Source organism: Rhizobium sp. UGM030330-04, assembly GCF_003208455.1.
GTDB lineage: Bacteria > Pseudomonadota > Alphaproteobacteria > Rhizobiales > Rhizobiaceae > Agrobacterium > Agrobacterium rhizogenes_A.
This window is the reverse complement of the sequence record NZ_QKML01000016.1, coordinates 57,672-115,342: the sequence shown is the minus strand read 5'-3', so window position 1 is coordinate 115,342 and position 57,671 is coordinate 57,672. Positions and strand designations below refer to the sequence as shown.

Below are 57,671 nucleotides of genomic sequence, written 5' to 3'. Positions count from 1 at the left end.
AGCCCTGCGAACCCGTCTCGGCATGTTCGCCATCACCGGAGCGGAAAATCCAGAAGCGCTCGCCACCTTCGTTTTCCACCATGAAATAATCGCGCACGGCGGCCTTTTCCCGGTCGCGTTTCCACCATTCGCCGAACACCCGTTCCGGCCCATCGGCGCGCCGCACGTTATGGCGCACGCCTTTCCAGAGGAAATAACGCGGCGGATGGTCGGGCAACAGCGCCAGCGTCTCGATGGGTTCAGGCCTTGCAAAAAGCCTGACCGGACGCGGCCAGTGGCCGGGCCAGCCGAGCGTATCATCAGGCGCAAGCGCCGCAACTGAAGTAAGGGAGCGTTCCGGCACATCGCTTGCCACCGCCGCATAACGATAGACCCGGTGGCCGCGATTGAGGATGACATCGACCGTATCGGCGATTTCCGCACGGCCTTCCTCCAGAAGCGAGGAACGGGCCTGCGCGGCGACAAGCGGCTCGGCATGGGTGGCGGTCAAAACCATCATCTCGATGCCGAAGCCGGGATCGATGGTGTCGATACGGTCGGTCAAAAGCCGGACAAGCTGTTTGACATCGCGCACCGGTCTGGACGTGCCGGCCCGTATGGCCTGCAGACCGCTATCAACCCGGTGCAGCACCAGATCGACCCGGCGCGCGCCGAGGCCGCGCTTTTCCAGCGCGACGCAAAGTTCGGCAACCAGCTTTTGGCTATAACGGGCAATCGTTTCCGCCGCCGCGATGGGTTCGGGAAAGGCGCGCCGCACCTCCACCAGATCAGCCACCCGCACCGGTTCGATGGGTTCGCCGATCTCCCCGAGCGCCTGCGAAAGACGGCGGACGAGTTCTGGGCCGAAACGCAGGGTCAGCGGCGCGCGCGGAGCTTCGGCAAGCTCGCCGATGCTGCGGAAACCGAGCACCTTCAGCCCGGAAACGATACGCTCCTCCAGCCTGAGCGTAGCAAGCGGCAAGCCGCTGATCGCCGCGCGCTGCCCGCCCGGCGGCACGATGCTGATTACCTCAGGGCTAAACCGCGCCAGCGCATGGGCCGCACCCCAGCTATCGGCAACGGCGGCGCGGGCGGCAAAGCCGGCGGCATGCAGGCGGTTGACCATGCCGCTCAGCATCAGCGTCTCATTACCATGCAGATGGTCCGCACCCGTCGTGTCCAGCACCAGCCCGTCGGGTGGGTCGGCGGCGACAATCGGGGCATAGATGCGCAGGAAATGAAAGGCCAGCTGCTGCAGGGCGCGGGCATCACCAGCCGCATCCAGATCTTCAACGAGAAGACCCGGCACCAGCGCCTGCGCCTTGCTGACCGGCGTGCCGGGGCGGATGCCCGCCGCCTTTGCCGCCTTGTCGAGCGCCAGCACCAGCCGGCGGCTGCCCTGACGGCCGATCATGACTAGCGGCTTTTCAACCGGCGGCGCGTTCTGCCCCAAAAGACGCCGGAAACGATCCGTCGGCCATGTCGGCAGGTAGAGCGAGACGACCCTTTGCATCACAGGCTTCCACTTCAAATTCGGCACTTTCGCCGCCGCGACATCGCAAAAGTTCGAGAAACCAGCGCGGCCTGCCCACCCCCGGCACCGGCAGGGGGGATGAAGGCCGCACGGAGATGCGCCAGCGGGTCACCGCCGCCGTCGGCTCACCGAACAGCGCCGCATCGGCTTGACGCCGGAAGCGGCGGATGACGATGCCGGTAACCCCAGAGGTTTCCGCCGCCAGCTGCAGCCGCCGCGAGGCGGTCATCGGCAGTTTCGCCACTTCACCCATCACCGCGCCGAAACCATTGCAACGCAAGCCCTCCTCGAAACAGTCGAGCACGCCTTTCTCATCGCGGCATTCAACGATGATGAGCCGGTTCTGCGACAGGCCGGCCTGTGTCAGACCCGGCATGAACAGATCCCGCCGGGTGACACACCATAAAACCTTGCCGGAAAGCCGTGCCGCCACACCGGCAGCAAACAGCGCTGCCGCTGCCCCATCGGCAGCGCCATTGCCGCCGCCGCTCACCTCATGCAGGCAACCGAGCTTCAGCCCGCCTCCCGGCAGGTGATGGTCGATGGCATCCACGCCGAAAGGCAAGCTCTCGTGCAGCCGCTCAGGACCGTTACCGATCCTTTCCAGCCTTTCACGCAGCTCTTCGACAACGAGCAACTGATCCGCGCGCTTTTGCATGGCATGACAGGTTTCAATTCCGGTTATTCATCTTTATTGTTCTTGTTTTGTTCCTATTTCAGCGAAGAGTCAAGCAACAGGCTGCCGCTCATCAACAGTTTGCACGGGAAGAGAGGATTAAGCCCTTGCAGCGCTTCGTCCCGCCGTTAAAACGGAATTGTCCGCTCGCTGCCGTTCTTCTCACGAGAACCGATGCGCCACGGACATCAGGGTTTTGGAGGAAACCGCCGATGATCGCCAGCATTCTGATTGCCGTGGTTGCGGCCATCCATATTTACATCGTCATTCTGGAAATGCTGCTGTGGGAAAAGCCCGCCGGCCGCAGGGCCTTCGGTCTTTCGGCGGATTTCGCGCGGCAGACGAAAGTGCTGGCCGCCAATCAGGGACTTTATAACGGGTTTCTGGCAGCCGGGCTGATCTATGGGCTCATGCAGGGCGATACCGGGCTGAGCTTCAAGGTCTTCTTCCTCACCTGCGTTCTGGTGGCCGGTATTTTCGGTGCCGTTACCGCCAATACCATGAAGATCCTGTTCATTCAGGCGCTGCCCGCCCTTTTGGCACTTGGCGCGCTCTGGATTGGAGTATGAACCGATGACAGCATGGAATGACAGCCGCGCCACAGACGCCCTCAACCGGATTTTCATGGCGGCAGTCGCAAGCGCCGATCCGGCAAAGGTGCTGCAACACCACCTTCCCTCCCCGCCCAAAGGCCGCTGCGTGGTGGTGGGGGCGGGCAAGGCCTCGGCTGCCATGGCCGCAGCGCTCGACAAGGCCTGGGCGGATGTCGATCTCTCCGGTGTGGTGGTGACCCGTTATGGCCATGCCGTTCCGGCCGGCCGTATCGAGATCATCGAGGCTTCGCATCCCGTGCCCGATGACAAAAGTGCTGAGGCGGCAAAACGTATTCTCGCCGCCGTTGAAGGCCTGACCGCCGAGGACATGGTGATCGCGCTGATTTCCGGCGGCGGTTCGGCGCTGATGGTCGCCCCCGCCGAAGGCATGACGCTTGCCGACAAGATGGCCGTCAACCGTGCCCTCTTGGCCAGCGGTGCAACGATTTCGGAAATGAACGCCGTGCGCAAGCACCTCTCCCGCATCAAGGGCGGACGGCTGGCGCTGGCCGCCAAGCCGGCCAAGGTTGTTTCACTGCTGATTTCCGACGTGCCCGGAGACGACCCCTCCGAGATCGCCTCCGGCCCGACGGTTGCCGATCCAAGCGACATTGAAACCGTGCGGGAAATCGTCTCGCGTTATGAACTCGATCTTCCCGAAACCGTGCGCAGGGTGCTGGAAAAAGGCGAGGAGACACCGAAGGCCGGCGATATCGATGAGGATGTCAGGATGATCGCGGCCCCCTCGCTTGCCCTGCAGGCGGCGGCGGAAGAGGCGGTGAAACTCGGCCTTACACCGCTCATCCTCGGCGATTCCCTTGAAGGCGAATCCAGGGATGTCGGCGCCGTCATGGCCGGCATCGCCCTTTCCGCCAGCCGCAAGGGCCTGCCAGTCAAAGGCCCGGCCGTTTTGCTTTCCGGCGGCGAAACCACGGTCACGATCGGCAAGGGACCGGCCGGCAAGGGCGGCCGCAACACGGAGTTCCTGCTGAGCCTCGCGCTGACGCTGAAGGGTGCGGACGGCATCTGGGCCATTGCCGGCGACAGCGACGGAATAGACGGCGTGGAGGATGCGGCGGGCGCGGTGGTGACACCGGACACACTTGCCCGTATGCGGGCTGCCGGTGTCGATCCGCGCCAGTCGCTCGTAGGCCACGACAGCTACACGGCTTTCAAAGGCGTCGGTGATCTTGTCGTGACGGGGCCGACGCTGACGAATGTGAATGATATCAGGGCGATTTTGATCGGGTGAAATCCGGGAGCGTTCGAGCCGGCTGGTGCCCCTCCGGTGCGCGCATCACGGAGGAGAGCCGTTTTGACTATACCCTCGGACAGGAGTAATCTGACGGGATATCCTTTGGAGCCTCAGCCATGCGTTCTGGAGTGCTCATATCTGGCCTGATCATGGCCCTTGTTCCAACTTTGGCGGATGCCCATAATTGCAAATGCCGAAATCGCGGCGTCATGTTCCAGCTTGGCCAGACATCCTGCCTGAAGGTTGACGGCGGCTCTTATCTCGCGCGCTGCGAAATGAAGCTCAATGTCTCCTCCTGGACCAAGGTTCAGGACGGTTGCCCCGTGACGGAACGGGCGCAGTCGACATCGTCTAGCGCTTATCAATAAGTCTTGCACCCCAGTCCACGAAAGAGCGAGCGCATCCCGCTTGTTTCTTCTGCCCGCCGGGGAGAGGTCCGCGGCAGCGGGATGAGGGGGCGCGGCCAGCGATAAACCGAGAGCTTGCCCCTTCATCCGACCCTTCGGGCCACCTTCTCCCCCGACAGGGAGAAGAATACGCGGCAACCTCGTTTTACAGCTTCACCCAGCCGCCGTTCTTCTTGCCGGACTCGATGCAGGCGGTGACGAAGGCGACACCTTTAACGCCGTCATCGACGGTCGGGTAAATGACCGCCTTGTCCAGCGCCGAGCCGGTGCGGCGGGCCTCGATGGCATGCGCCGCCTCGGTATAGATGGTGGCGAAGGCTTCGAGATAACCTTCCGGATGGCCGGACGGAATGCGGGTGACACGGGCGGCAGCGGCCCCAGCGCCAGCACCGCCGCGGGTGATCAGCTGCTTCGGCTCGCCGAGCCTTGTGAACCAGAGGTAATTGGGATCGGCCTGCGTCCATTCGAGGCCGGCCTTGTCGCCATAAACACGAACCTTCAGCCCGTTTTCGTGACCCACCGCAACCTGGCTGCACCAGAGCAGCCCCTTGGCGGCCTGCTTGCCGCCCTTTGGTTTAAAGCGCAGCATCACATGGGCATTGTCATCCAGACGACGGCCTTCGACGAAGGTGTGCACATCCGCCGCCAGCTCATCCGCTTCCAGACCGGAAATGAAGCAACCGAGATTATAGGCATGGGTGCCGATATCGCCGGTGGAACCGCCGACGCCCGATTGCGCCGGATCGGTGCGCCAGACGGCCTGTTTCGCACCGGTCTGCTCCACCGCTTCCGTCAGCCAGTCCTGCGGATATTCCATCTGCACCAGACGGATTGTGCCGAGTGCACCGGACTGTACCAGTTCCCGCGCCTGCCGCACCATCGGATAGCCGGTATAATTATGCGTCAGGATGAACAGCGCATCGGCCTTGTCGGCCACCTGCTTCAGCTTTTTGGCGTCCTCCAGGTTGGAGGTCAGCGGCTTGTCGCAGATGACATGGATGCCGCGCTCCAGAAACGCCTTGGCGGCCGGATAATGCACATGGTTGGGCGTGACGATCGCCACCGCCTCGATGCCGTCTTCGCGAAGAGCCTCTTTTTCGGCCATTTCCTCGAAAGAGCCGTAGCAGCGCTCGGGATCGAGCCCCAGCTCACGGCCGGAGGCGAGGGATTTTTCCGGCGTTGAGGACAGGGCCCCCGCCACGAGATCGAAGCGATTGTCGAGCCTTGCTGCCATACGATGGACGCCGCCGATAAATGCGCCCGAGCCGCCACCGACCATGCCAAGACGAATCCGCTTGTTCGCCTTGTCGGTTGTCTTTCCTTCAATAGCCATAATAACTCCCCTGAAATGCTCTCAAAGCCCAAGCATACGGCGGTTGGCCGCATCGTCGGTGCCGCCAGATGCGAAATCGTCAAAGGCTTTGTCCGTGACGCGGATGATATGCGCCTTGACGAATTCCGCCCCGTCGCGGGCGCCGTCTTCAGGGTGCTTCAGCGCGCATTCCCATTCAACCACGGCCCAGCCGTCGAAATCATTGGCCGCCATTTTCGAGAAGACCGCACCGAAATCCACCTGCCCGTCGCCCAGCGAACGGAAGCGACCGGCGCGCTCCACCCAGCCCTGATAACCGCCATAAACGCCCTGCCGGCCGGTAGGGTTAAACTCCGCATCCTTGACGTGGAACATCTTGATGCGGTCTTTGTAGATGTCGATATTGTCGAGATAATCGAGGCATTGCAGCACGTAATGCGACGGGTCATAGAGCATGTTGGCGCGGCTGTGGTTCTTTACGCGTTCCAGGAACATCTCGAACGTCACGCCATCATGCAGGTCTTCGCCCGGATGGATTTCGTAGCAGACATCCACGCCCTGCTCATCGGCATAATCTAGGATAGGCGTCCAGCGTTTTGCCAGCTCGTCAAAGGCGGCTTCGACCAATCCCGCCGGACGCTGCGGCCACGGATAAACGAACGGCCAGGCAAGAGCGCCGGAGAATGTGGCATGTGCCTTGATGCCGAGGTTTTTCGAGGCTTTCAGCGCAAGCTTCACCTGCTCGACGGCCCATTGTTGCCGGGCCTTGGGGTTGCCGCGCACTTCAGGCGCTGCAAAGCCATCGAAGGCCTCGTCATAGGCGGGGTGAACGGCAACCAGCTGGCCCTGAAGATGGGTGGAAAGCTCGGTTACCTCAACACCGTTCTGGCGTGCCACGCCGGCGAACTCATCGCAATAATCCTTCGATTCCGCCGCTTTTTTGAGATCGATCAATTGCCCGGCCCATGTCGGCACCTGCACGCCGGCATAACCCTTTTCCGCCGCCCATTTGGTAATGCCATCCCAGCTGTTGAAGGGTGCGGCATCACCGGCAAACTGGCCGAGAAAAAGACCCGGCCCCTTGATCGTTCTCATAAAATAACCTCCCTGTATCGATACAGTTGAGCGGTAAAACCGCTTTGACTCCCAGCGCCAAGCTAACCGCTCGTAATTTTCAGACAAGCCCCAAAAGCGGAGGGGCGAGAGAATTTCGCTATTTCACTAAAAAAGCGAAGTAGGCTTAAAGCGCCAGCCCGCTGGCCCTGTCGAACACATGCACGCGCTCATGATGCACGGTGGCGGCAAAGGGTGCGTTGACCTTCACCAGCTGCTCGCCATCCACCACGGCCGTCACCTGATCACCCGCCAGTTCAAAGACCACATGGGTCTGCGCACCGGTCGGTTCCACCAGCACGGTGCGGCCGGAAAGCGAGATATCGCCGCCAATGGTCGAGCCGATATGTTCGGGGCGAAGCCCGATCGTCACCGGCTGGCCGCGCTTGACCTTGCGTGTCGCGGCAATGCGGATCGCGGTGCCGTCCTTCAGCCGGGCGGCGGGCTGATCGCCCTCGCCATCGACCACGCATTCGATGAGGTTCATGGCCGGGGAGCCGATGAAGGCGGCAACGAAGAGATTGGCGGGTGTCTTGTAAAGTTCCAGCGGCGTGCCCTGCTGTTCGATGCGGCCGTGATTAAGCACCACCACCCGGTCCGCCAGCGTCATGGCCTCGATCTGGTCATGGGTGACATAGATCGACGTCGTGCCAACTTTCTGATGCAGCGCCTTGATTTCACTGCGCATCTGCACGCGCAGCTTGGCATCGAGGTTAGAGAGTGGCTCATCGAACAGGAAGACCGCCGGGTTGCGCACCACGGCGCGGCCCATGGCGACGCGCTGGCGCTGGCCACCGGAAAGCTGCGAGGGTTTACGATCCAGAAGCTTGCCGAGATCGAGCATGCGGGCGGCTTCCGCCACGCGTTCCTCTATGACGTTTTTCGGCTGGCCGGCGAGCTTCAGATTGAAGCCCATATTTTCGGCCACCGTCATATGCGGATAAAGCGCATAGGACTGGAACACCATGGCGATGTTGCGCTCGCGCGGCGTCATGCCGTTGACCACCTTGTCGCCGATGAGGATATCCCCGCCGGTGATTTCCTCCAGCCCGGCGATCATGCGCAAAAGCGTGGACTTGCCGCAACCGGAAGGGCCGACCAGCGCGATGAATTCACCATCCGCTATATCAAGCGAGATGCCGTGGATGACATCGAGCGAGGCATAGGACTTGGCGATATCCTTAAGTTCGACGGAAGCCATGTTTTGCTCCTTTCAGGTCACGATTTGACGGCACCGGCCGTCAGGCCCGCGATGATGTGTTTCTGTGCGAGGAAGAAGACGATGACGGTCGGCAGGATCGTCAGCGTGATGAAGGCGAGCACCAGCTGCCACTCGGTGCCGAATTCGCCGCGATAAACCATGATGCCGAGCGGCCAGGGATATTTCGATTCCGAATTCAGCATGATCAGCGGCAGGATATAGCTGTTCCAGCTGCCAACGAAGGAAACGATGCCGACCGTGGCGACGATGGGTCGCGAAAGCGGCAGGGAAATGTGCCAGAAGAAGCGCAGATAACCGCAGCCATCCACGAAAGCAGCCTGAAACAGTTCCTCCGGCAGATTGCGGAAATAATTGCGGAACAGGAGAATGCTCATGCCAAGCCCGAAGGCCACCTGCGGCAGCACCACACCCCAATAGGTATCGAGCAGGCCGAGATCGCGGATGCGGATGAACAGCGGCAGGATGGCAGTGGCCGCCGGGAACATCAGCCCCAGCAGGAAATAATTGAGCAGGAATGACGAGCCGAAGAACTTCACATGCGCGAAGGTAAAGGCCGCCATGGCCGAAACGGTGAGCGTCAGGAACACCGTCAACAGCGCGATGACCAGCGAATTGAAAATCTGCAGCCAGTAACGTTTGCCGAAGAGAATATCGCCGTAATTGGCCCATTGCCATTCCGCCGGAATGCCGAACGGGTTGACGCGCAGGTCTCCCAGCGTCTTGAAGCCGCCAAGTGCGGTGGTGAGCAACGGGATGAGTACGATAGCCGCGATCAGGCTCAGCGATATATAGAGATAAAGCTTGGTTTGCAGCGGCATGCGGACGGAGGTGGATGTGTCAGTCATGGCGCATGAAAATCCTTTTGTAACCGAAGGCGAGCGTCACGCAGATGACGAAAAGAACGACGCCGACCGCACTGCCAAGCCCCACCTGCATGCGCATGACGCCGTAGGTGTAGAGGAACGTGACCATGGTCTGCGTGGAGTTGGACGGACCGCCGCCGGTGAGCGGCATGATCATGTCGAACAGCTGCAATGAGCCGATAACCGCGAAGAAAACGGAAAGACGAACGGTGGACCCAAGCATCGGCAGGGTGACATAACGGAACTTCTGCCAGCCGGAAGCGCCATCGATTTCGGCGGCTTCCAGCACGTTCTTGTCGACGGACTGAAGGCCGGCGATGAACAGCATCATGTGGAAACCGAAATATTTCCAGACGATGACGCCGAGCACGGCATAGATCGCCACATCCTTGTCGGCCAGCACGTAAGGGTTGGCAAAGCCGAAGAAATTGGAAATGGCGGCAAACAGGCCATAATCGCCATCATAAACGAAACGCCAGATCAGACCCGCGGCCACATCCGCCAGGACATAGGGCAGAAAGAACACCAGCCGGAAGGCGACGACGCCCGGAATGCGGTGCGCCAGCATCGTGGCGAGCCAGATGGCCAGTGGGATCTGGATCAGGATGGAAATCAGGATGATGAGGCCGTTATTGAGCAGAGCCTGCGAGAAGGCGGCATTGCCGAACAGGACCTGAAAATTCCTTAAGCCCACGAAATCCGTCGGCGTGCCATAGCCGTTCCAGCGATAAAGACTGTACCACGCCGCCTCACCCATGGGCAGGATGACGAACAGGGTAAAGAGCAACAATGCCGGCGGCAAAAACACCAGAAGGGTCAGCGCCCGGTCATGCGCAACCGAACTTTGCTTGCGCTTCGGCTTTGCCGCACCGCGCGCCGGTATGGACGCAGAAGTCATGGAAATATCCGTCATCTCTATCCGCTTTCTTTTATGCAGATATCGCGGCGCCGCGTTTTAGCGCGGCGGCCGCAATGCAGGTGACAATCAGCGAAGCTCGAAAGCATCCTGAATTTGCTTGGCGCCCTCTTCCGCGCTCATCTGGCCGGAGACGATTTCGACGGAGACATCATTAACGACGCGGCCGACGGCAGCGCCCAGCGTCTGGTCGAAGAAGTTCTGGTGCCAGGTGGAGCCGGCAAGCTGCTTGGCCGAATCCGCCAGCAGCGGGTTTTTCACCGCACCGTCAGCACCCGTCGCAACGGGCAGGATCATCCCGGCGGCTGCCATCTTCTCTTCACTTTCCTTGCTGGTCAGGAATGTCGCGAAATCGATGGCTTCCTTGGACGCGTTTTTCGTGACTGCCCAGCCGTTCAGGCCGCCCAGCGTATCGGTTGCCTTACCGGCACCGCCTTCGACAGTGGGGAATGCGAAGCGGCCGATATTGTCGGCGGCAAGTCCTTTGCCATCACCGGCATTCTTGCGCTGGTTGGCTTCGGTATTGTCGAAACCGAGGATCATCGCCGCCTTGCCGTCACCGAAGACGCCGAGCGCCTGCGGCCAGGTGGAGCCGAGATAACCGGGCTGGAAAGGTTCCAGCTTGCCGAATTCGGCCAGCTGCTCGCCGGCCTTGATGATGGCCGGATCCATGAAACCTTCGCCCTCGCCCTTACGGGCGGCATCGAACACGGCCTGCCCGCCATTGCGCATGACGAGGTAACTCCAGTAGAAATGGATCGGCCATTTTTCACCGCCGCCACCGGCAATCGGCACGATGCCGGCTTCCTTGATCTTCTTGACCGTCGCGCCGAGATCGTCCCAGCTCTTGATGTCTTCCGCCTTCACGCCGGCCTTGGCAAACAGCTCCTTGTTATAAAAGAAGCTGACGAGGCTGACCTTGTAAGGCACGGCCCAGACCTTGCCGTCGAAAGACAGTCCGTCGATCGCGGAAGCATTATAGGCCTGCCGCAGCTTGCCGCCATCGGCGTCGAAAACCTCGGTAAGATCCTTCAGCGCGCCGGTCTTGGACTGTTCCTCAAGAACGCCGCCGCCCCAGCTATAGAAGAAATCCGGCACGTCATTGGATTGCAGGAGGGTTGGCAACTTCGCCTTGAAGGCTTCGTTTTCCAGGAATTGCAACTGCACATCCACATCAGGGTGCTTGGTCTCGAAATCCTTGGCAATCTCCTCCCAGACGGCCACGGCTTTCGGGTCCAGTTCCACATGCATCCATTTAACGACCGTCGCGGCCGAGGCGCTGGCGGCGCCGAGCATGAGAGCAATGCTTGTCGTTGCGGCAAAGCCTGTCAGCCTGCCGCTCAGGCTTGCGCCTGCGTGCCAAATCGTCATGATGGTGATCCTCCCTCGGGGATTTCCTCATTTATTCCCCAATGCGGATTAATTCACATTAGGCCTCGCCCAATGTCAAGGCGCCGCGCCGATTTTTTGCGCGAACCGCTTGACACACCCCTCCCCTACACCGTTATTTAATCCGCAACCCGACATAAATCGGTTCTCGAACCGGCATCGATCGCAGCAGGACCCCATGAAGACCGCAGACCCCGAATTAATGCGCGCGATCAACAGGCTGAGCGTGCTGGACAGCATCCGCCGCCACGGCCCGATCTCGCGGGTGGAAATCAGCGAAAGAACGCAACTTTCCACCACCACCGTTTCGGCGATTACCGCCTCGCTGCTTGATGACGGGCTGATTTTGACCCGTCATCTCGGTGACATCCGCACCGAAGGTGCACGCGGCAGGCCGCGGGTGATGCTGGAGCTGAACCCGGATGCCGCCCGCGTGGTGGGCGCCAAGATCGCCGCAAGCCGCATGGTTTTCGTTGTCACCGATTTCTGCGGTAATGTGCTTTCCACCCTCGCCCTGCCGATCCGTGTCGACCGCCAGCCGATTGGCGTCATCGCCGATCTGGTGGAGGATGGGGTTCGCCGCTGCGTGGTCGATGCCGGCCTGTCTCTGGAAGATGTGGACATGGTCTGTCTCGGCCTTCCCGGCGTCATCGAGCATCGCACCGGGAAAATCCGCAGCAGCCCGATTTTGCGTGAGGTGAACGTCAATTTCGCCGAGGAAATGACGGCGCGGCTGAGCTCGCCGACCATCATCGAAAGCGACGCTCATGCCATTACCCTTGCCCACCACTGGTTCGGCCATGCGCGCGATCTGGAAGACATGGTGCTGATTTCGCTAGAGCAGACGCTCGGGCTTGGCGTTTTGCACCAGAACCAGTTGTTTCGCGGTGCCGGCGGCCTCAGCCATAATCTCGGCGACCTCGTCATCGGTCTAGCCAATGAAGGCACAGTGCGTCTGGCGAGCCAGGCCGGCGAAAACGCTATTTTAGGCTCGCGCCCCGTGGACGGGCGATTTGCCGAGGCGATCCGGCTCGGTCGCGGCATGCAGCATGCCCATGCGCTGATTGCGGCTGAAGATCACGATCTCATTGCGGCGGCCCTGCGCGCCGGCGCGGCGCTGGGCCTGACACTTGCCAATATCGTCACGCTGTTTGCACCGCCGCTGGTCATCATCACCGGCTCCAGCCTCGAACTGGGCGAACCCTTCATCAGCAGCATCCGCGACAGCTACAACGCCGCTGTGCCGCCTTCGCTGGCCGGCGTCGCGGAGCTGGTTTTCGACGTTGCGAGCGATGAGTTGTGGGCGCAGGGCGCGGCAGCCGTAGCACTCTACGAGCTTTACGAATCACCATGGAACACGACGGGGCCGGCGCTTTAGCCGACAGGCAGAGCAGCGCGCTTAGACATTTCTGATTTACGGGAGGAAATCACATGAACAGGGTCGGCATCGGCATCATCGGCTGCGGCAACATCTCCAGCGCCTATCTCAAGGCCATGGCGTCGTTTCCCATTCTCGACATTCGCGGTCTTGCGGATATGAACGAGGCGGCGGCGAAAGCCCGCGCCGATGAGTTCGGCCTTCAGGCAACCAGCATCGACGCGCTTCTCGCCGATCCTTCCGTGGAGATCATCGTCAACCTGACGATCCCCAAGGCGCATGTGGAGGTGGGGCTGCGCGCGCTTGACGCCGGCAAGCACGCTTATTCCGAAAAGCCGCTCGGCATCAATTTCGCCGAGGGCAAACGCCTTGCCGATGCGGCAAGGGCCAAGGGCCTGCGCATCGGTTCGGCTCCGGATACCTTCCTTGGCGGCGGGCACCAGACCGCACGCCGGCTGATCGACGAGGGCGTGCTCGGCCAACCGGTTGGCGGCACGGCCACCTTCATGTGCCCCGGCCATGAGCGCTGGCACCCCAACCCCGCCTTTTATTACGAGGTTGGCGGCGGGCCGATGCTGGATATGGGTCCCTATTACATCACCGATCTCGTCAACCTGTTCGGCCCGGTCGCCAAGGTTGCGGGTTTCGCCATCGCGCCGCGCAATGAACGCCTCATCACCAGCGAACCGAAGAACGGCGAAAAAATTCCCGTTCATGTTGCCACCCATGTCTCCGGCGTGCTGGCGTTCCAGAATGGCGCCGTGGTGCAGGTGGGCATGAGCTTCGATGTGGCGGGCCACAAACACGTGCCGCTGGAACTCTATGGCACCGAAGGCACGTTGATCGTGCCCGATCCCAACCATTTCGGCGGCGAAGTGCAATTGCTGAAAAAGGGTGGCCAGTTCGAGCCGCAGGCGCTGTCGTCACCCTATGCCGACGGCAATTACCGTTCCATCGGCGTCGCCGACATGGCCCATGCGATCCGCGAGAACCGTCCGCACCGCGCCAATGGCGATCTGGCCTTGCACGTACTGGAGGTCATGGAAGCCTTCCAGACGGCATCCGACAGCGGCACGACCGTTTCCATCACCACCAAGGCAGAGCGCCCTGCTCCGCTTGAAACATCGCTGGTCGACGGCCAGCTCGGCAAATAATCCGGAGGAGAAAATAAATGCGCGAAGCACTCATCGTCTGGGGCGGCTGGAGCGGCCATGAGCCGCAGGAATGCGCCACCATCGTCAAGGACATGCTGGAGGAGGACGGTTTCAAGGTCTATGTGGAGCACTCAACCGAAGCCTTCGCCGATCCTTCGGTACATGATCTGAGCCTCGTCGTGCCCATCGTCACCATGTCGAAGATCGAGAAGGAAGAGATCAAGAACCTCACGGCCGCCGTCGAAAACGGCGTCGGCATTGCCGGTTTCCATGGCGGTGCGGGCGACAGTTTCCGCGAATGCGTCGAATACCAGTTCATGATCGGCGGCCAGTGGGTCGCCCATCCCGGCAACATCATCGACTATCACGTCAACATCACCCGCCCCGATGACCCGCTGATGGAGGGAATTTCCGATTTCCCCTACACGTCGGAGCAATATTACATGCATGTCGACCCCTCCAACGAGGTGCTGGCGACGACAAAATTCACCGGCGACCATGCCTGGTGGATCGACGGCGTGGTGATGCCGGTTGTCTGGAAACGCAAATACGGCAAGGGCCGGGTTTTCTATTCGGCGCTCGGCCATCAGGCCAAGGAGTTCTCCGTGCCGCAGATGAAAACCATGTTCCGCCGTGGCGCCAATTGGGCGGCGCGTTGAGGTTGTCGGGAGTCCTCTCCCCACGCGACGTCATCCTCGGCCTTGTGCCAAGGATCTAACCACGTATCAAAAATCAATCGGCAGCAGATCCTCGGGACAGGCCCGAGGATGACGAAGGATAGGTTTTTACGTTACCGACAACCCGAGGGGATGAATCCCCCTCAACCCCGAACAATCTCTTCCGCTGCCATCGCCACGCTGAGAACATGATCGTCCGTGCCGTGCAGACCGGAAAACAGCAGACCGACCGGCATTTCTGCCTCGCCTGTTCCGCAGGGGATCGAAACACCACAGAGATCGAAGAAATTGCCGATCTGGGTGTTGCGCAGGGTTTTCGCATTCATGGCGAAAAAGGCATCGTCATCATTGATGAGCGGCGCGACCTTTGCCGCGACATGCGGCAATGTTGGCGAGACTAGAAGCTCGTGCCTGCCGACCATGCCGGAAAACGCCGCCGTCATGCGTTCGCGCGCCTCGAGAATGGCGATATAGTCAGGCATGGAGATATTCGCACCAAGCTTCGTTCGGGCAACGACGCGCGGGTCCATACGCGCGGCATCCTCACCTTCCAGCCGGACTTTATGCAGTGCAAAGGCTTCCGCCGTTACCAGCGCGCCCTTTTCCCTGATAAGATCGAACAACTCCGAAAAAATCGGAAATGCCTGCCGCCGCACCGAAGCGCCGGCACGCACCAGCCGCTCCACCGCCTGCTCGAAGGCGGCCGCAACGCCATCCTCGATACCATCGAAAAACACTGTCTCCGGCACCACCAGCGACAGGCCGGAAAGAGGTGTGCGCGCCACATCAGCCGTGGCCTTGCCGCGCATGGCGGCATCCACCCAGACGGCATCCTGCACGGTGCGGGTGAGCGGTCCGAGCGAATCGAGGCTTTTCGCCAGGGGATAGACGCCGCGCATCGAATAACGGCCGCGGCTTGCCTTGTAGCCCACCACGCCGTTAAAGGCAGCGGGAATGCGCACCGATCCTCCGGTATCCGTACCGATCGCCACCGGCACAAGGCCGGCAGCCACGGCCACACCCGCGCCGGAGGACGAGCCGCCGGGCAAACGGTGACCGTCCCGCGCAGCGGGGTTGCGCGGCGTGCCGTAATGCGGATTGATGCCGAGGCCGGAAAAAGCAAACTCGCTCATATTGGTGCGGCCGACGGAAACCATGCCCGCCTGCTTCAGCGCCGACACCACATCCGCGTCACGGGCCGCAACAGTGGCATCTGCAAGCACCTTCGACCCGGCCGTGGTCGCCATGCCCTCGAGATCGAAAAGATCCTTCCAGGCAACCGGAATACCGTCGAGCAGACCACGGGAGCGACCTTCGCGAATGCGTTTCGAGGTGGCCTCCGCCTCCGCCACGGCGCGCTCTGCCGTCAACCCGACAAAAATCGCCTGATCGTCCTGCCCACGGATCGCGTCGAGCGTCTCTTCCGCCAGGGCGCGCGGATTAAGATGGCCGCTCTGGATGAGGATGGAAAGCTGCGCGATGTTTTTGCCCGTGTGAGCCATGATGACATTCCCTTAAATCGGCATATTGCGTCCAACATGCCGTTTATCCGCGGCTTGGCAAGGCCGGTCACGGCGCGTTTGCGGGCGAAAGATCGGTACCGGGGTGCGGGACAGCTGCAAGGAGGCTGGCTGAAACTGGCACATGAACGCCCACCGACGGCGGCTGTTTTTTCAACCTGAGGTGCAAGATCGCCGCGCCTTATATCAGCGACGACTATAAAAAGACGGATTAATTCTTAATCGCATCTAAACTTTGTTGAATTATTTAGCAGACACCATTGAAATACATGCCCTATAAAAATTCCATAAAACAATCATAACGCGACATCGCGGGGGACTATCGCGAATGGAAGAGACTGCCTATCGCGGGACGGATAGACAGGTTGAACCCGGGCACATGCTTCGCTCAACGACGCAGCCGGAGACGGGCCGGTTGTCGCGGCGGCGCTCGCTTGCCAGCAAGATAACCCTGATATTTCTGGGCGGCGTGATCTTTTCCTACAGCATCGGCGCACTTGTCGGCTGGTACATGTTCGTTGCAGCCGCCAGCGAGCAATGGCTCAACCAGGCCCGCGTCAATTCGCAGATCGCCAGCGCCACTTTGCGCAGCATCTATACCTATGTCAGCGTCACCGCCGATGCCGACGGGCAGGTCAACGGCATATTGACCGACAAACCGATCGGCGACGACGAATCCATTCTCGTTACCGGCTTCAATCCGAGCGACGTTCTTGCCCTCATCGGCGCCCAGACCAAAAATGCCGTCTGGCTTTTCCGCTATGACGAAGCCGATTCCGGTTTCCGCCAGATCGCCGCGGCCTTCGACAACGCCACCGATGATGCTGAAAAGCCGCTTGCCACCGATCCGATCTTTTCCCGGGATGCCGTGGCGGCACGTTTTGCCACCGGCTTTGCCACGATTGGCGAATCCAGCCACTATATCGGCCTGCTGCCGATCATCAGCACGGAAACGAAAAAACCGATCGGCGCCGTTGCCGTCAGCATCGGCGGTTCGGACGCGCTTTATGGTGCGCAACGCAAGCTGATCTACAATTCGCTCGCCGCGCTGATCGTGGTGCTGACTGTCACCGGCGTACTCGTGACACTGATTGCCAGGCATTTCCTGAAGCCCGTCCCCGCCCTGGTGCAGGCGACACTGCGGATCGCCCGTGAGGAAACCGATACCGTCACGCCGTTTCAGGAACGCAGGGACGAGATCGGCGACATGGCCACCGCCATCGAAACGCTGCGTGAAGCGGTTCTGGAACGCGGGCGTCTGAGGCAGATACGCGACATGGCGGAACAGCTGGAACGCATGGCGCACCATGACGCGCTGACCGGCCTTCCCAACCGCGTGCTGCTGATGAAGACGCTGGAAAACCGCCTCGAACATCTTGCCGCATCCGGCCAGCCGTTCAATGTCATGCTGCTCGACCTAGACCGCTTCAAGGCCGTCAATGATACGCTGGGGCACGCGGCCGGCGATGCACTGCTGGTGGCGGTGGCCTCGCGGATTTCCTCCGTGCTCGGCGAAGACGACATGGTGAGCCGGCTTGGCGGCGACGAATTCGCAATCATACAATCGACAAACGCAGACTGCGAGAGCCATGCGGCGATGCTCGCGGCCCGGGTGGTACACGCGGTCTCGCGCAGCTTCCACCTCGAAGGCAGCGACATCAGTATCGATACCAGCATCGGCATCGCCTGCGCGCCAGGACACGGCACATCCGCCACACAGCTTCTGCAACATGCCGATCTCGGCCTTTACCGGGCTAAATCCATGGGATGCGGCTATTTCGTGTTTTACGAGGCGGGCATGGACATGGTGGCGCAGCACAAGCATGCGCTGGAAATAGACATGAAATCCGCCCTCGAAAACCATGAATTCGAGCTGCATTACCAGCCCGTGGTCAATCTGCAGAGCGGCCGTATCGTTGCCTATGAGGCACTTGCCCGCTGGCGGCACAGCAAGCTTGGCCTGATCTCCCCGGACCGCTTCATCACCCTTGCCGAAGAAAACAACTTCATCAAGCCATTGGGTGAGTGGGTTCTTTCGCAGGCCTGCGCGGACGCCATGAGCTGGCCGAAGGACATCCGGCTCGCCGTCAACCTGTCCGCAGTCCAGCTCTGTAATGACGACATCGTTCCCGTCGTTGACCGGGCACTTGAAACATCCGGCTTTCCGGCGGAGCGGCTGGAGCTGGAAGTGACGGAAACGGCGATGCTGGAGCGCGACAGCAGCGCCAGAGCCCTGAAGCTCCTGAAGGAAAGAGGCGTCCGCCTTGTCCTCGACGATTTCGGCACCGGTTACGCCGGATTGAGCACATTGACGCATGTGGCCTTCGACAAGATCAAGATCGATCGCGAATTCGTCTCCGGCCTGCCCGCCAATCCCATGTGTTCGGCGATCGTCAACACCATCATCGACATGGCAGAGCAGATCGGCCTGAAGGTGACGGCCGAGGGTGTGGAAGACAGCCAGCAGCTCGAGGCCCTCAAACTTTCCGGATGCGACGAAGCGCAGGGCTATTATTTCGCCGAGCCAGCCCCGCTTGCCCGGATACTCAAGAACCGCGCCGTCATCGCTCCGATCGGGAACGACGAATTTGGCGGCGCTGGACAACCGACCCAGGACAATTATTGCCCACCACAAAAAGCGATTTGAGAAACCGGCCGCCGGCCAAAAGGACATAAAATGCGTCTTGCAGTATTTTGCCTTTTCCTCACATGCTTTGCCCCCATCACCCCGCTGCAGGCCGCCGGCGAAGGCGACACGCTGCAGCAGATTGCCAGGACCGCGAAAATCCGCATCGGTTATCGCGAAGCCGAACCGCCTTTTTCCTACCAGTTACCGGATGGGCAGGTAACGGGTTTTTCGACCGATCTCTGTCGCGCGATCAGCGAGGATATCCGCAAGCAGCTGAAGCTCGACAGGATCGACCTCGAATATGTCAAGGCCACGCCCGCCACCCGCTTCATCCTCGTGCGCAGCGGCCAGATCGATATCGAATGCGCCGCCACGACCAATAATAGCGAGCGCCGGAAAATCGTGGATTTTTCCTATCCGAATTTCATGACCGCCACCCAGTTTCTCTCGCGCAGGCAGGACAATCTGAAAAGCCTTGCCGATCTGGCGGGCCGTTCCGTCACATCCGCCTCCGGCACCGTCAATATCGAACAGCTGAATGCCGTGAACCGCGAAAAGAACCTCAATATCTCGGTCATGCCGACAAAAACCAACGAAGAGGCCTTCGAGCTCGTCGTTTCCGGCAAGGCTTCCGCCTTCGTCATGGATGGTATCCTGCTGGCGGCACTGGCGGCGACATCCGACAATCCGGACCTCTATGCGCTGTCCGAGGAAACGCTGAGCGCGCCCGAGCCCTATGGGCTGGTCTTCCGGCGCGACGATCCGGCCTTCAAGGCTGTCGTCAATGAAAGCCTGCGGCAGATCTTCACCGGCCCGACCATTCACGGACTCTATGAAAAATGGTTCACCAAACCCATTCCGCCCAACGGCATGAACCTGAACCTGCCAATGGCCGCCGCCCTGAAACAGGCCTACGGACACCCGAATGAATACCGGGACTGAGGGTCTCCCCTCCCGCCTCGATTTTTATGAAGACACGTTTTGACAGACCATTTTAGCTGGAGATGCGCGATGCAGAGATCGACATTGTGGCTTGCATTCGGGATTTTAAGCCTTTTATCCACCCCGGCCGTGAGCGAGGACAACCAGCCGCCAACGCTCGAAACCATTGCCAGAACCGGCATCATCCGGCTGGGTTATGCCGACCGCAACATTCCCTTTTCCTATTTGGGGAGTGGCCCGGAACCGATCGGCTACAGCATCGAGCTTTGCCTGAGGGTGGCCGATTCCATCAAGAAGAAACTGGGCCTGCCGGAACTGAAGGCCGAGTTCGTCAAGCGCACGCCAAGCAACCGTATCACGCTTCTCAATGACGGCACGATCGACATGGAATGTGTGGCGAGCACCAATACGGAGGAGAGGCGCAAGGCGGTATGGTTTTCCTACAGCCACTTCATCACCGGCACCCGTTATGTCGCGCTCAAGGCAAGCGGCCTGAACACGGTTGCCGATCTTGCCGGCCGCACGGTGGTGGTGACGACGGGAACCATCAATATCAGCCAATTGAACGTTCTCAACCGCAAGCTGGGGCTGAATATCGCCGTTCTGCAGAATGACAGTACCGAAGGCGGTTTCGACATGGTGACGGAAAACCGCGCCTCGGCCTTCGTCATGGACGATATTCTTCTGCGATCCTTCGTCGCCGAAACCGGGCGACCTGACGACTATACCATTTCAAACGAATATCTTGCCCCGCCGCAGCCCTATGGCCTGATGCTCCGCCATGGCGATACCGGTTTCCGGGATGCGGTCAACGAGGCGCTGGGGCAAATCTATGCCAGCGGCGAAATCGAAAAGATCTATGACAAGTGGTTCAATGCGCCGATACCGCCGAACGGCATCAACCTGAAGCGGGCCCTGCCCGGCGATCTGGCCGAAGCGTTCCGCAGGCCGGTCGATACGACAGCGGAGTAGAGACGCCGCCCGGTGGGGTGGGCGGCGTCTTCATAAAATAGCTCAGGCAGCGCGCAGATCAGCGCCCAGCGGAATTTCGACGTCGATCTCCAGTATGGAAACGTGTTCGTCGCGATCCATCTTCACATGCACCCTGTCGCTGTCGATCTGCACGTGTTTGGCGATGACGCCGAGAATTTCTTCCCTCAGTATGGCGACGAGATCCGAACCCGACGATGCCCTTTCGTGGGCGAGCAGCACCTGCAGGCGCTCACGCGCAAGCGGGGCCGACTTCTGTTTGCGGAAGAGACTGAAGATGCTCATGCAGCCCTCCTTGCGAAGATCTTCGAGAAGATGCCGCGCTTCTCGCCCGGAATGACGACGGGGATATCCTCGCCGGACAGGCGCCGGGCGGCGTCGAAATAGGCCATGGCCGGCGCGCAGCGTGCATCCGCCAGCGTCACCGGCGCACCGACGTTGGAGGCGCGCAGCACATCCGTGCTTTCCGGAATGATGCCGAGCAGCGGAATGGAGAGGATTTCCAGAACGTCATCCACCTTCAGCATGTCGCCGCGTTCGGCGCGGGCGGAATCATACCGCGTCAGGAGCAGGTGCTTTTCCATGCGCTCGCCGCGTTCGGCCTTCAGCGTCTTGGAATCGAGCAGGCCGATGATGCGGTCGCTGTCGCGCACCGAAGAGACTTCCGGGTTGGTGACGACGACGGCCACATCCGCATGGCGCATGGCAAGAGTCGCGCCGCGTTCGATGCCGGCCGGGCTGTCGCAGATCACCCAGTCGAAGTGCTTCTTCAACTCGTTGATGACCCATTCCACACCTTCCGGCGTCAGATTGTCCTTGTCGCGCGTCTGCGAGGCCGGCAGGAGGAACAGCGTCTCAAGGCGCTTGTCGCGGATCAGCGCCTGCGTCAGCTTGGCATCGCCCTGGATGACGTTGACGAGATCGTAAACCACCCGGCGTTCCGCACCCATGACGAGATCGAGGTTGCGCAGGCCGACATCGAAATCCACGACCACGACCTTCTGCTTGTTCTGCGCCAGCGCGGCGCCAAGCGCTGCGGTCGAGGTGGTCTTGCCGACCCCGCCCTTGCCGGAAGTTACAACGACTACCTTCCCCATATGGCTCTCTCCTGTTCCTGTGTGTTTCTCTGTTGTCAGCCGAGCTTCGCGGCCTTGATCGTATCGTTTTCCAGCCACAGCTGAACGGGCTGGCCGCGCAGCTTGTCGTCAATATCTTCAGCAACCTTGTAGACACCATCGATGGCCAGAAGCTCGGCTTCGAGCTTGCGGCAGAAGATGCGCGCCGAGACATTGCCGAGCGAACCGGCCATGGCGCGACCGCGCAGGGCACCGTAAATATGCACCGAGCCGCCGGCGATGATTTCCGCACCCGAGGCAACCGAACCGATGACGGTGACATCACCCTCGGGAAACATGATCGACTGGCCGGAGCGCACCGGTTCATTGATGACCAGCGACTGCACCACCGCGCGAACCTCACCCGATGCCTGCGGCTTTGCCTCCGACACGTCGGCGACGACAGCAACCGGCTCAACCTCTACATCGGAGGCCGGCTTTCCGCCCTTCAGCGACGGCGGCATGCCGGGCTCGATCATCGAGGGGCGAACACCCTCAATGCCCATGATACCGACATTGCGCTCCGTCAGCGCCGCCAGCAGCGCCTTCAGTCCGGCCTTGTCGAGCGTCAGTTCCGACACATCCAGCACCACCGGACGCGACAGGAAGAAGCCCGCGGAACGGGCAGCAAGATCATCGAGCCTTTCCAGCCATTGATCGACCGGAGATTCGGGGGACAGCACGACTGCGAGGAAGGAGCGGCCTTTGATACGGATCGAACGCTGGTCTGTTAGCACTTTGGTCATCTTGGTAAACAAATCGTTGACAATTAGGTACCTCGAATATGGTTAACAAATGGTTAACGCCACCCCTCGGGCGGCGGTTTCGTTAAGAAAATTCCAACGCGAAAATTCTCAACCGAAACATTCAAATCCATCCATTATCTTTTGATTTCACATACTTCTATCGCTTGCAAAAACTCACGATAGCAGCTCATCCTTGCTGCAACCTGACGCCCTGCGGCGCCGGGAAGGCACGTCATGCCCCTACCCTAACCCGGCGAGTCGCGAAACACATGAAGCGTCCGATTCCGGAACACTCCCGTTGGCCGCCGGACAGCCATTCCCTGCCTTCCAGATGGAAAAGCGATTCCGTTATGCCCTTCGATGCTGTAGAGACAGGCGATCCCGATACCTCCAATGGAAGAATGAGATGCACAGCAAAGTCCCGCCGCAGGACCAGATATTTTCGCAGGATTACGCCGCCTTCCTGTTCGACATGGACGGAACACTGGTCAATTCGATTGCGGTTGTGGAGCGCGTCTGGCGGGAGTGGGCCGTTGCAAACGGCATAGAACCTGATGCCTTCCTGCAGCGCATTCACGGCATGCGGGCCTCGGAGGTGATCCGCCGCGAGGCCGTTCCCGGCCTCGATGTGGATAAGGAGGCCGACATGATACTGCGCGCCGAGATGGATGATGTGGAGGGCATCATTCAGATACCCGGCGCCGCAGCCTTTCTTGCGTCTTTGCCGGCAGGAAAATGGGCCATCGTCACATCAGCCGTGCGGGAACTGGCCGAGCGTCGGCTCGCCGCGGCCGGCATTACACCGCCACCCGTCATGATCTGTGCAGACGATGTGGTCAACGGCAAACCAGACCCTGAAGGATACAGGAAAGCCGCCGAAAGGCTGGGCGTTGCGCCGGAGCACTGCGTTGTCTTCGAGGATGCTCCCGCAGGCATTCAGGCCGGCGAACGCATGGGAGCCGCAGTGGTGGTCATCAATGTGACCCATTCCCACCCGATCGAAACACCGCATCTTTCCATCGGCGGTTATGGTGAGCTGGATGTGATTGTTGCCGAGAATGGCAATCTGAAGCTCGCCGGCACGGGGAACTGATGCGAGCCGCGCGCTGGATGCCGCGGCTTTATTCTCAACCTCCCGGCAAACAAGTCAGCCGCAGCAGCTGTCCGGAATGAATTTTTCCCGTCATTCCGGCCTAAAGCCGGAAACCGGCCGAGACGTGTCCGCGCAGCGAAAAGAGCCCCTTCAAGGCAAACACCTGGGATCGCTCAACGCCGGAATGGCGAAAGCGTGGGATGCGACAACCGCCCGATCTGCCGAACCGCTCGCAATCGTAGCCCACAGACATTTCCACAAACGGCCAATTGACAGCGCCGCACAAATGCGTCCTAATAAAATTGGTAAGACCATCTTACCGCTTGCGTGATCGGGGGAGACTTTCACGCTGGGAGGACATCATGTTTGTGGCTCTGGAGCCGCGCCGCCTTTACCGGCTGGTCGCGGAGCAAATTCGCTTGCTCATCGAAAGCGGGGAACTGACCGAAGGTCAGCGTCTGCCGGCGGAACGCGACCTTGCGGAACGCTTCGGCGTCTCCCGCCCCACGGTGCGTGAAGCACTGATCGTGCTGGAAGTGGAAGGCCATATCCATATCCGCATGGGGTCGGGCGTTTATGTCAGCGCAGCCGGTAAGCAGGCCAAGGAAAAGCCGGCAGTGCCGGATGCCCATGGCCCGTTCGAAATCCTGCAGGCGCGCTGCATCATCGAAAGTGCGATTGCGGAAGAGGCCGCACGGCTTGCCACACCGGAGTGCATCGCCAAGCTCGATGATATCATCGAACGCATGGCCGGCGCGCTCGACAGCTCGCCACAGGCGCTCAATTTCGACCGGGCCTTCCACACCGCCATTGCCGATATCATCGGCAATTCGGCGCTCAATCGCTTTACCGGCCTGATCTATGACGAGCGCAGCCTGTCACCCTTTTTCGAAAAGCTCGCCAGCTATTTCGAGGGACCGCACACATGGAACCTCGCCGTGCAGGAGCACCGCGCAATCCGCGACGCCATTGCCGCGAACGACCCGGAAGGTGCGCGTGAGGCGATGCGGCAGCATCTGACGCTGTCGCAGAAGAGATTTTCCGAGAGTTTCGGGGAGGAAACGATCGGGGAAGAGTGACCGTCGCCGCAACCGGCAACGGAAAAAACAGCACATCTGGCTTTAATTCGGGAGGAGTTAAGAATGAAAATCAGATTGTCGACTTTGATGGGCGCAACAGCCGCCATCCTGCTTTCCGCCCTGGCGGCGCAGGCACAGACCACGCTGAAATGGGCGCATGTCTACGAGACCTCCGAGCCGTTCCACACCGATTCGGTCTGGGCGGCGGAAGAAATCGCCAAGCGCACCGATGGCCGCTACAAGGTGGATGTTTTCCCCGCCTCGCAGCTTGGCAAGGAAGCCGATATCAACCAGGGCCTGAAGATCGGCACCGTTGACATCATCATCTCCGGTTCGAGCTTTGCCGCACGTGATTTCAAGCCGATCGGCGTCACCTATTTCCCTTACATCTTCCGCGATCCGAGCCATCTGATCGCCTATACCAAGAGCGATATCTTCAAACGCCTCGCCAAGGGTTATGAAGACAAGACCGGCAACCACATCGCCGCCGTCAGCTATTACGGCACGCGCCACACCACATCCAACAAGCCGATTGCCGCCTGCGCCGACATGGCGGGCCTGAAGATGCGCGTTCCCGACGTTCCGGCCTATCTGGCCATGCCGCGCGCCTGCGGCGCGAACACCACGCCGATTGCCTTTGCGGAAGTCTATCTGGCGCTGCAGAACGGCACCGTCGATGCGCAGGAAAATCCGCTGACCACCATTGAGGCGAAGAAGTTCTTCGAAGTGCAGAAGAACATCGTCCTGACCGGCCACATCGTTGACCACCTCAACACGGTGATCTCGAAGAACCTGTGGTCGCAGCTCTCCGATGACGACAAGAAAATCTTCACCGAAGTCATGCAGGAAGCCGCCGAGCGGACCACCAAGACCATCGATGAACGCGAGAAAAGCCTCGTCGAAGACTTCAAGAAGCGCGGCCTGACCGTTGCCGAAGTCGACAAGGCCGACTTCGAGAAGAACGTCATCGAAAAAGTGAAGTTCGAGGACTTCGGTTACGACAAGGCCGACTGGGAAGCCATTCGCGCCGTCAAGTGAGCCAAGATCCGGTGCGGCTCCTTTGCCGCACCGCCCTTTCTCTCCAGACGGGATATCTCAATGTCGCAGGAAATCCATACTCAGGTCACCCCTGAGGAACTCGCCCATACGTTCGATGAGGCGCCGCCCGAGGTCGATCTCAAGGTCTATTCATTCGAGGACTGGGTCACGCTCGGCCTTTTCTGGCTGATGACGGGCTGCGTGTTCCTTCAGTTCTTCACCCGTTACGTGCTCAACAACAGCTACGCCTGGACGGAAGAAATCGCGGTCAACTGCCTGATCGGCGTCGTGTTTTTAGGTTCGGTCATGTGCGTGCGCATGTCGCGCCACATTCAGGTGGATGTGCTTTATCACTACGTGCCGCCGCAGGTGGCCCGCGCCATGTCGATCCTTGTCGATGTGCTGCGCATCCTGTTCTTCGCCTACACATCCTGGCTGATGTGGCGTTATCTGGAAATCGTCGCGGATGAGGAGATGGTCACCGTGGCGCTGCCGCGCAACATCGTTTTCTACACGGTTCTGGCGGCATTTGTCCTGATGTTCTTCCGGTCGGTGCAGGTGTTCATCGCCAATATGCAGCGCGGCTATTCCGTTCTGGAACGGCCCGAAGAATTCCAGAGCGCGGGAGATTGATCAGATGCTGCTTCTTATCGGCTCATTTCTTCTGCTGATGCTGATCGGCCTGCCGGTCGCCATTTCCATGGCCTCGGCCTCCTTGCTCTACATCGTGTTTTACAACGTCGCGCCTGATATCATCGCGGCGCAGCGCCTGATCGCGGGTGTGGAAAGCTTCCCGCTTCTGGCCGTTCCCTTCTTCATCCTTGCCGGCAATCTCATGAACACGGCAGGGGTGACCGGACGCATCTATTCCTTCGCCGTCGCGCTGGTCGGCTGGATGAAGGGTGGTCTCGCACAGGTCAACATCATCGGTTCGGTGATCTTTTCCGGCATGTCGGGCACCGCGCTTGCCGATGCGGCCGGCATCGGCACCATCGAAATCAAGGCCATGAAGGACCACGGTTATCCGGTCGAGGCGGCCGTCGGCGTTACCGCCGCCTCCGCAACGCTCGGGCCGATCTTCCCGCCATCGCTGCCCTTCGTCATCTACGGCATGATGGCGAATGTCTCGATTGGCGCGCTGTTCATGGCCGGTATCGTCCCGGGCGTCGTCATGACGCTTCTGATGATGATCACGGTTGCGGTCTTCGCCTATATCAAGGGCTGGGGCTCCGATACGCCGTTCAATCTCAGAACCATCTTCGGCGCATCTCTTGAAGTCCTCGTCGTCATGATGGTGCCGCTCGGCATCTATATCCTTACGGCATTCGGCCTGTCGCTCAACCTGTCGATCCTGATCGTGCTGGTCATCCTGCTCGCCTGCGACTGGTATTTCGATTTCTCCGCCGTGATGGCGCTGATGACGCCTGTCATCCTGATCGGCGGCATGACCATGGGCTGGTTCACGCCAACGGAAGCCGCCGTTGCGGCCGTTCTCTGGTCGCTGTTCCTCGGGCTTGTCCGTTACCGGACGATGACCTTCAAGACGCTGGCAAAATCAACCTTTGACACCATCGAAACGACCGCTTCGGTGCTCTTCATCGTCGCGGCGGCCTCCGTCTTCGCATGGCTGCTGACCGTCAGTCAGGCCGCACAGCTTCTGTCGGCGGCGATCCTGACGATCACCGACAGCAAGTGGATTTTCCTCGTGCTGGTCAATCTCTTGATGCTGTTCGTCGGCTGCTTCCTCGATACGATCGCGGCGATCACCATCCTCGTGCCGATCCTGTTGCCGCTGGTGCTGCAATTCAATATCGACCCGGTGCATTTCGGCCTGATCATCACGCTCAACCTGATGATAGGGCTGCTGCATCCGCCGCTCGGCATGGTGCTGTTCGTGCTCTCGCGTGTGGCGAAACTCTCCGTCGAGCGCACGACAATGGCCATTTTGCCGTGGCTGGTGCCGCTGTTCATAGCGCTGCTGCTGATCACCTTCGTTCCGACCATCACGCTGTGGCTGCCGACCGAAATGGGCCTGATCCGCTAAGACAAACATCCACACCCGCGCGGTCGCCACCGCGCGGGTTTCAACACAGTACACGATGGTTGAAAATCATTGACGATTCCGCGTGTGGCTCACCCCCCTCTGTCCTGCCGGACATCTCCCCCTCAAGGGGGGAGATCAGCAAGACGCTTTCTCGCCACTTCATTCTCGACCGTCGAGAGGTGCGAGACATCGCCAAGGAACGATCTCCCCCCTTGAGGGGGAGATGTCCGGCAGGACAGAGGGGGGTAAGCCACACGCAGGATTGTCAAATGATTTTCAAACGTCGTGTCCAGTGCAACCACCTAAAGAAAGGGCATCGTCATGCAGACACGCGTGGCACGTCTACACGGCGTTAAGGACATCCGCGTCGAAACGCAGGAGCTTGTGGCTCCCGGCCCCGGCGAAGTGCTGCTCACCATGGCCGCAGGCGGCATCTGCGGCTCCGATCTGCATTATTATCAGGATGGCGGTTTCGGCCCGGTGCGGGTGCGCGAGCCGATCATCTGCGGTCACGAGGCATCCGGCCATATCGCGGCTTTGGGCGCTGGCGTCAGCGGGCTCGCCATCGGCCAGCTTGTCGCCGTCAATCCGTCGCAGCCCTGCGGCCATTGCCAGTTCTGCCTAAAGGGCGAGCCGATCCATTGCCTCGAGATGCGCTTCATGGGCAGCGCCATGCGTCTGCCGCATGAGCAGGGCATGTTCCGCGACCGGCTGGTGGTTCCGGCAAAACAATGCGCAACATTTTCAGACGCGACCTCGCCCGCCGAGGCCGCCTGCACCGAACCGCTCGCCGTCTGCCTGCATGCAGTTGCCCAGGCCGGCGATCTGACAGGTGCGAAGGTGCTGGTCACCGGCGCCGGTCCCATCGGCCTTCTGACCATTGCCGCCGCACGCCATGCCGGCGCCGGCACCATCGTCGCCACCGATCTCACCGATGCCGCGCTGGAACGCGCACCCGCCATGGGCGCCGACCGCACCATCAATGTCGCAAAAGACAATGAGGCGCTTTTGCCCTATCAGGAAAACAAGGGGTATTTCGACGTCATTTTCGATTGCTCCGCCGCAGCACCCGCGCTTCGCACCGCCTTTGCCTGCGTGCGCCCGCGCGGCACCATCGTGCAGGTGGGCGTCACCGGCGACATCACCATTCCGCTCAATGCATTGGTGGGCAAGGAAATCCTCTGGCGCGGCTCGCAGCGTTTCCATGATGAATTCGCCATCGCCGCCGGGCTTATCTCCACGCGCGGGATCGATGTGCGGCCGATCATTTCCCACAGCTTCCCGCTTGGCGAGGCGAAGGCAGCGTTTGAACAGGCCGGAGATCGCTCCGCCGCCTGCAAGGTGCAACTGACATTTTCCGCAGACTGATATTTGAGGATTTAAGATGAGACATACATGGCGCTGGTTCGGCCCGGTCGACAAGGTCACGGTTCAGGATGCGGCTCAGGCGGGCGCGGAAGGCATCGTCAGCGCGTTGCACCACATCGCCACGGGCGATGTCTGGCCGGTGGACGAAATCACCAAACGGCATGAGGCCATCAAGGCCGGCGGGCTTTATTGGGACGTGGTTGAAAGCGTGCCCGTCTCCGAAGATATCAAGACCCAGACCGGCGACTGGAAAAATCACATCGCCAACTGGCAGGAAACCCTGCGCCGCCTTTCCGCTTCAGGCATCCGCACCGTCTGCTATAATTTCATGCCGGTGCTGGACTGGACCCGCACTGATCTGCGCTGGGAAACCAGACACGGCGCAAAGGCGATGCGCTTCGATCTTCCCGATTTCGCCGCCTTCGACATTCATATTCTGAAACGCCCGGACGCCGGGGCCGACTATCCGGGCTGGCTGCTGGAGGAAGCGGCAAAACGCTTCGCCGACATGCCGGATACAAAAATCACCGCGCTCGGGCGCAATATCGGCGCTGGCCTTCCCGGCTCGGCGGATGGTTATACGCTCGCCCAGCTGCTCGAAAAACTGCGCTCCTATCACGGCGTCAACCGTGAAAGGCTGCAGCAGAACCTGATCGATTTTCTCTCCGAGGTGACACCGGTTGCCGAGGAAGTGGGCATCAACATCTGCGCCCATGGTGATGATCCGCCTTGGCCGCTGCTCGGCCTGCCGCGTATTCTTTCAACGGAAGACGACTACGCCCATATGCTGTCGCAGGTCGATAGCCGCGTCAATGGCGTGACACTCTGCACCGGCTCGCTCGGCGCACGGGCGGATAACGACCTGCCCTTCATCGCCAACCGTTTTGCCGATCGCATCCATTTCGTGCATCTGCGCAATGTGACGCGCGACACCGATACCGTGCCCTGCTCCTTCTTCGAGGATGAACATCTGGAAGGCGGCACCGATATGGTCGCCGTCATCGCCGCACTTCTGTCGGAGGAAACCCGCCGTCGCGCCGAAGGCCGTGAAGACCACACCATTCCGATGCGGCCCGATCACGGGCAGGAAATCCTCGACGACCTGACGCGCGGGGCGCAGCCCGGTTATCCCGCCATCGGCCGGCTGAAAGGGCTGGCGGAGCTGCGTGGCATCGAGCGCACCCTGTCGCATGGCCGTTTCGGGCTGGCGAACAGGCAAGGCTGAGCAAGATTATTGATCGCAGGCTTCCCGTCAGCCGGCGGTCAGTCGCCCCCTGAACAGCAGACAGGTAATGGTGAAAAGCCCACCGGCTATGGCGCCGGCGGCTTTCACCGCGGCGTCCATCAGATGCGGATGACGTGTGGGCGATAAAAACTGCAGCGCCTCGATACCAAAAGCCGCGGTGACGCCCGCAACGATGACGGCGAGCCAGTGGCGCGGATAGGCAAACACGAAAGCCGCCGAGCAGAAAGCGAAGGCGGCGGCACGGTCTATCCCCACCGTCGTCAGCGTGTGAGGCCGAAAGCCGATCGGGCAGATTGTAACGATCACGATCAGCAGAAAAACCGACCAGGCGATGTATTTCGGAAGTCTATTTGTCATCATGACGTCATATAAAACGCCGTGCGCGTAAACGGAAGCGGGTGTTTTTCACGTCTCGCCCAATTAATCACACTTTTTGGTCAAATAGTTGAGAAACCGGCTTTCGCTCAGGCCCCGCACGGGCTAAGGCAGAAGGCAACCGGGCGAGGATCGCGGCTGATGGCGTTTGTGCTGTCGCCTTTCGGTCCATGTCGCGGTGTCGGGTGGATTTTCCACGCAGGATCAGATTTTCAGGGAAGAGCACAATGAGTTTCAAGCCGCACGGCAAACATCTGGTTGCAGGAGAATGGGTCGCAACGGAAGCAAAATTCCGCAGCGAGCCTGCACATGGCGAGGCTTTCGATTTTTCGGTCGGCACGGTCGATCTGGTGAACAAGGCTGCGGAAGCTGCTGAAGAAGCCTTCTGGAGCTATGGCTACACCACCCGCGAAGAGCGCGCCGCATTCCTCGACACCATCGCCGATGAGATCGAAGCACGCGCCGACGCCATCACCGAAATCGGCTCGTCCGAGACCGGCCTGCCCGCAGGACGCCTGCAGGGCGAACGTGGCCGCACCGTTGGCCAGCTCCGCCTTTTTGCATCGCATATCCGCAAGGGCGACTATCTCGATCGCCGCCACGACGAAGCGCTGCCGGATCGCCAGCCGCTGCCGCGCCCGGATATCCGCCTGATGCAGCGCCCGATCGGCCCCGTCGCCGTCTTCGGCGCATCGAACTTCCCGCTCGCCTTCTCCACGGCTGGTGGTGACACCGCTGCTGCTTTGGCCGCGGGCTGCCCCGTCGTCGTCAAGGGCCATTCCGCCCATCCCGGCACCGGCGAAATCGTTGCCGAAGCCGTTCTCGCCGCCGTCAAGAAGCACAATCTGCATCCCGGCGTCTTCTCGTTGATCCAGGGCGGCCGCCGCGATGTCGGTTCCGCGCTCGTGCAGCATCCGCGCATCAAGGCGGTCGGTTTCACCGGTTCGCTCGCCGGCGGCCGCGCGCTGTTCGATCTCTGCGCCCAGCGCCCCGAGCCGATCCCCTTCTTCGGCGAACTCGGTTCCGTGAACCCGATGTTCCTGCTGCCGGAAGCCGTTTCCGCCCGTGGCGAGGCCATCGCCAAGGGCTGGGCCGGTTCGCTGACCATGGGTGCGGGCCAGTTCTGCACCAATCCCGGCATCGCCGTCATTCTCTCCGAGCAGGCGGATGCGGTTGCTGAAACCGCACGTGCCGCGCTTTCCGAAGTCGGCCCGCAGGTCATGCTGACCGACGGCATCGCCGCCGCCTATCGCGACGGCCGCGACCGTATCGCCGCCGGCAACGGCGTGCGCGACGTGCTGACCACCACCTGCAACCTGCGCAATGCAACGCCTTATCTGTACCGGGTTTCCGGCAAGGACTGGGTTGCCAACCACGCTCTTGCCGAAGAAGTCTTCGGACCGCTCGGCCTCATCGTGACGGTCGATAGCCCGGAAGAAATGCTGGAAGTCGCAAAGAGCTTCGAAGGCCAGCTGACCGCAACGCTGCATCTGGATGGCGGCGACGCCGAGCTTGGCCGCAAGCTGCTGCCGATCCTTGAGCGCAAGGCCGGCCGCGTTCTCGCCAACGGTTTCCCGACCGGCGTGGAAGTCTCCGAAGCCATGGTGCATGGCGGCCCTTACCCGGCATCGACGAACTTCGGCGCAACCTCTGTTGGCACCATGTCGATCCGCCGCTTCATGCGTCCGGTTTCCTACCAGAACATCCCTTCGGACGTTCTGCCCGACGATATCCGCTAAAACTGATGGAGGCAGGCGCAGCGATGCGCCTGCCTTTTTTATTCGGCTTTATGCCCTTCGGGAAATACGGCCTGACGCTGAAGCGTCGCCCGCCTCCCTCCCCCGCCTCACGGCCCCCATCCAGATTTTTCCGTACCAAGACGTCGGCATCGGTTGACATCGCCCCCGCACGTAATGCTAATACGCAATCTCGTAACGTAATAACATTACAGTCATCCTTCAGAACCGATACCGGTTCTTATCCGCACGGGGATGATAACGTCTGGAAGGAACACCATGAGATTTTCCCTTCAACAGCACCTTGGCATGAGCGCGCTTGCCACGTGCCTTGCCCTCACCCTGCCGCTGGCCTCTGGCGTGGCGCAGGCGGAAGAAAGCGGCGACACCGTCAAGGAATGGCGTCTCTTCATCGCCGATCACACCCAGCCGGTGGTGCGCGCGATCAATTTCGAAACCGGCAAGGAACTCGGACGCTACGACCTCAAGGGCTATGCGGCGCTGACCGCCAGCGCATCAGGCAAGACTGTTTTCGCCACACAGTCGGATTCGGATATCGTGCATGTGATCAAGACCGGCATCGTCTTTTCCGACCACGGTGAACATCGCGATCTGGATGTGGAAGATGCGGCGCTGCTGCCCGTTACCTTCGAAGGCAAACGCCCGTTCCACGTCGTGCCGCATGATGACCATGCCATCCTGTTCTACGACCGTGGCGGCAAGGCTGAAATCATCGATGAGGCCGCCCTGCTGGACGGCAAGGCAAAGGTCCGCACTGTCGATACGACCGCCCCGCATCACGGCGTGGCAGTGACGATGGGCCGTTACGTTCTGGTATCCGTACCCAACACGCAGATCGAAACCAAACCCGACACGCTGCCGCCCCGCATCGGGTTGCGCGTTCTTGACAGGGAAGGCAAGCAGGTTGGTGAACAGGCGACATGCACCGATCTGCACGGCGAGGCGACATCCGCACGGCTTGCGGCCTTTGGCTGCAAGGAAGGCATTCTCGTTGCCCGGCCGGGCGGCACGGATGGCCCGAAGCTCGAAATGCTGGCCTATCCGGAAGATTTCCCGAAAGCCTATACCGGCACGCTGCTCGGCGGCAAATCCATGCAGTTTTTCCTTGGAAACTACGGTGAAGACAAGGTCGTCCTGATCGATCCTGACAGCAAGGACGCCTTCCGTCTTGTGGAACTGCCGACCCGGCGCGTCGACTTCATTCTCGACCCCGCCAATCCGCGCAATGCCTATATCCTGACGGAAGATGGCGACCTGCATGTGCTTGACGTGCTGGAAGGCGCCATCACCCGCAAGGCGAAGGTCACCGAACCCTACAGCAAGGATGGCCATTGGCGCGATCCGCGTCCGCGTCTCGCCGTTGCCGACGGGCAGGTCGCAATTTCCGATCCGCGCCATTCGCTGGTGCGCGTGGTGGATGCGGAAAGCCTCAAGGAAACCCGCACGCTTGCGGTGGAAGGCCAGCCTTATTCCATCGTTGCCGTTGGCGGCTCCGGCGCTTCGCACTGATACAGAACAAAAGAAACTCCGTGCGCCCGAAGGACGCACGGGGTTTCCTGATTTTGATGGGCCGTATTATCAGGCCGACTGCACAGCCTGTATCTTCTCGATGCCGCCAACAATGCCGGAGAAATCCTGCCAGACGCCCTGCGCGCCCTTGCGCCATTCGTCCAGCGCTTCCGGCTGCAGCACCTTGCCACCCTTGGAGAGCGCAAGCTCGACGGACTTTACTTCGTCTTCGACGATCAGCTGGTTGAAATATTGCGCGCCTTCGCTCGATGCTTCCAGGAGAACCTTCTTCTCTTCGTCGTCCAGCTGGTTCCAGAAGGTCGCACCGTAATAGACGACGCCTGAAGCCCAGATGTGGCCGGTTTCCGTCAGATAAGGCACGACCTCGTAAAGCTTGAAGCCGGCATAAGCGGACTTGGTGAGATCCATGGCATCAGCCACGCCGGTTGCCAGCGCATTATAGGTCTCGGTGATCGGGATACCGACCGGGGTAGTGCCGAAGGCGCTCCACAGCTTGGTGTGCAGCGGGCTCTGGATGACGCGGATCTTCTTGCCTTCCAGCTGCTCCGGCCGGGTGACCGGCTCCTTGGTCAGAAGATGGCGTGCGCCGTAATTGATGAAATCGGCAGCGATGAATTGCTGGGCGGCGAGCTTCGTCTTCAGATCAGTGCCAGTCTCGCCCGTCACCACCTTGCGCACATGGTCGGCATCGCGAAACAGAAAAGGCAGATCGAGGATCTGCAGTTCCGGCACCCAGCCGGAGAGCGAGGAGACTGTCGAAAGGCTCGCCTGAACCGATCCCAGGCGGATATTTTCCGCCACTTCCTTTTCCCCGCCCAGCGCACCGCTCTTGACGATGTTGAAACGGAAACGGCCGGGCAGCTTTGCCTCCACCAGCTCGCTGATCTTCACCCAGATTTTCGTCTCTGGCTTATCATCGGCAAACAGCGAGGCAACCGTGAGGCTGCGGGTTCTGGCATTTGCCGTGCGTACGAAGGCCGGCGCGGCGAGCGTTGCGGCGCCGATGGCGGAGAGTTTGAGGAGATTGCGGCGATCGATAATAGTCATGACTGAAACCCCAAATTTAGAAGAAAATGGCCCCGGCGCACAAAATGGCGAGGGAAACGAGAAGCGAGACGAGATAGGGAACGACAGCCCGGAAAAGTGCTGTCGCCGGAATGCGGGTGACGCCGCTGACCACGAAGATCAACATGCCGAGCGGTGGTGTCAGGCCGTGGATCATCAGATTGACCACGAGAATGACGCCGAAATGGATGGGATCAATGCCCGCTGCCACGGCAGCAGGCAGCAGGATCGGCCCGAACAGCAGGATGGCAGCACCAATATCCAGCACCAGACCGACCACGAGCAGAATGAGGTTTGAAAGCAGGAGCACCGCAATCTTGCTGCCGCCCAGAAGCGTCACAAAATCGGTGACGAGGCCGGAGACATTGTCCACCGCCAGCAGGAAGGCGAAAGGCCCCGCCGTGCCGATCAGAAGACCGATGGCCGCCGCCTCACCCGCCGACTGGCGGAAGGTCGCGAAAATGCGGCCCGCGCCCAGCCGGTAACCGAAGCCGAGAAACAGCGTATAGAGCGCCGCAAGGGCCGCAGCTTCCGTGGTGGTGACAACGCCGATGCGGATGCCGACCACCACGATGACGCCAAGCCCGAAGGCAGGTATCGCGGCAATGGCCGAACGCCAGCGTTCACTGCCTGTCGCGCGCGGCAGGGTATCGACGCTGCGCACGCTGAGATGGATTGCCACCGCAAGGCAGATTGCCATAAGCCCGCCCGCGAAGAAGCCGCCGACCAGCAGCGAGCCGACCGACAGGTTGGTGGCCGTTGCAAGGATGAGAAAGGCGATGGAAGGCGGAATGACATTGTCCAGCACCGAGGTAGCGGCAATGATCGCGCCCGCCTGCGCCGGCGGATAGCCGTGCTTCACCAGTTCCGGCTGGAAGGTGGAAGCGCCGAAGGCGGCATTGGCGACCGAGGAGCCGGATGCGCCGGAAAACAGCACGCTGGTCAGAAGCGTCGTCTGCGCCAGCCCTGCCCGCCGGTGGCCGACCATGGAGGCGGCAAAACGAACCAGCTGGTTGGCAACGCCTGATTCCGTCAGCAGGCTTCCGGCCAGCAGGAAGAAGGGAATGGCCAGCAGCAGGAATTTCGACATGCCCGTCACCGTCGAGGACACGATGGCCGGTTCCGGCAAGGTGCTGCCGAACGCGATCGCCACATAGGCGGCGGCAAGGAAGGCATGGGCAAGCGGCGCGGCCAGAACCAGCCCTACCGCCGCCGTGAGTGCCAGAAACAGGCTCGGCGGCAGGCTCGTATCGACGAACACTTCCGGCAGGCCGACATAAGAAACGACCGCGATGGCGACGGAAAGCAGAACGGCAAGCGCCTTGCCTTCACCGACCCGTTGAAGCGCCAGATAGACAAAGATCAGCGCGCCGCCTGCACCGAGAAAACCGAAGCGCACCCATTCCGGCAGACCGAGCGTTGGCGATGTGCCGCCCAGCATGGCCGCAATCTCCACCCCACCGAAGGCGAGGATGAGAGCTGCGACGAAGGAAAAGGCATCGGCCAGAACTTCGGTTGCGGCATGAAAGCGTTCCGGCAGGAAGCGCACGAATACATCCAGCCGCATGGCCAGAGCGCTCTTGAGGCTGAGCGGCGCGCCGACCGCAATCATCGCCACATTGAGCCAGATGCCCAGATCTTCCGCGCCGATGAAACCGGTATGGAACAGATACCGCAGGGCGACATTGACCAGCACCACCACAAGAAGCGTCGCAAGGATGGCGGCGGCAACCGCACCCAGCGCCTTGTCCAGAACGGCAAGCGCCCGTTCGGCCATGCGTTGTGGACCGAAGCGCCGTTGCGCGATTGTTGTTGCCGGACTTGCCGTCATGTTGTTCTTCTCCACTCCCGCACCATGCTCAGGAGGCCTTGGCCGAGAGGTCGCGGTCGAACAGGGTCGACCAGGTGAATTGTTTCGCCGCTGACACTTCCCGCGATACATCGAGGCGTGGCAGGACCTTTTCGCCGAAGCGGAAGGCTTCCTCCAGCAATGGCATGCCCGAGAGGATAAAGGTGTTCACGCCCGCCTTCTTATAGGCCTTCAGCGTGCGGATGACAGTATCCGGTGAACCGACAATCGCGGTTCCCGGGCCCGGACGGACAAGCCCGATGCCGGCCCAGAGATTGGGGGCTATTTCCAGATCGCGCAGGTTTTCCGGCTTCTGCCCGCCATGCATCGCCGTCATGCGCTGCTGGCCGACGGAATCGGACTTGCCGACAAAACGCTGGTTGGCGGCAATCGCGCGCTCATCCATGCGCCCGTAAAGGTCGGCAGCGGCGGCCCAGGCCTCTTCATCGGTATCACGCACGATGACATAGAGCCGAATGCCATATTCCAGTTCGCGGCCAAGCTGTTCCGCCCGCGCCTTGACGAGATCGACCTTCGCGCCGATCTGATCGGGCGTTTCACCCCAGGAGAGATAGGTCTCGACATGTTTGGCGGCAACATCGATGGCCTTGTCCGAAGAACCGCCGAACCACAAGGGCGGCGGCTCTATGCCCTGCCCCACCGGCAGCGCGAGTTTAGCACCCTCGGTCTGGAAATGCCGCCCCTTGAAATCCACCGTCTCGCCGGCGAAAAGCCGGTGCCAGATCTGCAGATATTCATCCGCCATATCGTAACGCTCGTCATGCGGCATGGTCATGCCGTAAGCGCCGAGCATTTTCGCATCGCCAGAGACGACATTGATCAGCAGACGGCCACGCGAAAACTCCTGAAGCGTCGCCGCCATCTTGGCAAGCAGCGTCGGCGCGATCAGGCCCGGATGGATGGCGACCAGCAGTTTAAGCCGCTCGGTATGGGAGAGCAGCGCGCCCGCCAGAACCCAGACATCATGCGCGCCGGTGGCAAACAGCGCGCCGGTGTAACCCAGCTGATCGTAAGCCAGCGCCAGCTGCCTGTAATAACCGAGATCGACCTTGCGGGAGCCTTCCGGCTGCCAGGGATAGGCGCCGTCGGGCGCGCACATGTACCAGAAAACATTCATCTGTCGCCTCCGACGCTGGCTGATTGCGGGGCCGGGCTTTGCCCGGTCTGAACCGGTAAAGAGAAATGGCCGTGCCTGTAAAGCGTATCGGCCTCCTCCTGCTGTTCGGCAAGGATATTTTCAGCGGCGGGCACCACGGAAAGATCGCGTGAGCGCAGCACCTTCGCCCAGGATGCCGCATCACCCTCACTGCCGGGTTCGGCGGCAAGCAGCGCCGCAGCCCTGTCTATATCCGCCATGACGGCGCGACCGACGCGATCCAGTTCGGCCGCAATCGCCTGTCGTGTCTCCTGCGCTATATTGTGACGCGCCAGCGTCCAGAACAGCGAGCGGTTGGGAATGGTTGAACCGCAACGGACCAGAAGGCTGATCTCCTCATGGGTCAGGGCCTTTTCCAGCCGTGGCGACATCGTTACCCAGGCATCGACACGGCCTTCCACGAGATCGAGCAGGCTGTCGCTATCACCGCTTTCAATCCGAGTCACATCCGAAAGACCAAGACCGGCCCCTTCCAGGCTGCGGGCCAGAAGATAGGTGTGAAACGATCCGTCAATCAGCGAAATGCGCTTTCCTTTGAGATCAGCGGCTGAGCGGATCGGGCTGTCGCGCCGCACGAGGATTGCGCCATTGGCGGGCCTCGGCGCGGAAGCGGCGATATAGACCGCCGAAAGCCCGCGCGCATCCGCTTCAATGGGCGGCGTCGAGCCGGTGCCACCGAAATGGATGTCGCCCTTTTCCAGCAGAGCCGCCGTATCGCGTCCTTCGCGATAGGTCACGAATTCAGGACTGAATTGCTCGAAAGCGCCGGGCCAGAGCCGGGCAAGCCGTAAATGCAGATTGTTGGGATGGACCCCGATTTTCATGTCGACACCTCATTTCGCAATCAATCTACTTTTTTATAGAGTGTTTTCGAGGAATGTTTTGGCGATCCTCAGCCGGAAAGCGAAAGAGAAATCTACTAATCCTGTAGATTTTAAAAATTGAGGAACTGGCTAAAGATGTCCCGCGCCAAGCCATTGAAATTTATCGCTATACAATTTACTTTTTTATAGTCTGAAACAGGGACCAGTAGTTGTGACGAAACCGGTTTCCAATCTCATCTGCCGCAGCGTGGTGGAAGCGAGCGAGCTTTTGAAGCTTGTCGCCAACGCCAACCGTCTGGCCATTGTCTGTTACCTCATGGAAACGGAAGCATCCGTTTCCGCACTGGAATATGAACTTGGTATCCAGCAGCCAACGCTTTCGCAGCAGCTAGCCGAATTGCGCGACGCCGGTATCATCGAAGGCACGCGGGAAGGCAAGGCGGTGATCTATCGTGTCACCGATCCGCGCATTATCCAGCTGGTTCTGACCCTGCGCGGTCTTTACAAGGACCTTTCCGATGTGACGGGCAAGAAAGGCCGTCGCGCCTTGCCGCTGGATGAGGCGATGTTCGACTGACATGATCGACCTTTACACCTGGATCACGCCGAACGGCCTCAAAATCTCGGTTGCGCTGGAAGAACTCGGCCTGCCCTATCGCAGCCACGCCATCGACATCGAAAAGGGCGAGCAGTTCGCGGCCGATTATATCCGCATCAATCCCGGCTCGAAAATTCCGGCAATCATCGACAATGACAACGGTACTGTCCTGACGGAATCAAACGCGATCCTCCTCTATCTCGCCGAAAAGGCCGGCCGGCTTCTGCCCACCTCTTGCGCTGAGCGACTGATTGTCACCGAATGGCTGATGTGGCAGGCCGCCAATTTCGGCCCGACACTCGGTTATGCCCATTATTTCCTGACCTATCATGCCGGAGAGGCCCCCTTTGCCGAGACGCGTTTTGCCGCGGATGTGGAGCGCCTCTACCGGACATTGAACGACCGTTTAACGGGGCGGGAATATGTGGCTGGAGATTTTTCCATCGCCGATATCGCCATCTGGCCATGGGTCTCCCGCTTCGCGCGCCACAAAATCAATCTCGATGATTTTCCGGCGGTACAGCGGTGGTATCGCCAGCTTGGACAGCGGGAAAGTTTTAAGCGCGGTTATCGCGTACCCTTCGCAACGTCGGACGTGCCGGGGCTTTAACAGGCGACGAGGTGACCGGGCGAAACCTCGCGATATTCACGCGGCTTGACGGCATAATCAACGGCGCGGATCGGGCTTTTCAGCTCGTCATTGGCAGCACCGCGCCTTGTGTTGCGGCGGTCCGGGTCCGGCACCGGCACGGCGGCCATCAGCTTGCGGGTATAATCGTGCTGCGGATTGTCAAAGACGGCAGCACGCGGACCGATTTCGACGATCTCGCCGAGATACATCACCGCCACCCGGTGGCTGACGCGTTCCACCACCGCCATGTCATGGGATATGAACAGGAAGGCGAGATCGAGGCTTTGCTGCAGATCCAGCATCAGGTTGATGACCTGCGCCTTGATCGAGACATCCAGCGCCGAGACGCTTTCATCGGCGACGATGACCTTCGGTTTCAGCGCCAGCGCGCGGGCAATGCAGATACGCTGCCGCTGGCCGCCGGAAAACTCGTGCGGGTAACGCGCCGCCATATCGGGCGACAGACCGACCTTTTCCAGCATGTCGGCCACCACATCCTTCGCTTCGCGGGCGCTGCCCATGCGGTGTTCCAGAAACGGTTCGGCAATCGCCGCACCCACCGTCATGCGCGGGTTGAGCGAGGCGAAAGGGTCCTGAAAGATCATCTGAACCGTCTTGCGCATTTCGCGCATGCCCATCTTGTCGAGCGCGAGAATATTCTCGCCGTTCACCACCACCGAACCAGCATCCGGCTCGATCAGTCGCATGATGGCACGACCGGTGGTCGACTTGCCGCAGCCGCTTTCGCCCACCAGCGATAGTGTCTCCCCGGCCCTCAGATCGAAGGACACGTTTTCCACCGCGTGGACGCGGCCGCTGAGCCGACCCAGCAGGCCGGAGTGAATGTCGAAACGCTTGGTCAGCCCCTCCACCTTCAGCACCGGCCGGGCGCTGGCGTCAACGGTATCGGCCGGACGCGCCGGCTCCTGTGTTTCACCCGTGGTGGTGTTGACGATGGGAAACCGGAGCGGTCTTTCCTCACCCGTCATCGACCCGAGAACCGGAACGGCGGACAAAAGCGCGCGCGTATAGGGATGTTTGCCGCGGTGGAAGATATCCGCCGTTGCGCCGACTTCCACCTGCTCACCACGATACATGACGACGGTACGGTCGGCGATCTCAGCCACCACGCCCATGTCATGGGTGATGAACAGGACGGAGGTGCCCTCCTCTTCCTGAAGCGTCTTGATGAGATCGAGAATCTGGCCCTGAATGGTCACATCGAGCGCCGTCGTCGGCTCGTCGGCGATCAGGAGCTTCGGCCGGGAAGCAAGCGCCATGGCAATCATCACGCGCTGGCGCATGCCGCCGGAAAAGCGGTGCGGATATTCATCGAAACGCGAGGCGGCGGAGGGGATGCGGACCTTTTCCAGCAACCGGATCGTCTCTGCCCGCGCATCGGCTTTCGACATCGGCTGATGGCACAGCAGAGCCTCGGAAATCTGGTCGCCGATGGTGAAGAGCGGATTGAGGCTGGTCATCGGCTCCTGAAAGATCATCGCCACTTCATTGCCCCGCACCCGCCGCATGGCGTCTTCGGAAAGCGAGAGCAGGTTGCGACCTCCGAGCAGGATTTCACCCTGCACCCTGCTGCTTTCCCGATCCAGCAGCCGCATGATGGAAAGCGATGTGACGCTTTTGCCCGAACCGCTTTCACCGACGATCGCAACCGTCTCGCCCGGCCCGACATCAAAGGAAATATCACGCACCACGGGTTTCCAGCCGCCATCCACGTGAAAGGACGTGGTGAGATTGCGGACGGAAAGCACGGCATCTTCGGCACTAAGCGGTGCTGCCTGCGGCATGGTCATGATCGTTCCCTTTTCTTTATTCTGGTTGCAATGCTTGGGCGGGCAGTTACCGCGAGTTTCTTCTTCCCGAGGGGGAGAAGGTGGCCCGAAGGGTCGGATGAGGGGGCAACGCCAGCGATAGACCGCACCCTTGCCCCCTCATCCCGCTGCCGCGTACTTCTCCCCCTCGGGGAGAAGAAAACTGCCGCACCCGCTCGTTCCACTCAGTCCGGCCAGCGCAGCATGCCATCGAAACGGTGGCGGCTGCGGTCCTCGAACGGCGTGGCGATCACCTCGTTGGAGGCGCGTGCCTTATCCAGCTCTTCCGCCAGACGGGAAGCCACGATGGCTTCCTGGCCGGGATGCAGGTTGCAGGGGTCGAGATAGAAATAACGGTGTTCCACCTCGTGATCGCGGGTAATGATCGGCGGATTGCCTCTGGCCAGCGCCGTCGTCAGGTCCCATGCCGTGATATGGGCTTCTTCGGCATCGATGATGACGCGCAGCCGGTCGAGCGGGTTATTGGTCGGGTCGGGCTCGATCAGCGCCGTCACACCGGGGCGCCCGTCCAGCGTCTTTTTCCAGAGGTTGAGATAGCCGGTTTCGCGCTCGCGGATGCCATCATGGTCACGCTTTTCCCAGGCTTCCAGCGCCGCCATGACGCCATAGATGCTTTCCTTGCCGACCTTCATGCCGCGGCCGATACCCATGTTCTGCAAAAAGGCGTGGCGCACCAGCTCCTTTTTGCCGGCGACGATGCCGGAAGTGGGACCGCCAAGGAACTTGTGGCCGGAATAAAGCACCACATCCGCGCCCGTCGCCAGAAACAGCTTCAGATCATATTCGGACGCCGCATCGACGATAACAGGCACGCCCTTGGCGTGGGCAATCTCGACGAATTCGGAAAGGTGCAGCAGACCGTAATTCACCACATGGTGCGAGACGACATAGACCGCCGCCGCCGTCTTTTCGGTGATGGCGTTTTCCATGTGGAAACGATGGGTCGATGTCGCCTGCCCGATCAGCACCACCTTGCCGCCGCCGAGGCGGATTGCCTGATCCACCGGCGCGCCATAGCTCACCACATGCCCCATCTGCACCAGAACTTCGTTCTTCTCAGGCGCGACATCGGGCAGCTTTTCGATGGCCAGCAGATTATTGCCGGTAATGGCGCCCGCCACCGCAAGGCTGATGCCGGAGGAGCAGGACGCCGTGACGAAACCAGCCTCGCCGCCCGTCAGCCGTGCAATGATCGCGCTCGCCTTGCGTTGCAGATCATTGATCTCGACGAATTGCGGCAGGATGGCCGCCATGGCCTGCACGGCCTCGGGAACGACAATCGACGCGCCGAGCGAGGTCATGGTGCCCGAGACGTTGATGACCGGGCGAAGGCCGATCCTGCTTCTGATATCCTCGGTCATGTCTTTCTCCTGTCTTTGCGATGCGATAGGCATCGACATATATGCCATAATAATGTAATAGCTTCTCAAAATCATGAGGAGCCAAAATTGGACGCCCATAGACTGGACGAAATGCCTTCAACCGCCGTCTCTCCCACGGAGGAAAACCCGGACGCGAAGACGGCCAAGCGCTCGCGCGTCAGCGGTATCGACCGTGCGCTTCAGGTTATTGATTACCTTTACGAAACCGGATCGCCAGCCGGCGCTTACGCGATTGCCAAGGCCATCAAGGCGCCGCTTTCCACCGTCTATGTGATCATCGACGATCTCGTCGAAAAGAACATGCTGGCGCGCAATGCCGATGGCAATATCTGGCTCGGCGCGCGGCTTTACCATTATGGCCTTGCTTATGCCCGCTCGCTGGATTTCATGGGTGTCGCCACCCACGAAATGCACGATCTGTGCCGCCATGCGGGCGAGACCGTGCAGCTTTGCGGCCGCGATGGCGACCATATGCTGGTGCTTGCCATGGCCGATGGTCCAAGCCATTTTCAGGTCGCGTCGCGTGTCGGCACCCGTGTTCCCCTGAACTGGACGGCCTCCGGCCGCCTGCTCGTCGGTCATTTGCCGGAGGCGGAGCGTGTCGAACTGTTCAAGCGCTGCGCCCGCACCTCGCCCACCGGCCGCGCGGAAATCAACCCGGAGACCCTGTCGCAATCGGCAGGTGCCGCTTTCCATGACCGCCTGTCGATACAGGTCGCCGAATCCGATTACGCCGTCGCCTGCATTGCCTCGCCGATCTGCGACAACAGGGGCGAATGCGTTGCGACGATTTCCATCGTGCTGCCGGAACAGAAGGTGCTGGCGGACGAAAACCATTACACCGAACAGGTCAGGGTCTCGGCGGAACGGATCGAAAAGCTGATGGGCTGGCGCAACCATTAAACGGCCTCAATCCCTAAGCGCGACAATCGCTTCGATCTCAACGGTGATGTTGCCTGGCAATGAGCCGAAACCCACGGCGGAGCGGGCATGTTGTCCCGCATCGCCGAACACATCGATGAAGAGATCGGAGCAGCCATTGATAACGCTCGGGTGATCGCGGAAATCGCTGACGGCATTGACCATGCCGAGCAGCTTGACCACTTTTTTCACCCGCGACAGATCACCCAGCGCCTCATGCATGACGGCAAGCAGATTGATGCCGGTGAGACGCGCATGATTATAGGCCTCTTCCAGCCCGATTTCCGCGCCCACCTTGCCGGCATAGAGATGGCCGTTTTCTTCCCGCGGCCCCTGGCCCGAGAGATAAAGCATGTTGCCTTCCACCACATGGGTGACGAAATTGGCAATTGGCGGCGGCGGCGGCGGCAGGGAGATGCCGAGCGCAGCGAGCCGGTCATAGGGCGAAAGGTGCCCTTCTGCATCAAGCGAAGACTGTTTCACGCGAATTCCTCATAATGCCGGGACGGGTATCCCGTAATGTCTGCGGAAGGCGGAGGGTATGCCCCGCCATTCCATTCGGGTTCAGCGCCAGGAATAACCATGGCTGTGGCGCACCAGCTTGCGCGCCCTTGGAATATAACGGCTGGCGGCAATCGCTTCCGTGCCGATGACCGCGTAACGCGGCTCGAACAGACGTGTCAGGCGCGCCACATCGCCATTGGAGTCGGTCGCTTCCAGATCGGCATCCACTAGATCGAAAATGGTGAAGTCGGCGCGCTGGCCAACATCGAGACGGTTTTCCATATCGAGGCGGATGACGGAGGCCGGATTGCGGGTAACGGCCTCGATGACATTTTCGAAGGGCATATCAACCGACAGCAGCTTCGACATGGTCGTCGCCAGATCCCAGACCGGGAAATTCATCGAATGGCCATGCAAATCCGTCGAGATCGAGAAGGGCAACAGGCCGCGTGCAATCGCCGCTTCCGCCACCTTGAAGGAGAAGGACGCGCCGCCATGGCCGATATCCAGCCGGATGCCTTCACCGGCGCAGCGTTCGGCAAGGTTGAACAGGTCCTCGTCTTCCATGATGCTGGAGCCCGACTTGCCGTTGAAGCAATGGGTCACGACATCACCGGGGCCGAGGATTTCCAGCACCTCGTCATAGAGTGCCGGCGGTTCGCCCACATGCACCATCATCGGCACTTTCAGGATCTTGGCGATCTTCTTGCCGAGCTTGACCGGCGTCACACCCCAGGAACCGGTGATGACATGGCTCGCCCGCACCTTCAGGCCGACAATATGCTCGCTGTTTTCGGCGTAACATTCGAGGATACGATCAAGGTCGATATCCTTGATGTCGCGCAGTTCCGGCACCCGGTTGCAGGCGACAAGGCCGATGGAACCGAGATTGAGGAAGGCCTTGATGCGCTCTCTCGAAGGCTCGATGATATATTCGCGGAAACCATGGAAATTCGCCTCGCCCGCCGAGCCGGCATCCACCAGCGTCGTGACGCCGCGTTCCGCCCCGCATTCGGAGGGACGGATGGAGATATCGGTGCCGCCGTGCCAGATATGCACGTGCAAATCCACCCAGCCGGGCGAGATGAAGGCACCCTTGGCATCAATGCGCTGCGCATCCGCAGGCGCCTGCAGGGCAGAGCCCACCGCGGCGATCTTGCCGTCGCCACCGATCAGAATATCGGTCGAGGCCTGGGACGCCCCCTTTCCGAAACCGACGGGTCTGACATTGGCGAGAAGAATGGGAGCTTGAAGAGGCGCTTTCGCCTGTTCGCCGGACGACATATTACAAATCCCTTCGCAGTCTTGGGTCTAGCATGTCCCGCAGCCCATCACCGACCATTTGCAGCGACAGCACGGAAAGAATGATGGCAAAGCCGGGGAAATAGGTCATCCAGTCAGCCTGGCCGATATATTGGCGGCCAGCGGAGATCATGGTTCCCCAGGTGGGAATTTCGGGGCTGACACCGAGCCCCAGAAAGGAAAGGCCCGCCTCGGCCAGCATGGCGCTGGCGAAAAGGAAGGTGCATTGCACGAGGATGGGCGAGACCAGATTGCGCAGCACATGCCGCGTCATGATGTGGAAGGTGGAAATGCCAAGCGCCTTCGCCGCCTCCACATAGGGCAACTCACGGATCACCAGCGTCGAGGCGCGCACGATGCGGGCAAGGCGCGGCGAATAAACGACTGCAAGCGCGATGATGACAGTCGTCAGCGACGGGCCGAGTGCCGCCACCAGCGCAATCGCCAGCAGAATATCCGGAAAGGCCATCATCGCATCGATCAGGCGCGCAATCGGCGTATCCAGCTTCTGGAAGAAACCGGCAAGCAGGCCGAGGGTGATGCCGATCAGCGCCGAAAGCGCCACCACGGCGGCCCCGACCAGAAGCGACAGCCTTCCGGCATAGATGGTGCGGGAAAACACATCGCGGCCGAACTCGTCGGTGCCGAACCAGTAAATTTCACTCGGTGGCTTCAGACGGTTCACAATCGACAGTTTCGACGGCGAGTAAGGCGCAATCATCGGCGCAAAAACGGCAAGCAGCACGAAGACGACGAGAACGATAAGACCGGCAGCGACCGTCTTGCGCTTCAACAGACGCCGAATGAACAGGATGGTCGGGTTGCGCGCCGGCGGGGTGGTGGAAACAATATCGGCCATCAGTAACGAACCCTCGGATCGACCAGCAAATAAAGCATGTCGATTGCAAAATTGATGAGCACGTAAAGCCCGGCGATGATGAGAAGCGCGCCCTGAATGACCGGATAATCCCGCCGCAGCACGGCTGAGACGACAAGATTGCCGACACCCGGCAGGCCGAAGACGGTTTCCGTTACCACCGCGCCCGAAATCAGCACGGCGGCGGTGAGGCCAAGCACGGTGAGGATGGGAATGAGCGCATTCTTCAGCGCATGTTTCATCACCACCCGGCGCTCCTTGACGCCCTTGGCTCTGGCGGTGCGGACATAATCGTCACCGAGAACATCCAGCATCGAGGCGCGGGTGAAGCGCAGAATGAGCGCGGAGGAAACGAGGCCGAGCGCGATGGCCGGCAGGGTCAGGTGATACATGCGCTCTAGGAAGCTCGCGCCCGGCCCGCCATAACCCGACACCGGAAACATATCGAACCGCACGGCGAAAACCTGCATGAGGATGAGGCCGAGCCAGAAGCTCGGTATGCTGGCCGCCAGCATCGCCACCGTCGTGGCGGCCTGATCCACGAAGGAACCGCGCCGGTAAGCGGCATAGATGCCGATGGGAAGCGCGATGACGCTGGCGATCAGCAGCGAAAAGATCGTCAGGAAGAAAGTCGGCTCGGCCCGGTCCAGCAGTGCCGATCCAACCGGCATGTTGAGGAAGATCGACTGGCCGAGATCGCCCTTCAGCAATTGGCCGATATAATAGACATATTGCACGCCAAGCGACTGATCGAGGCCGAGCCGGCTGCGCAGCTCCGCAATATCCTGCGCCGAGGCATCCGGCCCCAGCATCACGGCGGCCGGGTCTCCGGGAGTGACGCGCAGGATGACGAAAACGATGGTGACGACGAGGAACATCACCACGATCATTCCCGCAAGTCTTTGGAAAATATACCGTATCACGTATGAAAGCTCCGAAGCGCGTGATGGGCCGCGACCAGGCGACGGTTGAATTGAGTTAAAGATGAATGCCGACACCTCCGGCACTCAGGGTCAGGAAAACGCTTACTTCCGTCATGCCGGACTTGATCCGGCATCCAGCTACCACGCGTCGGCGTGGTAAAAGAATCCCTTGCGATCAAGGACTTGATCGCGCTGGATCCCGGCTCAAGGCCGGGATGACGGGGTGCGGCCGTAGCACCCAGCACCCCGAGACCAAGCTGATCCTATTTCGTAACCGAAGCGTTCCAGAAATACGGCCACGGAGCCGGGTCGACACCATCAAGCTTGTTGGATTTCGCCGCCACCGCGTTGAAATCACCGATCTTGATGAGCGGCAGTTCGGCATACATCGTCTTCTGCACATTGGCCCAGAGCGCGACGCGCTTGTCCGGATCGGCCTCCGAGGTGAAGGCGTCAACCGTCGCCTTGCGTGCCGGCGTGTCCCACCAGCCCGGCGAGCCGGTGGAGAGCGCGCCGATCAGCGCCGGTTCCGGCAGGAAGGGGCTGTGGGTGATATAGATATCCCAGAGTTTCGGGTCGGCGCGGCGCTGCGTCAGCGTCGCCCAGTCCACCACCTGCATATCCACCTTGAAACCGGCCAGCTTCAGATATTCCGCGGCAACCTGCGCCATCTTGTAATGGAACTCGTATTGGCGGCTGGTGAGGATGCGCAGCGGCTCGCCATTATAACCGGCAGCCTTCAGCTTTTCAGCGGCGGCTTCCGGGTTGCCGACGTTATAATTGCCCTCGACACCCTCTTCCGTGTGCCAGGAGAAATTGTCGGGGTAATAGGCGCCGTCCAGCGCATAAAAATCCGTGCTGCCGAAAGCGGCAGCCAGCATGTCTTCCATGTTCAGCGCTTCGGTTACCGCCTTGCGGACCTCGAGCTTGGAAGAAAGACCTTCCTTGGTGTTGAACACGAAGACCGGGTAACCGAAGGGCTTCAGCATCAGCGGCTGCGAGGCGGAGGAAGACTTCACCCTGTCGAAGGATTCCACCGGAATGGAATCGACATAGTCATATTGCCCGGAAACGGCGGCTTCGACACGGGTATTCGCATCCGGAACCGGAACGAAACGGATTTCATCGAGATATTGGTGGCGCGCGCCACCATAGCCATCGCTTTCACCATCGCGCGATTTGTAACCATCGAAACGCACGAGCTGGATATATTGGTCCGCCTTGCGCTCCTTCAGCATATAGGGGCCGGTGCCGACAAATTCGGCCATCGGTTCGGCCTGCTTTTCCGCCGGCAGGATGATGGCCGCCGAATTGTTGAAAGCGAGTAGAGAAGTCAGCGGCGCATAAGGCTGCTTGAGGGTGATCGTCACCGTTGCAGCGTCGGGAGCGGAAATAGTGTCGATGAAACCAGCCGCCTGTTTGCCGCGCGAGGCAATCTTCATCCAGCGGCCAAGCGAGGCGACGACATCTTCCGAGGTCATGTCGCTGCCGTCATGGAACTTGATGCCCTGCCTGAGCTTGATCGTGTAGGTTTTGCCATCCGCGCTGATCTCGGGCAGGCTTTCGGCCAGAAGCGGCGTCGTCTTCCAGCCCTTGTCGAAGGTGTAGAGCGTCTCGAAAATATGCTGCGTGACGATGCCGACCAGATCGGCGGTCGAGGCCATGGGGTCGAGTGTCGGCGGCTCGCCGATCGTCGCGACATTGATGACGCCCCCCTTCTCCGCGGCCATCATCACACCCGGCGCCAGCAACAGCGCGGCGGTGGCGAGAAATGCAATCTTACGTCTCATGGTCAAGCTCCCAGCTCTTTGTTCCAATTTGATGTTCCATTATTATATTATATGCATCTTTATAACAGAATATCTTGATAAGACGCCTTGTCAATCACCTCATCGCGAGATGTTGGAAATCGCAGAGCGACGTGCCGGCAGGCGAGGCTCGCCGGGGTTAAAAATGAAGCTTTCGGAAATAAGGGCTGCCCCTTCCCGTCAGGGAAACGGAGAATCAGGAGGCCGGGATATTTCGCATTTGCGAACAAACTGCTATTGAAGATCAGACAAAGACCAGATTCCGACAGACATCGCCTAGCACAGATATTATTTTTCTTTTCATCCGTCTCCCGCCGCCGCTTTTTCAGGGCCTCGAGACACATACGACATTCTACACCGCCGAGTTTTCGTCCAGGGCGGATTATAAATTTTTATTACGTTGATATTATTGAGGAAATTATGAAGACGGCAATCGTCCATGACTGGCTCACCGACAGGGGTGGGGCTGAAAAGGTGCTTCACAACCTTCTCGAGATTTATCCGCAGGCGGATCTTTATTGCCTGGTGGATTTCATGAGCGAGCGCGACCGGGGATTTCTCGGAGGTCGCGCCGTCAACACCTCCTTCATCCAGAAACTGCCCTTCGCCCGCAAAAAATATCGGTCCTATCTGCCGCTCATGCCGCTCGCCATCGAGCAGTTCGATCTCAGCGGTTATGATCTGGTGATCTCCTCAAGCTATGCCGTCGCCAAAGGCGTCATAACCGGGCCGGGCCAGTTCCATGTCTCCTATATCCACAGCCCCATCCGTTACGCCTGGGATCTGCAGCACCAGTATCTGAAAGAAACAAGACTCACGCGCGGTTTCGCCTCATGGATCGCCCGCGCCATTCTCCACTACATCCGCATGTGGGACATTCGCACCGCCAATGGCGTCGACCTCATGACGGTCAATTCCAAATTCATCCGCAACCGTGTGCGCAAATGTTACGGGCGCGATTCCACCGTGATCTATCCGCCGGTAGACACATCCCACCTCTCCCCCTCCGACTGGAAAGGCGATTATTTTGTCACAGCATCGCGGCTGGTGCCCTACAAGAAGGTGCATCTGATCGTCGAAGCCTTTGCGAAAATGCCGGACAAACGGCTGGTCGTCATCGGTGACGGGCCGGACATGAAGCGTATTCGCGAAATCGCCACGCCCAACGTCGAAATTCTCGGCTTCGTCGGCAATGAGGAACTTCATAAATACATGGCGGAAGCCCGGGCTTTCGTTTTCGCGGCGGAGGATGATTTCGGCATCGTGCCGGTCGAATCGCAGGCGCTCGGAACACCGGTCATAGCCTATGGCAAAGGCGGGGTGCTTGAGACAGTCATTCCACTCGGTGCCTCCAATCAGCCGACGGGTCTTTATTTCGGCGAACAGACAGCCGAAGCGATCTGCGCCGCCGTGCAGGAATTCGTCGACAATTCCGAGCGCTTCGACAAGAACGCCTGTATCGACAACGCCGCCCGCTTCTCACGCGAACGTTTCCTGCGGGAATTTGCCGATACCGTGAATTTTGCCCTCGCTGAACGGGCCTGAGCCGCAAGGACCCGCTATGTGCCTGGAAAACTTCCCGACAGCCGAGCGGTGGCGTTCATATTGAACACCATGCCCGGTGGAGCCTTCCGCCTCAGGCAATTTCAACAGGGGCGGAGCTTCAAGATACCGGGGACAAATCCGAAATGGCCCGCTTGAATTGTTAGCCGGATCTATTGCCGGAAAGATGCAGCTCACAAGACGTTGCGACCATCTTTCCAGTTCATTCTCAAATAGCATTGCCTAATCTTGTTTATTGTGCGACTTTCGTACAGTTTTAGGTGTTTATATGTTTATATTTAATTCTTTTTTAACAAAAAATAAGCGCGCCTTTTTTGCCGTCGGCCTCGCCAGCGCATTGATGAACATACTTAATCTTTCTGGCTCGCTTTTCATGCTGGAGGTTTACGATCGCATCTTGCCCAGCAAGAGCATCCCGTCGCTTGTGGCGCTGGTTGTTCTCCTCATCATTCTCTACGCATTTCTGATGGGCTTCGACATGCTGCGCAGCCGGATATTGGCACGCATCTCCGACGATATGGACGACACGCTCAATCAACGGCTCTTCCGGGCGTCGATCGGCGCCCCACTCCTCGCCTCCGCCAGGATCGACGGATTGCAGATCGTCGGCGATCTCGACCAGATACGCCAGTTTCTCTCCGGCCCCGGGCCGGGAGCATTTTTTGATATTCCCTGGTTGCCCATCTATCTGCTGATCTGCTTTGCCCTGCACCCGTGGATCGGCTTTGCCGTGCTTGGCGGCGCCGCCATTCTTGTCGTATTGACGCTCCTGACCAATTGGCTCACCGAAAAAGCGACCAAACAGGCCTATGCCGCACGCGGACAGAGAAACGCGCTCGTCGGCAACAGTCAGCGTAACATCGAGTCCATCAAGACCATGGGAATGATGGGGTCGGTGACGTCGATGTGGAACGATCTGCATTCCCAATATCGCAGCATCACCCTGTCGACATCCGATACGGCGGGAACGCTCGGCGCGATATCGCGGACATTCCGGCTGCTGCTGCAGTCCGGCGTCATGGCGATCGGCGCCGTGCTGGTCATAGAGGGCAATGCGTCGGCGGGCAGCATCATCGCAGGCTCGATCCTCTCGGCGAAGGCGCTCGGCCCCGTCGAACATGCCATCGCCAACTGGCGCAGTTTCATGGCGGCCCGACAGGGCTGGAAACGGATCAATGAATTTCTTGAACTGGTGCCGGAGCCAGCCGCACCGCTTTCTTTGCCGCGACCGCAATATACCGTCGCGATCGACCGCGTGACGGGTGGGCCGCCCAATGGCGCGCGCGACACGGTCGCCGATATTTCCTTCACGCTGAATGCGGGCGACGGCCTTGGCATCATCGGCCCGAGCGCCTCCGGAAAATCGACGCTGGCGCGCCTGATGACGGGTATCTGGCCCTATGAGCGCGGTTCCGTGCGCTTCGATGGCGCCGCCTTGAACCAGTGGGATTTCGAGGTTCTCGGCAAATCCATCGGTTACATGCCCCAGCAGGTGGAGCTGATGCCGGGAACGGTGGCGCAGAACATCGCCCGCTTTGACCGCGACGCGACAGCGGAAGACATCGTTGCCGCGGCCAAGGCAGCGCAGGTTCATGAGCTGATTTTGAACCTGCCCAATGGTTACGACACCTATATCGGTGACCGCGGCGAGGCTTTGTCGGGCGGCCAGAAACAGCGCATCGGCCTCGCACGCGCGCTTTTTGGCGAACCGTTCTTTGTACTTCTCGATGAACCGAACTCCAATCTGGACAGCGAAGGCGAAATGGCCCTGCGCAATGCCATCGGTGACATCCGGGCGCGAGGCGGCATCGTCGTCGTCATCGCCCATCGCCCCAGCGCCATCGAAAGCGTCAATCTCGTCATGGTGATGAGCGGCGGCCGGATGCTTCGTTTCGGCACCAAGGAAGAGGTGCTGGCCCAAATCCTGCGGCAGAACCTGCATCAGGTGCCGGCAGCGGAGGACGAAACACGCAAGATCGAAAACCGGGTGAGCGAAAATGGGTGAGCAGGAAAATGCCGGCATGACACATGCGTCCCTCATAAGGCACTCCGCGGCCGTGATGGTTCTCGCCATCGGACTGCTCGTCGGATTGGGCGGCTGGGCGGCCATGGCAAAGCTTGCCGGCGCCGTCGTCGCCACCGGGCGGGTCGTCGTCGAAGGCAATTCCAAGAAAATCCAGCATCTTTCCGGCGGAATCGTCAGTGAAATCAAGGTCGCCGAAGGTGACAGGGTTGATGCAGGGCAGATATTGCTGCGGCTGAGCGATACGATCGTCCAGGCCAATTTATCGATCGTTGAAAACACGCTTGCGCAGCTTTATTCGCGCCGCGCGCGCCTGCGCGCCGAAATTACCGAGGCCGCGTCTTTTACCGTGCCGGAAGATCTGGTGGAATTGACCAATCCAAAAGCCGCCAGGACATTCATCGATAGCGAACAGGGCCTTTTCAACAGCCGCCTCAGTGCACTGACCGGCATGAAAAAACAGCTGGCAACGCGCAAGGAGCAACTTCTTGATGAGGCGCGAGGTATGGCCGTTCAGGTTGAGGCAACCGAAAACGAGCTTGCCATCGTCAAGGAGGATGTTTCCAAGACGCAGGAACTTTACAGCAAGGGGCTCGTCACGCTTCAGCGGCTCAATCTTTTGAAGCGGCAGCTTTCCAACCTCGAAGGCCAGCAGGGCCAATATATGGCGGCCCGCGCCCAGACGGTGGGCAAGATGAGTGAAATGGACCTGCAGCTGCTTCAGCTCGACGAAGACCGCAAGTCCGAAGTTACCAAAGACCTCACATCCGTCGAGGCAACGGTCGCCGAATACGAAGAGAGGCTTGCCGCAACCCGCGATCAGCTGGACCGCCTTGATATTCGCTCACCGATCGCCGGGCGTGTCTATCAGCTTTCCGTTCACAATATAAACGGGGTCATTCAGCCGGGCGAAGTGCTGATGCTGGTGGTGCCGGAGAAAGACGACCTCGCAATCGAAGCGGACATACTTCCGCGAGACATTGACCAGATTTACGTCGGCCAGCCGGTCACCATCCGGTTCACGGCCTTCAACCAAAGCACGACACCTGATGTCGTTGCCGAAGTCGCCGTCGTCGCTCCCGATCTACAGATGGATTCCCGAACCGGCGCATCCTTTTACACTCTGCGAATCAAACCGGATAAAATCGGGATGCAGCATCTTCCGGGCGGAAAACTGTACCCTGGAATGCCGGCGGAAGTCTTCATACAGACGAGTGAGAGAAGCGTTCTCTCCTATTTCGTGAAACCGTTCCAGGACAGGCTTAATAAAACATTCATACAGGAATAAGCCTGCTTGTCCCGTATATTATCCAAATGAAAACATTCGCAAAAACAAAGATTCAATACAGCCTATACTTTCGAAAAAGCATAATTTAGACTCTTGTTTTATTATTTTTTATGGATTAAAAATCACTCGTAATGGTTATCTTAAAGTAAATTTCAATTCATTTCAGTCTCAAAAATTTATGGGAGAGTAACATGGCATTAACTGTCACTTTCGGTAATGGCGGCGCTTCGACGGTTTCGTCGCTCACCAACCTTATCGACCAGGAAGCTTACAAGCTCCTCACGGAATCCACGACGCAGACCAAGGAAGGCTCCTCCCTCGAATCCGGCGTGGTCAATGTCGGCGCGGTTGCCGTTCCGGGCAGCGGTGCGGGCGGCAATGTCGATATCGGATATAAAGCCGATACTAACAGCTTCAATTTCGATGTGACGTCGGCATGGAACTCGGTGAAGAACGTTCTCGCCAAGTCCGACTCGGCGGAAAATCTTTCGTTCAAGGATTTCGTTCAGGTTGACGTGCATCTCGGCGGCACCACCGCTTCCAACGTCGAAGTTCTCAATGCCAAGCGCGGCAATATCTCCACGGGTTCGGGCAACGACACCGTCATTCTCTCCGTGCTCTCGAATGACAAGGCCTGGGTAAACGCCTTCAACATCGACACCGGCGCCGGCAACGACACCATCATCGTCAAGGCTGGCGCTGCATTCAATGATCCGTCTGCTGCAGGTGCGGGCGGGGTTGCTGCCGGCACCAATGTTGCAAACAACGGCAAGGGCATCACCGACGGCAGCGCAACCTCGGTCACGATCAACGCCGGCGACGGCAACGACACGATCGACCTGAGTGGTGTCAAGCTTGCTTCGTCGCTGGTAACCGGCGGCAAGGGCATCGACCGCATCATTGCCAGCGGCGGTGCCGATACTTTCGTGTTCAATCTCGGCGACATGGCCAAGAGCATTGCCACCGACACCATCGCCGGTTTCGACGCCAGCATGGACAAGCTCAAGCTGGTCGGCACGGCAATCCAGAACTGGACACTGACGAGCTTCGAAGACGACACCATCCTCAGCTACAATGTGGATGGCGCGCACAAGGGTGAGAAGATCATCGTTTCGGGCGTTCACCTTACCGGCAGCGACTGGTTCACCGCATAATTCTCTCAAGGAGAATTTGCATTAGCGGCGCCATAGCCTAAAAATGATCGTGGTCCAGAGACACAGTCTGGACCACGATTTTTTGTGCATGATTTAAAGAAGATGGTTCAAAAAAGACTCTTCCGCCAGTCAAGGTAAAATTGCGATCCTGAATGCGACACTGCAAGACAGGAAAAATGATCTTAGAAGCAGTCCATTGACCCGTCCTGACATCAGAACACGAAGAAACTGCGCGAGCGTGACAAAACTGCACTAGCGCAATGCAGCAATCGAAGAGATTATGGTCTCTGACTGATATTTAAGAGCAATGACATACAACGTTTCTCTGAACCGTGAATTGCGCGCGATTGCAGATTTCCCGGGACAGACGATCGGCGAATGAACTTGAAGCATCGCCTGGAATTGGGCATATGCCTGAGCCGGGCGAAAGCAGTTTTCGAATACGATTCTGCTGAAGACATGTAATATCGGCTGACGTTTTCTTTACCGATGCCGTTTGTGAAGTAGATATTTTTTAAAAAATTATACGATGTCCGAAACATTTCTGCTTTCGGACAAAATTTATTTTGAGGACCAAATGCGTTTATTGAATGTTTCGATCCTGCTTGCCTCCGCAGCACTGGCAGGCTGCACGGTCACAGCAGCTTCCGGACCCGATGCGGCATCAATCGAATCCAACGCTTCGGTCAAATTCGGTTCCAAGGACAAACAGAAAACCGCAGGCGTCGATTACGCTCTCATCGATATAAACAGCGCCGTTCTGAACTATGTCGGCGACACCACCACGACCACCCTGCTCGGCAGCTTCGGCGGCGGCAAAGGCGGTGTTCCGGCGCTGCCGATGGGGGTTGGCGACGTCGTGCAGGTCGCGATCTTCGAAAGTCAGGCGGGCGGCCTGTTTATCCCAAGCGACGCGGGCAGCCGTCCCGGCAACTATATCAGCCTGCCGAACCAGACCGTGGACCGCGAAGGCAATATCAGCGTGCCTTACGCCGGCAAGATCCGCGCGACGGGCCGCAATGTCGAGGATGTGCAGAGCGAAATCGAGGAACGGCTCGCCAACCGCGCCATCGAACCGCAGGTTCTCATCACCAAGATTTCAAGCCGCTCGGCACAGGCATCCGTGCTTGGCGATGTCAAGGAACCAACGAAGGTCCAGCTTTCAGAAGCCGGTGACCGCGTTCTTGACGTCATATCCTATGCAAAGGGCCTCAGCGCGCCGAACATCGAATCCTATGTCACGCTGATCCGCCGCGGAAAGACCGCACGCGTCAACTACAATCACCTTGTCAGCACGCCCTCCGAGAATATCTATGTGGTTCCGGGCGATACGATCATGGTGGAGCGCGAACGCCGCACCTACCTCGCCTTCGGCGCTTCCGGCCTCAACGGCCGCTTCGAATTCGAGGACGCCGATCTCAAGCTTTCCGATGCGCTCGGCAAGGCAGGCGGGCTGCTCGATTCCCGCGCGGACCCCGCCCAGGTCTATGTCTATCGTATCGTCAAACGCGACCTTCTGGTCAAACTCGGTATCAATACGTCCAGGTTCCCCGGGCAGGACGTTCCAGTCATCTTCCGCGCCAATCTGCGCGATCCGTCCACATTTTTCGCCAGCACGAAGTTCCCGATGCAGGATCGCGACATCATCTACGTCACGAATTCGCAGGCCACGGAACTTTACAAGTTCCTGGATCTCGTCGGCTCCGTTCCTGCAACGACGGGCAATGTGGCCGAGGATGTGCTTGCGACCCGCAACGCCATCCGGGCCTTCTGATCCCGGTATCACGCCACCGTCACCAGAGCCGCCACGCAAGCGTGGCGGTTTTTTCTTGACCATGACCAGCGACGACTACGGCATGGTCCGCCGGTCAGGACGCATCCCGGCGTCACGCTGCCTTGAGAACAACCCGGCACTTCCTGATGAAAATCGGCGTCGACCTCTGAACCCGGCCCGAGACAAAAGCGACCGCCATCATGCGACGGAGCCAGTAA

At 59.9% G+C, this 57,671-nt stretch carries 50 protein-coding genes (1 of these 50 only partly in view); 26 read left to right on the top strand and 24 right to left on the bottom strand.

What is annotated here, in order from left to right:
* Together N434_RS22195 and N434_RS22190 are read right to left on the bottom strand one after the other, a co-directional pair.
* Positions 1 to 1,492 carry the 5' portion of a Y-family DNA polymerase gene (locus N434_RS22195; RefSeq protein ID WP_181424045.1) on the bottom strand. Its footprint begins 26 nt before the window's first position, so 1,492 of the gene's 1,518 nt are visible here — the first part of the coding sequence; the start codon lies at positions 1,490 to 1,492; its stop codon lies off the left edge, out of view.
* Positions 1,407 to 2,171, bottom strand: coding sequence for an ImuA family protein (locus N434_RS22190; RefSeq protein ID WP_110760329.1), 765 nt, complete (start codon positions 2,169 to 2,171; stop codon positions 1,407 to 1,409). Before N434_RS22190 ends, N434_RS22195 begins: the two co-directional genes overlap by 86 nt.
* A 230-nt stretch (positions 2,172 to 2,401) precedes the next feature.
* On the opposite strand from N434_RS22190, the gene N434_RS22185 reads away from it, so the two are divergent.
* The 3 genes from N434_RS22185 to N434_RS22175 all read left to right on the top strand — a co-directional run bounded on the left by N434_RS22185 (position 2,402) and on the right by N434_RS22175 (position 4,405).
* The gene (locus N434_RS22185) at positions 2,402 to 2,758 is read left to right on the top strand and encodes a DUF1304 domain-containing protein (RefSeq protein WP_110760328.1); all 357 of its coding nucleotides are present in this window, start codon (positions 2,402 to 2,404) and stop codon (positions 2,756 to 2,758) included.
* 4 nt (positions 2,759 to 2,762) lie between these two features.
* On the top strand, positions 2,763 to 4,034 hold the full coding sequence (locus N434_RS22180; protein ID WP_110760327.1) for a glycerate kinase type-2 family protein: 1,272 nt from the start codon (positions 2,763 to 2,765) through the stop codon (positions 4,032 to 4,034).
* 119 nt (positions 4,035 to 4,153) lie between these two features.
* Positions 4,154 to 4,405, top strand: a complete 252-nt coding sequence (locus tag N434_RS22175) for a hypothetical protein (RefSeq protein WP_110760326.1) — start codon at positions 4,154 to 4,156, stop codon at positions 4,403 to 4,405.
* A 184-nt stretch (positions 4,406 to 4,589) separates the two neighbouring features.
* On the opposite strand, the gene N434_RS22170 is transcribed toward N434_RS22175, so the two are convergent.
* The 6 genes from N434_RS22170 to N434_RS22145 all read right to left on the bottom strand — a co-directional run bounded on the left by N434_RS22170 (position 4,590) and on the right by N434_RS22145 (position 11,241).
* Positions 4,590 to 5,777: a Gfo/Idh/MocA family protein gene (locus N434_RS22170; protein WP_110760325.1), complete on the bottom strand. Its 1,188-nt coding sequence runs from the start codon at positions 5,775 to 5,777 to the stop codon at positions 4,590 to 4,592.
* Positions 5,778 to 5,798: 21 nt separating this feature from the next.
* Positions 5,799 to 6,851 (bottom strand): sugar phosphate isomerase/epimerase family protein, encoded by a 1,053-nt coding sequence (locus tag N434_RS22165; protein WP_110760324.1) that lies wholly within the window; start codon positions 6,849 to 6,851, stop codon positions 5,799 to 5,801.
* A 145-nt stretch (positions 6,852 to 6,996) separates the two neighbouring features.
* Positions 6,997 to 8,070 carry an ABC transporter ATP-binding protein gene (locus N434_RS22160; RefSeq protein ID WP_110760323.1) on the bottom strand — a complete coding sequence of 358 codons (1,074 nt, stop codon included), beginning with the start codon at positions 8,068 to 8,070 and terminating at the stop codon, positions 6,997 to 6,999.
* Positions 8,071 to 8,087: 17 nt separating this feature from the next.
* Entirely contained in the window at positions 8,088 to 8,936 is an 849-nt protein-coding gene (locus N434_RS22155) for a carbohydrate ABC transporter permease (protein WP_035220775.1), read from the bottom strand.
* The gene (locus N434_RS22150; protein WP_110760322.1) at positions 8,929 to 9,867 is read right to left on the bottom strand and encodes a carbohydrate ABC transporter permease; all 939 of its coding nucleotides are present in this window, start codon (positions 9,865 to 9,867) and stop codon (positions 8,929 to 8,931) included. Before N434_RS22150 ends, N434_RS22155 begins: the two co-directional genes overlap by 8 nt.
* Before the next feature lie 72 nt (positions 9,868 to 9,939).
* Positions 9,940 to 11,241: an extracellular solute-binding protein gene (locus tag N434_RS22145; protein ID WP_110760321.1), complete on the bottom strand. Its 1,302-nt coding sequence runs from the start codon at positions 11,239 to 11,241 to the stop codon at positions 9,940 to 9,942.
* A 196-nt stretch (positions 11,242 to 11,437) separates the two neighbouring features.
* Between N434_RS22145 and N434_RS22140 the strand changes: the two genes are divergently transcribed.
* From N434_RS22140 to N434_RS22130, 3 genes are read left to right on the top strand one after another with little or no spacing between them, the layout of a single operon-like run.
* On the top strand, positions 11,438 to 12,637 hold the full coding sequence (locus N434_RS22140) for an ROK family transcriptional regulator (RefSeq protein ID WP_110760320.1): 1,200 nt from the start codon (positions 11,438 to 11,440) through the stop codon (positions 12,635 to 12,637).
* A gap of 53 nt (positions 12,638 to 12,690) precedes the next feature.
* The gene (locus tag N434_RS22135) at positions 12,691 to 13,791 is read left to right on the top strand and encodes a Gfo/Idh/MocA family protein (RefSeq protein WP_110760319.1); all 1,101 of its coding nucleotides are present in this window, start codon (positions 12,691 to 12,693) and stop codon (positions 13,789 to 13,791) included.
* 17 nt (positions 13,792 to 13,808) lie between these two features.
* Positions 13,809 to 14,450 carry a ThuA domain-containing protein gene (locus N434_RS22130; RefSeq protein ID WP_003523774.1) on the top strand — a complete coding sequence of 214 codons (642 nt, stop codon included), beginning with the start codon at positions 13,809 to 13,811 and terminating at the stop codon, positions 14,448 to 14,450.
* A gap of 161 nt (positions 14,451 to 14,611) precedes the next feature.
* Here N434_RS22130 and N434_RS22125 read toward each other — a convergent pair whose 3' ends face one another.
* Positions 14,612 to 15,970 carry an amidase gene (locus N434_RS22125; RefSeq protein WP_110760318.1) on the bottom strand — a complete coding sequence of 453 codons (1,359 nt, stop codon included), beginning with the start codon at positions 15,968 to 15,970 and terminating at the stop codon, positions 14,612 to 14,614.
* Positions 15,971 to 16,316: 346 nt separating this feature from the next.
* Between N434_RS22125 and N434_RS22120 the strand changes: the two genes are divergently transcribed.
* From N434_RS22120 to N434_RS22110, 3 genes are all read left to right on the top strand, one after another.
* On the top strand, positions 16,317 to 18,635 hold the full coding sequence (locus N434_RS22120; RefSeq protein WP_110760317.1) for an EAL domain-containing protein: 2,319 nt from the start codon (positions 16,317 to 16,319) through the stop codon (positions 18,633 to 18,635).
* Between the two features lie 30 nt (positions 18,636 to 18,665).
* Positions 18,666 to 19,559 carry an amino acid ABC transporter substrate-binding protein gene (locus N434_RS22115; protein WP_110760316.1) on the top strand — a complete coding sequence of 298 codons (894 nt, stop codon included), beginning with the start codon at positions 18,666 to 18,668 and terminating at the stop codon, positions 19,557 to 19,559.
* Positions 19,560 to 19,628: 69 nt separating this feature from the next.
* A complete protein-coding gene (locus N434_RS22110) occupies positions 19,629 to 20,531 on the top strand; it encodes an amino acid ABC transporter substrate-binding protein (RefSeq protein ID WP_065117668.1) in 903 nt (300 codons plus the stop codon).
* A gap of 42 nt (positions 20,532 to 20,573) precedes the next feature.
* Here N434_RS22110 and minE read toward each other — a convergent pair whose 3' ends face one another.
* From minE to minC, 3 genes are read right to left on the bottom strand one after another with little or no spacing between them, the layout of a single operon-like run.
* Positions 20,574 to 20,834, bottom strand: coding sequence for a cell division topological specificity factor MinE (minE, locus tag N434_RS22105; protein ID WP_003506500.1), 261 nt, complete (start codon positions 20,832 to 20,834; stop codon positions 20,574 to 20,576).
* Complete coding sequence (gene minD, locus N434_RS22100) at positions 20,831 to 21,646, bottom strand: septum site-determining protein MinD (protein WP_046802075.1); 816 nt, start codon at positions 21,644 to 21,646, stop codon at positions 20,831 to 20,833. Before minD ends, minE begins: the two co-directional genes overlap by 4 nt.
* A 35-nt stretch (positions 21,647 to 21,681) precedes the next feature.
* Positions 21,682 to 22,410: a septum site-determining protein MinC gene (gene minC, locus N434_RS22095; protein WP_065117667.1), complete on the bottom strand. Its 729-nt coding sequence runs from the start codon at positions 22,408 to 22,410 to the stop codon at positions 21,682 to 21,684.
* Positions 22,411 to 22,816: 406 nt separating this feature from the next.
* Here minC and N434_RS22090 point away from each other — a divergent pair, with 406 nt between their 5' ends.
* The 7 genes from N434_RS22090 to uxuA all read left to right on the top strand — a co-directional run bounded on the left by N434_RS22090 (position 22,817) and on the right by uxuA (position 30,257).
* Positions 22,817 to 23,503 carry an HAD family hydrolase gene (locus tag N434_RS22090; protein ID WP_110760315.1) on the top strand — a complete coding sequence of 229 codons (687 nt, stop codon included), beginning with the start codon at positions 22,817 to 22,819 and terminating at the stop codon, positions 23,501 to 23,503.
* Positions 23,504 to 23,865: 362 nt separating this feature from the next.
* A complete protein-coding gene (locus tag N434_RS22085) occupies positions 23,866 to 24,582 on the top strand; it encodes a FadR/GntR family transcriptional regulator (RefSeq protein ID WP_110760314.1) in 717 nt (238 codons plus the stop codon).
* A 63-nt stretch (positions 24,583 to 24,645) separates the two neighbouring features.
* Positions 24,646 to 25,620: a sialic acid TRAP transporter substrate-binding protein SiaP gene (locus N434_RS22080; RefSeq protein WP_110760313.1), complete on the top strand. Its 975-nt coding sequence runs from the start codon at positions 24,646 to 24,648 to the stop codon at positions 25,618 to 25,620.
* A 60-nt stretch (positions 25,621 to 25,680) separates the two neighbouring features.
* Entirely contained in the window at positions 25,681 to 26,253 is a 573-nt protein-coding gene (locus N434_RS22075; RefSeq protein ID WP_020809476.1) for a TRAP transporter small permease, read from the top strand.
* A 4-nt stretch (positions 26,254 to 26,257) separates the two neighbouring features.
* Positions 26,258 to 27,664, top strand: a complete 1,407-nt coding sequence (locus tag N434_RS22070) for a TRAP transporter large permease (RefSeq protein ID WP_110760312.1) — start codon at positions 26,258 to 26,260, stop codon at positions 27,662 to 27,664.
* A gap of 321 nt (positions 27,665 to 27,985) precedes the next feature.
* The gene (locus N434_RS22060) at positions 27,986 to 29,032 is read left to right on the top strand and encodes an L-idonate 5-dehydrogenase (RefSeq protein WP_110760311.1); all 1,047 of its coding nucleotides are present in this window, start codon (positions 27,986 to 27,988) and stop codon (positions 29,030 to 29,032) included.
* 16 nt (positions 29,033 to 29,048) lie between these two features.
* On the top strand, positions 29,049 to 30,257 hold the full coding sequence (gene uxuA / locus N434_RS22055) for a mannonate dehydratase (protein WP_110760310.1): 1,209 nt from the start codon (positions 29,049 to 29,051) through the stop codon (positions 30,255 to 30,257).
* A gap of 27 nt (positions 30,258 to 30,284) precedes the next feature.
* Here uxuA and N434_RS22050 read toward each other — a convergent pair whose 3' ends face one another.
* Complete coding sequence (locus N434_RS22050; RefSeq protein ID WP_236773753.1) at positions 30,285 to 30,635, bottom strand: antibiotic resistance protein VanZ; 351 nt, start codon at positions 30,633 to 30,635, stop codon at positions 30,285 to 30,287.
* A 245-nt stretch (positions 30,636 to 30,880) separates the two neighbouring features.
* Between N434_RS22050 and N434_RS22045 the strand changes: the two genes are divergently transcribed.
* Positions 30,881 to 32,392 (top strand): aldehyde dehydrogenase (NADP(+)), encoded by a 1,512-nt coding sequence (locus N434_RS22045; protein ID WP_110760308.1) that lies wholly within the window; start codon positions 30,881 to 30,883, stop codon positions 32,390 to 32,392.
* A gap of 276 nt (positions 32,393 to 32,668) precedes the next feature.
* Positions 32,669 to 33,919, top strand: coding sequence for a zinc metallochaperone AztD (gene aztD, locus N434_RS22040; RefSeq protein ID WP_110760307.1), 1,251 nt, complete (start codon positions 32,669 to 32,671; stop codon positions 33,917 to 33,919).
* 69 nt (positions 33,920 to 33,988) lie between these two features.
* Here the strand turns inward: aztD and N434_RS22035 are convergent, their stop codons facing one another.
* The 4 genes from N434_RS22035 to N434_RS22020 are packed head-to-tail and all read right to left on the bottom strand — an operon-like array spanning position 33,989 to position 38,855.
* Positions 33,989 to 34,987: a TRAP transporter substrate-binding protein gene (locus N434_RS22035; protein ID WP_065117656.1), complete on the bottom strand. Its 999-nt coding sequence runs from the start codon at positions 34,985 to 34,987 to the stop codon at positions 33,989 to 33,991.
* A gap of 16 nt (positions 34,988 to 35,003) precedes the next feature.
* Positions 35,004 to 36,836 (bottom strand): TRAP transporter large permease, encoded by a 1,833-nt coding sequence (locus N434_RS22030; protein ID WP_110760347.1) that lies wholly within the window; start codon positions 36,834 to 36,836, stop codon positions 35,004 to 35,006.
* A gap of 28 nt (positions 36,837 to 36,864) precedes the next feature.
* Entirely contained in the window at positions 36,865 to 37,992 is a 1,128-nt protein-coding gene (locus N434_RS22025; RefSeq protein WP_110760306.1) for an LLM class flavin-dependent oxidoreductase, read from the bottom strand.
* Positions 37,989 to 38,855 carry an ABC transporter substrate-binding protein gene (locus tag N434_RS22020; RefSeq protein ID WP_110760305.1) on the bottom strand — a complete coding sequence of 289 codons (867 nt, stop codon included), beginning with the start codon at positions 38,853 to 38,855 and terminating at the stop codon, positions 37,989 to 37,991. The genes N434_RS22025 and N434_RS22020 overlap by 4 nt, the downstream gene beginning before the upstream one ends.
* A gap of 211 nt (positions 38,856 to 39,066) precedes the next feature.
* Here N434_RS22020 and N434_RS22015 point away from each other — a divergent pair, with 211 nt between their 5' ends.
* Positions 39,067 to 39,432 carry an ArsR/SmtB family transcription factor gene (locus N434_RS22015; RefSeq protein WP_065117652.1) on the top strand — a complete coding sequence of 122 codons (366 nt, stop codon included), beginning with the start codon at positions 39,067 to 39,069 and terminating at the stop codon, positions 39,430 to 39,432.
* A gap of 1 nt (position 39,433) precedes the next feature.
* Positions 39,434 to 40,063, top strand: a complete 630-nt coding sequence (locus N434_RS22010; RefSeq protein ID WP_110760304.1) for a glutathione S-transferase family protein — start codon at positions 39,434 to 39,436, stop codon at positions 40,061 to 40,063.
* On the opposite strand, the gene N434_RS22005 is transcribed toward N434_RS22010, so the two are convergent.
* Positions 40,060 to 41,895: an ABC transporter ATP-binding protein gene (locus tag N434_RS22005; RefSeq protein WP_110760303.1), complete on the bottom strand. Its 1,836-nt coding sequence runs from the start codon at positions 41,893 to 41,895 to the stop codon at positions 40,060 to 40,062. The genes N434_RS22010 and N434_RS22005 overlap by 4 nt on opposite strands.
* A 203-nt stretch (positions 41,896 to 42,098) precedes the next feature.
* Positions 42,099 to 43,295 (bottom strand): aminotransferase class V-fold PLP-dependent enzyme, encoded by a 1,197-nt coding sequence (locus N434_RS22000; RefSeq protein ID WP_110760346.1) that lies wholly within the window; start codon positions 43,293 to 43,295, stop codon positions 42,099 to 42,101.
* Between the two features lie 87 nt (positions 43,296 to 43,382).
* Here N434_RS22000 and N434_RS21995 point away from each other — a divergent pair, with 87 nt between their 5' ends.
* Positions 43,383 to 44,219: an IclR family transcriptional regulator gene (locus N434_RS21995; protein ID WP_065117648.1), complete on the top strand. Its 837-nt coding sequence runs from the start codon at positions 43,383 to 43,385 to the stop codon at positions 44,217 to 44,219.
* Between the two features lie 6 nt (positions 44,220 to 44,225).
* On the opposite strand, the gene N434_RS21990 is transcribed toward N434_RS21995, so the two are convergent.
* From N434_RS21990 to N434_RS21970, 5 genes are all read right to left on the bottom strand, one after another.
* Positions 44,226 to 44,720 (bottom strand): RidA family protein, encoded by a 495-nt coding sequence (locus N434_RS21990; protein WP_110760302.1) that lies wholly within the window; start codon positions 44,718 to 44,720, stop codon positions 44,226 to 44,228.
* An 81-nt stretch (positions 44,721 to 44,801) separates the two neighbouring features.
* On the bottom strand, positions 44,802 to 46,025 hold the full coding sequence (locus N434_RS21985; protein WP_110760301.1) for an amidohydrolase/deacetylase family metallohydrolase: 1,224 nt from the start codon (positions 46,023 to 46,025) through the stop codon (positions 44,802 to 44,804).
* 1 nt (position 46,026) lies between these two features.
* The gene (locus N434_RS21980; protein WP_065117645.1) at positions 46,027 to 46,902 is read right to left on the bottom strand and encodes an ABC transporter permease; all 876 of its coding nucleotides are present in this window, start codon (positions 46,900 to 46,902) and stop codon (positions 46,027 to 46,029) included.
* Complete coding sequence (locus tag N434_RS21975; RefSeq protein WP_161991652.1) at positions 46,902 to 47,843, bottom strand: ABC transporter permease; 942 nt, start codon at positions 47,841 to 47,843, stop codon at positions 46,902 to 46,904. Before N434_RS21975 ends, N434_RS21980 begins: the two co-directional genes overlap by 1 nt.
* A gap of 263 nt (positions 47,844 to 48,106) precedes the next feature.
* Positions 48,107 to 49,633 (bottom strand): ABC transporter substrate-binding protein, encoded by a 1,527-nt coding sequence (locus N434_RS21970; RefSeq protein ID WP_110760299.1) that lies wholly within the window; start codon positions 49,631 to 49,633, stop codon positions 48,107 to 48,109.
* Between the two features lie 438 nt (positions 49,634 to 50,071).
* Here N434_RS21970 and N434_RS21965 point away from each other — a divergent pair, with 438 nt between their 5' ends.
* The 5 genes from N434_RS21965 to N434_RS21945 all read left to right on the top strand — a co-directional run bounded on the left by N434_RS21965 (position 50,072) and on the right by N434_RS21945 (position 57,453).
* Entirely contained in the window at positions 50,072 to 51,196 is a 1,125-nt protein-coding gene (locus N434_RS21965) for a glycosyltransferase family 4 protein (protein WP_065117642.1), read from the top strand.
* Between the two features lie 286 nt (positions 51,197 to 51,482).
* Positions 51,483 to 53,219, top strand: a complete 1,737-nt coding sequence (locus tag N434_RS21960) for a type I secretion system permease/ATPase (protein ID WP_110760298.1) — start codon at positions 51,483 to 51,485, stop codon at positions 53,217 to 53,219.
* Entirely contained in the window at positions 53,212 to 54,525 is a 1,314-nt protein-coding gene (locus N434_RS21955) for an HlyD family type I secretion periplasmic adaptor subunit (protein WP_110760297.1), read from the top strand. The genes N434_RS21960 and N434_RS21955 overlap by 8 nt, the downstream gene beginning before the upstream one ends.
* Positions 54,526 to 54,716: 191 nt before the next feature.
* Positions 54,717 to 55,679 (top strand): rhizobiocin, encoded by a 963-nt coding sequence (locus tag N434_RS21950; protein WP_110760296.1) that lies wholly within the window; start codon positions 54,717 to 54,719, stop codon positions 55,677 to 55,679.
* A gap of 577 nt (positions 55,680 to 56,256) precedes the next feature.
* A complete protein-coding gene (locus N434_RS21945; protein WP_065117638.1) occupies positions 56,257 to 57,453 on the top strand; it encodes a polysaccharide biosynthesis/export family protein in 1,197 nt (398 codons plus the stop codon).
* Positions 57,454 to 57,671: the final 218 nt, after the last annotated feature.

Coding starts and splice junctions, on each gene's coding strand:
- N434_RS22190 (WP_110760329.1), bottom strand. CDS start 2,171: ATGCAAAAGCGCGCGGATCAGTTGCTCGTTGTCGAAGAGCTGCGTGAA.
- N434_RS22185 (WP_110760328.1), top strand. CDS start 2,402: ATGATCGCCAGCATTCTGATTGCCGTGGTTGCGGCCATCCATATTTAC.
- N434_RS22180 (WP_110760327.1), top strand. CDS start 2,763: ATGACAGCATGGAATGACAGCCGCGCCACAGACGCCCTCAACCGGATT.
- N434_RS22175 (WP_110760326.1), top strand. CDS start 4,154: ATGCGTTCTGGAGTGCTCATATCTGGCCTGATCATGGCCCTTGTTCCA.
- N434_RS22170 (WP_110760325.1), bottom strand. CDS start 5,777: ATGGCTATTGAAGGAAAGACAACCGACAAGGCGAACAAGCGGATTCGT.
- N434_RS22165 (WP_110760324.1), bottom strand. CDS start 6,851: ATGAGAACGATCAAGGGGCCGGGTCTTTTTCTCGGCCAGTTTGCCGGT.
- N434_RS22160 (WP_110760323.1), bottom strand. CDS start 8,070: ATGGCTTCCGTCGAACTTAAGGATATCGCCAAGTCCTATGCCTCGCTC.
- N434_RS22155 (WP_035220775.1), bottom strand. CDS start 8,936: ATGACTGACACATCCACCTCCGTCCGCATGCCGCTGCAAACCAAGCTT.
- N434_RS22150 (WP_110760322.1), bottom strand. CDS start 9,867: ATGACGGATATTTCCATGACTTCTGCGTCCATACCGGCGCGCGGTGCG.
- N434_RS22145 (WP_110760321.1), bottom strand. CDS start 11,241: ATGACGATTTGGCACGCAGGCGCAAGCCTGAGCGGCAGGCTGACAGGC.
- N434_RS22140 (WP_110760320.1), top strand. CDS start 11,438: ATGAAGACCGCAGACCCCGAATTAATGCGCGCGATCAACAGGCTGAGC.
- N434_RS22135 (WP_110760319.1), top strand. CDS start 12,691: ATGAACAGGGTCGGCATCGGCATCATCGGCTGCGGCAACATCTCCAGC.
- N434_RS22130 (WP_003523774.1), top strand. CDS start 13,809: ATGCGCGAAGCACTCATCGTCTGGGGCGGCTGGAGCGGCCATGAGCCG.
- N434_RS22125 (WP_110760318.1), bottom strand. CDS start 15,970: ATGGCTCACACGGGCAAAAACATCGCGCAGCTTTCCATCCTCATCCAG.
- N434_RS22120 (WP_110760317.1), top strand. CDS start 16,317: ATGGAAGAGACTGCCTATCGCGGGACGGATAGACAGGTTGAACCCGGG.
- N434_RS22115 (WP_110760316.1), top strand. CDS start 18,666: ATGCGTCTTGCAGTATTTTGCCTTTTCCTCACATGCTTTGCCCCCATC.
- N434_RS22110 (WP_065117668.1), top strand. CDS start 19,629: ATGCAGAGATCGACATTGTGGCTTGCATTCGGGATTTTAAGCCTTTTA.
- minE (WP_003506500.1), bottom strand. CDS start 20,834: ATGAGCATCTTCAGTCTCTTCCGCAAACAGAAGTCGGCCCCGCTTGCG.
- minD (WP_046802075.1), bottom strand. CDS start 21,646: ATGGGGAAGGTAGTCGTTGTAACTTCCGGCAAGGGCGGGGTCGGCAAG.
- minC (WP_065117667.1), bottom strand. CDS start 22,410: ATGACCAAAGTGCTAACAGACCAGCGTTCGATCCGTATCAAAGGCCGC.
- N434_RS22090 (WP_110760315.1), top strand. CDS start 22,817: ATGCACAGCAAAGTCCCGCCGCAGGACCAGATATTTTCGCAGGATTAC.
- N434_RS22085 (WP_110760314.1), top strand. CDS start 23,866: ATGTTTGTGGCTCTGGAGCCGCGCCGCCTTTACCGGCTGGTCGCGGAG.
- N434_RS22080 (WP_110760313.1), top strand. CDS start 24,646: ATGAAAATCAGATTGTCGACTTTGATGGGCGCAACAGCCGCCATCCTG.
- N434_RS22075 (WP_020809476.1), top strand. CDS start 25,681: ATGTCGCAGGAAATCCATACTCAGGTCACCCCTGAGGAACTCGCCCAT.
- N434_RS22070 (WP_110760312.1), top strand. CDS start 26,258: ATGCTGCTTCTTATCGGCTCATTTCTTCTGCTGATGCTGATCGGCCTG.
- N434_RS22060 (WP_110760311.1), top strand. CDS start 27,986: ATGCAGACACGCGTGGCACGTCTACACGGCGTTAAGGACATCCGCGTC.
- uxuA (WP_110760310.1), top strand. CDS start 29,049: ATGAGACATACATGGCGCTGGTTCGGCCCGGTCGACAAGGTCACGGTT.
- N434_RS22050 (WP_236773753.1), bottom strand. CDS start 30,635: ATGACAAATAGACTTCCGAAATACATCGCCTGGTCGGTTTTTCTGCTG.
- N434_RS22045 (WP_110760308.1), top strand. CDS start 30,881: ATGAGTTTCAAGCCGCACGGCAAACATCTGGTTGCAGGAGAATGGGTC.
- aztD (WP_110760307.1), top strand. CDS start 32,669: ATGAGATTTTCCCTTCAACAGCACCTTGGCATGAGCGCGCTTGCCACG.
- N434_RS22035 (WP_065117656.1), bottom strand. CDS start 34,987: ATGACTATTATCGATCGCCGCAATCTCCTCAAACTCTCCGCCATCGGC.
- N434_RS22030 (WP_110760347.1), bottom strand. CDS start 36,836: ATGACGGCAAGTCCGGCAACAACAATCGCGCAACGGCGCTTCGGTCCA.
- N434_RS22025 (WP_110760306.1), bottom strand. CDS start 37,992: ATGAATGTTTTCTGGTACATGTGCGCGCCCGACGGCGCCTATCCCTGG.
- N434_RS22020 (WP_110760305.1), bottom strand. CDS start 38,855: ATGAAAATCGGGGTCCATCCCAACAATCTGCATTTACGGCTTGCCCGG.
- N434_RS22010 (WP_110760304.1), top strand. CDS start 39,434: ATGATCGACCTTTACACCTGGATCACGCCGAACGGCCTCAAAATCTCG.
- N434_RS22005 (WP_110760303.1), bottom strand. CDS start 41,895: ATGACCATGCCGCAGGCAGCACCGCTTAGTGCCGAAGATGCCGTGCTT.
- N434_RS22000 (WP_110760346.1), bottom strand. CDS start 43,295: ATGACCGAGGATATCAGAAGCAGGATCGGCCTTCGCCCGGTCATCAAC.
- N434_RS21985 (WP_110760301.1), bottom strand. CDS start 46,025: ATGTCGTCCGGCGAACAGGCGAAAGCGCCTCTTCAAGCTCCCATTCTT.
- N434_RS21980 (WP_065117645.1), bottom strand. CDS start 46,902: ATGGCCGATATTGTTTCCACCACCCCGCCGGCGCGCAACCCGACCATC.
- N434_RS21970 (WP_110760299.1), bottom strand. CDS start 49,633: ATGAGACGTAAGATTGCATTTCTCGCCACCGCCGCGCTGTTGCTGGCG.
- N434_RS21965 (WP_065117642.1), top strand. CDS start 50,072: ATGAAGACGGCAATCGTCCATGACTGGCTCACCGACAGGGGTGGGGCT.
- N434_RS21960 (WP_110760298.1), top strand. CDS start 51,483: ATGTTTATATTTAATTCTTTTTTAACAAAAAATAAGCGCGCCTTTTTT.
- N434_RS21955 (WP_110760297.1), top strand. CDS start 53,212: ATGGGTGAGCAGGAAAATGCCGGCATGACACATGCGTCCCTCATAAGG.
- N434_RS21950 (WP_110760296.1), top strand. CDS start 54,717: ATGGCATTAACTGTCACTTTCGGTAATGGCGGCGCTTCGACGGTTTCG.
- N434_RS21945 (WP_065117638.1), top strand. CDS start 56,257: ATGCGTTTATTGAATGTTTCGATCCTGCTTGCCTCCGCAGCACTGGCA.